Source organism: Streptomyces sp. NPDC022552 (assembly GCF_055561875.1).
This window is the reverse complement of the sequence record NZ_JBVHGJ010000013.1, coordinates 171,876-229,546: the sequence shown is the minus strand read 5'-3', so window position 1 is coordinate 229,546 and position 57,671 is coordinate 171,876. Positions and strand designations below refer to the sequence as shown.

General features: G+C 71.3%; 40 protein-coding genes (2 of these 40 cut by a window edge). 31 read left to right on the top strand and 9 right to left on the bottom strand.

Annotated elements, in window-relative coordinates:
* Both ACZ3OF_RS28780 and ACZ3OF_RS28775 read left to right on the top strand, forming a co-directional pair.
* Nucleotides 1-296 carry part of the coding region annotated (locus tag ACZ3OF_RS28780; RefSeq protein ID WP_467307648.1) for a thiamine pyrophosphate-dependent enzyme on the top strand (this coding region is incomplete at its 5' end). Its footprint begins 385 nt before the window's first position, so 296 of the 681 annotated nt are shown.
* A gap of 339 nt (nt 297-635) precedes the next feature.
* Nucleotides 636-2,843 carry an MMPL family transporter gene (locus tag ACZ3OF_RS28775; protein WP_467307646.1) on the top strand — a complete coding sequence of 736 codons (2,208 nt, stop codon included), beginning with the start codon at nt 636-638 and terminating at the stop codon, nt 2,841-2,843.
* Nucleotides 2,844-2,979: 136 nt separating this feature from the next.
* On the opposite strand, the gene ACZ3OF_RS28770 is transcribed toward ACZ3OF_RS28775, so the two are convergent.
* Both ACZ3OF_RS28770 and ACZ3OF_RS28765 read right to left on the bottom strand, forming a co-directional pair.
* Nucleotides 2,980-4,548: a flavin-containing monooxygenase gene (locus ACZ3OF_RS28770; RefSeq protein WP_361674748.1), complete on the bottom strand. Its 1,569-nt coding sequence runs from the start codon at nt 4,546-4,548 to the stop codon at nt 2,980-2,982.
* A gap of 69 nt (nt 4,549-4,617) precedes the next feature.
* Nucleotides 4,618-5,829, bottom strand: coding sequence for a cytochrome P450 (locus ACZ3OF_RS28765; RefSeq protein ID WP_361674746.1), 1,212 nt, complete (start codon nt 5,827-5,829; stop codon nt 4,618-4,620).
* Nucleotides 5,830-6,108: 279 nt separating this feature from the next.
* Between ACZ3OF_RS28765 and ACZ3OF_RS28760 the strand changes: the two genes are divergently transcribed.
* The 3 genes from ACZ3OF_RS28760 to ACZ3OF_RS28750 all read left to right on the top strand — a co-directional run bounded on the left by ACZ3OF_RS28760 (nt 6,109) and on the right by ACZ3OF_RS28750 (nt 8,440).
* Entirely contained in the window at nt 6,109-6,759 is a 651-nt protein-coding gene (locus ACZ3OF_RS28760) for a TetR/AcrR family transcriptional regulator (protein ID WP_467307643.1), read from the top strand.
* 161 nt (nt 6,760-6,920) lie between these two features.
* On the top strand, nt 6,921-7,526 hold the full coding sequence (locus ACZ3OF_RS28755) for a response regulator transcription factor (protein WP_361674742.1): 606 nt from the start codon (nt 6,921-6,923) through the stop codon (nt 7,524-7,526).
* A 254-nt stretch (nt 7,527-7,780) separates the two neighbouring features.
* Nucleotides 7,781-8,440 (top strand): TetR/AcrR family transcriptional regulator, encoded by a 660-nt coding sequence (locus tag ACZ3OF_RS28750; RefSeq protein WP_467307641.1) that lies wholly within the window; start codon nt 7,781-7,783, stop codon nt 8,438-8,440.
* Nucleotides 8,441-8,470: 30 nt separating this feature from the next.
* Here ACZ3OF_RS28750 and ACZ3OF_RS28745 read toward each other — a convergent pair whose 3' ends face one another.
* The 5 genes from ACZ3OF_RS28745 to ACZ3OF_RS28725 all read right to left on the bottom strand — a co-directional run bounded on the left by ACZ3OF_RS28745 (nt 8,471) and on the right by ACZ3OF_RS28725 (nt 13,623).
* Entirely contained in the window at nt 8,471-9,004 is a 534-nt protein-coding gene (locus tag ACZ3OF_RS28745) for a flavin reductase family protein (RefSeq protein WP_361674738.1), read from the bottom strand.
* Entirely contained in the window at nt 9,001-10,299 is a 1,299-nt protein-coding gene (locus ACZ3OF_RS28740) for a cation:proton antiporter (RefSeq protein WP_361674736.1), read from the bottom strand. Before ACZ3OF_RS28740 ends, ACZ3OF_RS28745 begins: the two co-directional genes overlap by 4 nt.
* Before the next feature lie 148 nt (nt 10,300-10,447).
* Nucleotides 10,448-10,993, bottom strand: coding sequence for a winged helix-turn-helix transcriptional regulator (locus tag ACZ3OF_RS28735; RefSeq protein WP_467307638.1), 546 nt, complete (start codon nt 10,991-10,993; stop codon nt 10,448-10,450).
* 138 nt (nt 10,994-11,131) lie between these two features.
* The gene (locus ACZ3OF_RS28730; RefSeq protein ID WP_467307636.1) at nt 11,132-11,842 is read right to left on the bottom strand and encodes a TetR/AcrR family transcriptional regulator; all 711 of its coding nucleotides are present in this window, start codon (nt 11,840-11,842) and stop codon (nt 11,132-11,134) included.
* A 167-nt stretch (nt 11,843-12,009) separates the two neighbouring features.
* Complete coding sequence (locus ACZ3OF_RS28725) at nt 12,010-13,623, bottom strand: (2,3-dihydroxybenzoyl)adenylate synthase (protein WP_467307634.1); 1,614 nt, start codon at nt 13,621-13,623, stop codon at nt 12,010-12,012.
* A gap of 122 nt (nt 13,624-13,745) precedes the next feature.
* Here ACZ3OF_RS28725 and ACZ3OF_RS28720 point away from each other — a divergent pair, with 122 nt between their 5' ends.
* The 6 genes from ACZ3OF_RS28720 (at nt 13,746) to ACZ3OF_RS28695 (ending at nt 19,198) form a co-directional block, all read left to right on the top strand.
* Nucleotides 13,746-14,513, top strand: coding sequence for a thioesterase II family protein (locus tag ACZ3OF_RS28720; RefSeq protein WP_361674728.1), 768 nt, complete (start codon nt 13,746-13,748; stop codon nt 14,511-14,513).
* Entirely contained in the window at nt 14,510-15,256 is a 747-nt protein-coding gene (locus tag ACZ3OF_RS28715) for an SDR family NAD(P)-dependent oxidoreductase (protein WP_361674726.1), read from the top strand. The genes ACZ3OF_RS28720 and ACZ3OF_RS28715 overlap by 4 nt, the downstream gene beginning before the upstream one ends.
* A 52-nt stretch (nt 15,257-15,308) precedes the next feature.
* Nucleotides 15,309-16,559 carry a pyridoxal phosphate-dependent aminotransferase gene (locus tag ACZ3OF_RS28710; RefSeq protein WP_467307631.1) on the top strand — a complete coding sequence of 417 codons (1,251 nt, stop codon included), beginning with the start codon at nt 15,309-15,311 and terminating at the stop codon, nt 16,557-16,559.
* A gap of 41 nt (nt 16,560-16,600) precedes the next feature.
* Nucleotides 16,601-18,169: a tryptophan halogenase family protein gene (locus ACZ3OF_RS28705; RefSeq protein WP_361674722.1), complete on the top strand. Its 1,569-nt coding sequence runs from the start codon at nt 16,601-16,603 to the stop codon at nt 18,167-18,169.
* 239 nt (nt 18,170-18,408) lie between these two features.
* Nucleotides 18,409-18,636 carry an MbtH family protein gene (locus ACZ3OF_RS28700; protein ID WP_361674720.1) on the top strand — a complete coding sequence of 76 codons (228 nt, stop codon included), beginning with the start codon at nt 18,409-18,411 and terminating at the stop codon, nt 18,634-18,636.
* 118 nt (nt 18,637-18,754) lie between these two features.
* Nucleotides 18,755-19,198, top strand: coding sequence for a helix-turn-helix domain-containing protein (locus tag ACZ3OF_RS28695; RefSeq protein ID WP_352191734.1), 444 nt, complete (start codon nt 18,755-18,757; stop codon nt 19,196-19,198).
* 28 nt (nt 19,199-19,226) lie between these two features.
* Here ACZ3OF_RS28695 and ACZ3OF_RS28690 read toward each other — a convergent pair whose 3' ends face one another.
* Nucleotides 19,227-19,946 carry a tryptophan 2,3-dioxygenase family protein gene (locus tag ACZ3OF_RS28690; RefSeq protein ID WP_361674718.1) on the bottom strand — a complete coding sequence of 240 codons (720 nt, stop codon included), beginning with the start codon at nt 19,944-19,946 and terminating at the stop codon, nt 19,227-19,229.
* 173 nt (nt 19,947-20,119) lie between these two features.
* Here ACZ3OF_RS28690 and ACZ3OF_RS28685 point away from each other — a divergent pair, with 173 nt between their 5' ends.
* From ACZ3OF_RS28685 to asnB, 11 genes are all read left to right on the top strand, one after another.
* Nucleotides 20,120-21,967: a non-ribosomal peptide synthetase gene (locus tag ACZ3OF_RS28685; RefSeq protein ID WP_467307628.1), complete on the top strand. Its 1,848-nt coding sequence runs from the start codon at nt 20,120-20,122 to the stop codon at nt 21,965-21,967.
* 146 nt (nt 21,968-22,113) lie between these two features.
* Nucleotides 22,114-26,664, top strand: a complete 4,551-nt coding sequence (locus ACZ3OF_RS28680; RefSeq protein ID WP_467307626.1) for a non-ribosomal peptide synthetase — start codon at nt 22,114-22,116, stop codon at nt 26,662-26,664.
* Nucleotides 26,661-31,025 carry a non-ribosomal peptide synthetase gene (locus tag ACZ3OF_RS28675; protein ID WP_467307624.1) on the top strand — a complete coding sequence of 1,455 codons (4,365 nt, stop codon included), beginning with the start codon at nt 26,661-26,663 and terminating at the stop codon, nt 31,023-31,025. Before ACZ3OF_RS28680 ends, ACZ3OF_RS28675 begins: the two co-directional genes overlap by 4 nt.
* On the top strand, nt 31,022-32,107 hold the full coding sequence (locus tag ACZ3OF_RS28670) for a Gfo/Idh/MocA family oxidoreductase (protein ID WP_361674710.1): 1,086 nt from the start codon (nt 31,022-31,024) through the stop codon (nt 32,105-32,107). The genes ACZ3OF_RS28675 and ACZ3OF_RS28670 overlap by 4 nt, the downstream gene beginning before the upstream one ends.
* Nucleotides 32,108-32,186: 79 nt before the next feature.
* The gene (locus tag ACZ3OF_RS28665) at nt 32,187-34,022 is read left to right on the top strand and encodes an ABC transporter ATP-binding protein (RefSeq protein ID WP_467307621.1); all 1,836 of its coding nucleotides are present in this window, start codon (nt 32,187-32,189) and stop codon (nt 34,020-34,022) included.
* Complete coding sequence (locus ACZ3OF_RS28660; protein ID WP_467307620.1) at nt 34,019-35,734, top strand: ABC transporter ATP-binding protein; 1,716 nt, start codon at nt 34,019-34,021, stop codon at nt 35,732-35,734. Before ACZ3OF_RS28665 ends, ACZ3OF_RS28660 begins: the two co-directional genes overlap by 4 nt.
* Nucleotides 35,735-35,740: 6 nt before the next feature.
* Nucleotides 35,741-36,538, top strand: a complete 798-nt coding sequence (locus tag ACZ3OF_RS28655) for a thioesterase II family protein (RefSeq protein ID WP_361674704.1) — start codon at nt 35,741-35,743, stop codon at nt 36,536-36,538.
* Nucleotides 36,539-36,638: 100 nt separating this feature from the next.
* The gene (locus tag ACZ3OF_RS28650; protein WP_361674702.1) at nt 36,639-37,253 is read left to right on the top strand and encodes an MptD family putative ECF transporter S component; all 615 of its coding nucleotides are present in this window, start codon (nt 36,639-36,641) and stop codon (nt 37,251-37,253) included.
* Nucleotides 37,250-37,957, top strand: coding sequence for an energy-coupling factor transporter transmembrane component T family protein (locus ACZ3OF_RS28645; RefSeq protein ID WP_467307618.1), 708 nt, complete (start codon nt 37,250-37,252; stop codon nt 37,955-37,957). Before ACZ3OF_RS28650 ends, ACZ3OF_RS28645 begins: the two co-directional genes overlap by 4 nt.
* Nucleotides 37,954-39,447, top strand: coding sequence for an ABC transporter ATP-binding protein (locus ACZ3OF_RS28640; protein WP_467307616.1), 1,494 nt, complete (start codon nt 37,954-37,956; stop codon nt 39,445-39,447). Before ACZ3OF_RS28645 ends, ACZ3OF_RS28640 begins: the two co-directional genes overlap by 4 nt.
* 209 nt (nt 39,448-39,656) lie before the next feature.
* Nucleotides 39,657-41,501 (top strand): asparagine synthase (glutamine-hydrolyzing), encoded by a 1,845-nt coding sequence (gene asnB / locus ACZ3OF_RS28635; RefSeq protein ID WP_467307614.1) that lies wholly within the window; start codon nt 39,657-39,659, stop codon nt 41,499-41,501.
* Nucleotides 41,502-41,603: 102 nt separating this feature from the next.
* Here the strand turns inward: asnB and ACZ3OF_RS28630 are convergent, their stop codons facing one another.
* On the bottom strand, nt 41,604-42,869 hold the full coding sequence (locus tag ACZ3OF_RS28630) for an MFS transporter (protein WP_467307612.1): 1,266 nt from the start codon (nt 42,867-42,869) through the stop codon (nt 41,604-41,606).
* A 142-nt stretch (nt 42,870-43,011) separates the two neighbouring features.
* Here ACZ3OF_RS28630 and ACZ3OF_RS28625 point away from each other — a divergent pair, with 142 nt between their 5' ends.
* The 9 genes from ACZ3OF_RS28625 to ACZ3OF_RS28585 all read left to right on the top strand — a co-directional run.
* Nucleotides 43,012-44,034, top strand: a complete 1,023-nt coding sequence (locus ACZ3OF_RS28625; RefSeq protein WP_361674692.1) for an ABC transporter substrate-binding protein — start codon at nt 43,012-43,014, stop codon at nt 44,032-44,034.
* Nucleotides 44,024-45,181 carry a FecCD family ABC transporter permease gene (locus tag ACZ3OF_RS28620; RefSeq protein ID WP_467307610.1) on the top strand — a complete coding sequence of 386 codons (1,158 nt, stop codon included), beginning with the start codon at nt 44,024-44,026 and terminating at the stop codon, nt 45,179-45,181. Before ACZ3OF_RS28625 ends, ACZ3OF_RS28620 begins: the two co-directional genes overlap by 11 nt.
* Complete coding sequence (locus ACZ3OF_RS28615) at nt 45,178-45,975, top strand: ABC transporter ATP-binding protein (RefSeq protein ID WP_361674688.1); 798 nt, start codon at nt 45,178-45,180, stop codon at nt 45,973-45,975. The genes ACZ3OF_RS28620 and ACZ3OF_RS28615 overlap by 4 nt, the downstream gene beginning before the upstream one ends.
* Nucleotides 45,976-45,986: 11 nt before the next feature.
* Nucleotides 45,987-46,853, top strand: a complete 867-nt coding sequence (locus ACZ3OF_RS28610) for a Rossmann-like domain-containing protein (RefSeq protein ID WP_361674686.1) — start codon at nt 45,987-45,989, stop codon at nt 46,851-46,853.
* Nucleotides 46,850-47,881 carry a GHMP family kinase ATP-binding protein gene (locus ACZ3OF_RS28605; RefSeq protein ID WP_467307607.1) on the top strand — a complete coding sequence of 344 codons (1,032 nt, stop codon included), beginning with the start codon at nt 46,850-46,852 and terminating at the stop codon, nt 47,879-47,881. Before ACZ3OF_RS28610 ends, ACZ3OF_RS28605 begins: the two co-directional genes overlap by 4 nt.
* Nucleotides 47,802-48,824 carry a pyridoxal-phosphate dependent enzyme gene (locus ACZ3OF_RS28600; protein ID WP_467307605.1) on the top strand — a complete coding sequence of 341 codons (1,023 nt, stop codon included), beginning with the start codon at nt 47,802-47,804 and terminating at the stop codon, nt 48,822-48,824. The genes ACZ3OF_RS28605 and ACZ3OF_RS28600 overlap by 80 nt, the downstream gene beginning before the upstream one ends.
* A gap of 176 nt (nt 48,825-49,000) precedes the next feature.
* Complete coding sequence (locus ACZ3OF_RS28595; protein ID WP_361674680.1) at nt 49,001-50,011, top strand: LacI family DNA-binding transcriptional regulator; 1,011 nt, start codon at nt 49,001-49,003, stop codon at nt 50,009-50,011.
* Between the two features lie 297 nt (nt 50,012-50,308).
* On the top strand, nt 50,309-53,677 hold the full coding sequence (locus ACZ3OF_RS28590) for a CARDB domain-containing protein (protein ID WP_467307603.1): 3,369 nt from the start codon (nt 50,309-50,311) through the stop codon (nt 53,675-53,677).
* 111 nt (nt 53,678-53,788) lie between these two features.
* A protein-coding gene (locus ACZ3OF_RS28585) for a discoidin domain-containing protein (protein ID WP_467307602.1) crosses the window boundary here: on the top strand, nt 53,789-57,671 show its 5' portion. 404 nt of this gene lie beyond the right edge of the window; the window shows 3,883 of its 4,287 coding nt (coding positions 1-3,883); it begins with the start codon at nt 53,789-53,791; its stop codon lies off the right edge, out of view.

Sequence of the window (57,671 nt, the reverse complement as noted above, 5' to 3'; positions counted from 1 at the left end):
TCGTACGGGACCCGGCCACCGGCGATCTGAAGGTCGTCACGGTCACCCCCGAGAACGAGAGCGCGATCCTGGTCCACGACGCCCACACGGCCTCGCCGACCACCGCGTTCGCGCTCTCCCGCCTCGCCGACCCGGACACCCTCCACCAGACCCCCATCGGCGTCTTCCGCTCGGTGAAGCGGCCGGTCTACGACACGCTCATGGCCGACCAGCTCGACACGGCCGTCGAACAGCACGGCAAGGGCGACCTGGGGCAGCTGCTCACCGGCAACGACACCTGGACCGTCGTCGGCTGACCCGAGCCCATCGCATCCTGACGGCGAAGCCCGGCCCCGCACGAGCGGGGCCGGGCTTCGCCGTGGAGGGGTAAACGGCGTGTCCACAGGGGGAGTTGGGGCGGTAGAGCAGAGGAGGGGAGCGCGAGGCGGCATGTCGTTCCACGTATAGCCTTCCAGTAGACAACGGCTAGTGCTGCTGTCTATTCTGGTTCCACCCTCTCCGTGCGGAGCGGGTTCGTCGCCGCTCCTACCGGCTCATGGTGTGGCCCCGCGCGTGCGGCCGGGCCCACACCGCCTCATGTCCTCCCGCGGTCCACCGCGTCTCCACCCTCGACTCACCCAAGGGAAGTGCCCACCGTGCTCACCAGGATCGCCGAACTCGCACTGCGCAGAACCCGGTTACTTCTTGTGATCGCCGCCGCCGCCGTCGTGCTCATGGGCGCGTTGGGTGTCGGAGCCTTCGGCAAGCTGCTCAGCGGCGGCTTCGACGACCCCGACGCACCCTCCGCGCGAGCCCAGAGCGTCATCGACGAGAAGTTCGGCGGCGAGACGGACCTCGTCCTGCTCGTCCGTGCCGTGGACGGAAGCCCGCTCGACTCGCCGGCCGTCGAGGAGCGGGGCCGTACCCTCACCGAGGGACTCAAGAAGGACTCGACGGTCGGCAACGTCATCTCGTACTGGGACACCGGAGCCGAGGCCCTGACCTCGCACGACGGCAAGAAGGCGCTCGTCCTCGCCCATGTGAACGGCGACGAGAACGAACGCGCCGACCTCGCCAAGGAACTGATCGAGGAGTACGGCGGCGTCAAGAACGGCGTCGACGTCCAGGCCGGCGGCCTCTCCGCGATCATGAACGACGTCACCACCCAGGTCGGCAAGGACCTCGCGGTGGCCGAGGCCATCGCCGTACCCATCACCCTCATCCTGCTCGTCCTCGCCTTCGGCAGCGTGGTCGCGGCGCTCCTTCCGCTGGTCATCGGCATGTTCGCGGTCATGGGGACCTTCGCCGAGCTCTTCGTCATCGGCAGCGCCACCGAGGTCTCCGTCTTCGCGATCAACCTGACGACCGCCCTCGGTCTCGGCCTGGGCATCGACTACGCGCTGCTGCTCGTCAGCCGTTTCCGCGAGCAGCTGGCCGCGGGCGCGGAGGTCGACGACGCCCTGCGCCGCACCGTCCAGACGGCGGGCCGGACGATCGTGTTCTCGGCGGCCACGGTCGTCGCCGCGCTCGCCGCCCTGCTCATCTTCCCGCCCTTCTTCCTCCGCTCCTTCGCCTACGCGGGCATCGGCGTCGTCCTCATCTCGGCGCTCAGCGCCCTCTTCGTCATCCCGCCGCTGCTCGCCGCCCTCGGGGCACGTGTGAACAAGGGCCGTCTGCCCTGGGCCGCACGCGTGCAGCGCACCGACACGCCGTTCTGGGGCAAGCTCGCCGCCGTCGTCATGCGCAGGCCCGCGCTGACCGCGCTCCCGGTGCTCGCCATCATGCTGCTGGCCGCGAGCCCCCTGCTCTCCGTCACGTTCGGTACTCCGGACGAGCGCGTCCTGCCCGAGAGCGCGGGCAGCCGCCAGGTGGCCACCCAGCTCAAGGAGGACTTCCCCGGCGACGACAACAACGCCGTACAGATCGTCGCGCTGAACGGCGCCACGGGGGCCGCCTTCCAGGACTACGCGAAGGAGGTGTCCCGCCTGGACGGCGTCGAGCAGGTGGCCACCAGCACCGGCTCGTACCGCGACGGCACCCCGGGCAAGCCCGGCCCCGCCGCCGCGGCCCTCGGCCGCGACGACGCCCAGCGGCTCGTCGTCACCATCGGCCACGAGACCAAGTCGGAGGAGGCCCAGAGTCTGGCCAAGGAGATCCGCGCGGTCGAACCGCCCGCCGGCACCGAGGTGCTCGTCGGCGGCCAGGACGCCCGTCTGGTCGACTCCAAGCACTCCATCGGCGTCCGCCTGCCCATCGCCGCCGGACTGATCGTCGTCACCACCTTCATCCTGCTCTTCCTCTTCACCGGTAGCGTCGTCCAGCCCCTGCGCGCACTGCTGCTGAACGCGGTCAGCCTCACGGCCTCGGTCGGCGTGATGGTCTGGATCTTCGAGGACGGTCATCTCTCCTCCTGGCTCGGCTTCACCCCGCAGCCGCTGGACACCTCGATGACCGTGCTGTTCTTCTGCGTGGCCTTCGGACTCTCGATGGACTACGAGGTGTTCGTGACCAGCCGGATGAAGGAGCTCCACGACGCGGGTCACGACCGCGACACCGTCGTGACGCAGGGTCTCGCCAGGACCGGACGGATCGTCACCGTCGCCGCCGGTCTGCTCTCGGTCAGCTTCTTCGCCTTCGGCACCAGCGACATCAGCTTCCTGATGATGTTCGGCATCGGCAGCGGTCTCGCCGTCGTCATCGACGCGCTCCTCGTGCGTGGCGTCCTCGTGCCCGCGGCGATGCGGATCCTCGGCGGCGCCGCCTGGTACGCCCCGCGGAGTCTGCGCAAGCTGCACGACCGCGTCGGCCTCAGCGAGGGCGACCCGGCGGACGACGCGGAGCGGCAGCCGGTTCCGGCCGCCTGAGCCGCCCGTAACCCGGCACGCACAAGGCCTCCCCGGCAGCCACTCGGCAGCCGGGGAGGCCTCGTCGTTCCCCCGACATGACCGTGGCGGCCGGCGCTCCTGCGTCGCCGACCGCCACGGAGTCCGGGCAGGATGCTCAGTACAGGGGGTCGGCCTTCATCAGGCCCGCGGCGATGAGCACCCGCGAGACGAGGCCCACGGCCGTGATCCCCAGCACCTGGGACGCCTTGAACGCCGGCGGCAGGCTCATGACCGTCTTCCGCGCGGCCCGGTGACTGCTGTGCGGGCCGAAGAGCCGGTAGACGTGGGGCGTCTGGGAGCCGCACCAGAGCCGGAGGGCCAGCCGCGGATCCAGGGCCAGGGCCGGGTGCCAGGGGAGGCAGCCGATCACCTTGGCGAAGTCGAGCATGTAGTGGTTGTAGTGGACCAGGGTGCGCAGGTCGGGGTTGCCGTGGAAGACCTCGTTCTCGTACGAGGCCTGCCGCTCGATCAGGTTCTGGAGCCGTACCCGGTCCGGCAGCGCCTTCTTGCCGCTGCACAGCAGGGCGAAGTACCGGCTCTGCATCTCGGAGCACGCCGGAACGCCGCCGGCGGCCGGCCGGGCCCAGCCGATGAACACCACGCCGAGGCCGAGGTCCGGATGGATCATGTGCTTGTACAGCCTGCGCACATCGGTGACGTTCACGTCCTTCAGGATGCTGAAGTCCTCGATGTAGCCGGTGTTGAGCATGATCGTGTCGATCTGTTCGCGTCGGCCGTCCTTGAAGAGGACGTAGTCCTTGCCGAGCCGCTCGATGCCCGACGCGTTCACCGTCAGGGTGTTGTCGACGATCCGGTGGATGAACGCGTCGTTCTTCGTCAGGAAGTGGTTGAAGAAGTGCGGGTTCTTCGCGTTCCACGCGGCCACGGCCCGGGCGGCGGCCGTCCTGCCCCGGCTCTTGTTCCGGTTCATCCCGAGCCGCATGAAGGTGCCGGCGGCGGCCAGGGGGACCGAGTGCAGCAGCTGCGAGGTGTAGGCGTCGTTGGTGAACGGCCGGCCGGCCGGGTACCTCTCGACGATCGGCTGGTAGCGGCGCACGGACAGGGTGCAGCTCTCCGTCACCTGGGCGATCTCGTTGACGACGTCCGCCGCCGTCTCGCCGATCCCCACGCAGAGGACCCGCTTCCCGCGGAACGGCTCGGCGTTCCGGTAGTGGGCCGAGTGGACGATCTCACCCGCGAAGTCCTCCTGGCCGGGCAGATCGATGTAGTTCGGCACCCGGTGCGTCCCGGTGGAGATGGCGACCGAGTCGAACCGGTGCACCGTCCTGTTCTCGGGTGCGTCCGCCGGGGCGACCTCGACGTCGTACCCGCCGCTGTCGTTCCTGGCCACGCTCAGCACATCGGTCCCGTACCGGATGGTGGGGAGCAGGTCGAACTTCTCGGCGAAGTCCCGCAGATACTGCCGGTACTCGCCCGCGGACCAGTACAGCCTCTCCTGGCCGAGCGGGGGAGGGAAGCTGGAGAAGGTCATCATGTAATTGGAGATGGTGAGCATCGTCGAGTCGTAGGCGCCCGCCTCGTCGGCGCCGACTTCTGCCCGGAACACCCCGCCCAGCTCGGTGTTGCGGTCGAAGCAGGTCACCTCATGACCTTCGTCCAGAAGCTCCTTTATCGCAACGAGACCCGACGGACCAGCGCCGATGACACAGACACTCTTCCTCATTCTTACCTCTTCGCCTTGGAGTGTTCCTCTGATGTGACGTGGTTTCGCTGGGGCCGACGCTCCGGTCGGTCAGCGGCTCTCGAAATGGACCGGCAGGCTCTCGTAGCCGGTGAGGAAGTTCGAGTAGAGGGGCCGGGGCGTCCCGCGCAGCTCCATCCGCGCGACCTTGTCCACCAGCGCGCTCAGCAGCGCCCGCAGTTCGGCCCGGCCGAGGAAGGCGCCCAGGCAGTAGTGCGGGCCGTGGCCGAACGACAGGTGCCGGTTGGGCGTACGGGACAGGTCGAGCCGCCGCGGCCGGTCGAAGACCGACTCGTCGTTGTTGGCCGAGATGTTCCACAGCGTGACGATGTCGCCGTCACGGATCCGCTGCCCGCCGATCTCGAAGTCCTCGACGGCGGTCCGTGCGAGATGGATGCCGGGCGTCGCCCAGCGGATGATCTCCTCCACCGCCGTGTCGAAGGAGACCTCGCCCGTCCGCAGCGCCTGCCACTGGTCGGGGTTCTCGATGAGCGAGAGCACCGCGCAGATCGCCGAGAGGCGGGATGTCTCGTCGCCGCCGAGAATCAGGCTGTAGCAGTTGACGGCCATTTCCTCGACGGTCAGCCGACGGCCCTCGAACTCCGCGGTCGCGAGCATGCTGATGACGTCGCTGCCCGGGTGGTCGCGCCGTTGCTCTGCCAGTTCCATGAAGTACAGCACGATCTCGTTGCGGGCGCCGATCGCGTCGAGCTGACTGCTGTCCGCGCGATCCGACGACAGCGCCATCTTGTTCCACTGCAACAGCTGTGCGCGGTCCGCGGCCGGAACGGACAGCAGATCGCAGATCGTGTTCATCGGGATCTTCTCGGCCACCTCGGCCGCGAAGTCGCACGTTCCCCTCTCGACCACGGCCGACATGAGTGCGTCGGTACGCTGCCGGACCTTCTCGACGACCTCGCCGAGGACCCGCGGGGTGAACGCGGTGAACATCAGATTCCGCAGACTGCGGTGCCGTGCGCCGTCGGTGACCGCCAGCATGCTCCCGCCGGCGGAGTCGTCGCCGCGCAGCACGACGTCGAGGACGTTTCCGCGGGCGGAACTCAGCGCCGAATGATGGAAAAGCGACTGGATGTCCGCGTAACGGGACACCACCCAGAAACCGGGATTCCGGTCCGTGGGTTCGTGCCAGTGGACGGGACGCCGCGCACGCACTTCGCGCCAGAACTCGTGGACGTCGTTCTCGGCGAAGGTGGCCGGATCCGTCAGGTCCAGGGAACGAACATGGAGAGCGGGCTGACTCATTGCCTCAGATTGGCAGCCGGCCCCGTGTACCGCCCGGATTCTTGCCGGTTCCTTTCCGCCACGACCCGGCGCCGGGGAAGCGGTCCATGGCGCCCCACCTGGGGCCACGCGGCACCGCACCCGCGTATTCCGGCCTCCCGGTGAGAAGTGACGAAAAGGCGCATCCAGTTGCGTGGTGTTTCCTGAATCTCCGACGGCACGTCAGTCCTAGACTCTGCGACCTCGAAGCCGCCCGCATCGCGGCGCCGACGGTCCGGACCAGTGAAGGAAGCGGAACCTGTGCAGTCCCCCAACCCGAGGCCCGGCAGGATCGGGCGGCCGCCCCGCCTGTCCCGAGACGCGATCCTCGTCGCCGCGCAGCGCGTGCTCGACGAGGAAGGGGCGGAGCACCTGTCCATGCGGCGCCTGGCCAAGGAGCTGTCCAGCACGCCCATGGCCCTGTACCACCATGTGCTGGACAAGGACGAGCTGTTGATGCTCCTGCTCGACGCGTACGTCGAGCGGATTCCCCGGCCCGAAATCCCCGAGCACCCGCGTGAACGCCTCATCACCGGGGCGCAGGCGCTCCACGACATCCTCGAAGGCTGCCCCTGGGGGGTGGAGGTCCTCGCCTCCGACAAGTTCGTGAGCGCCTCGGCGATGCGGATCGTGGAGAGCATCGTCGAAGCCCTGGTGGTCTGCGGGCTGAGTCCGGCCGACGCCGTCTACGCCTATCGCGTCATCTGGTCGTACATCGTCGGTGGTCTGACGGCGCGTTCGCAGCGCGAGCGCGCCGCGGGCCGGCCGGCGCGGCCCCTCCGGGAACGGGTCATGGCGTCCGCCGAGGGGGCGGACCGTCCGCGGCCCGCAGCCTCCTCCGGGCCCGCCGACGACCGGCGGCGGGGCCTCGAAGCCGTGATCGACGGACTGCTCACCCAGAACGCGCGCTGACCCGAGGTCGACCGGAATCTATAGTTCCGTTATAGCGGCCACTTAGCCTCTCCTAAGTCGAGCTTGACCAGGCCACATCTGGGGCCAGAATGAGGGCGAGCCGATTTTTCGTACGCGTATGCTGCGGTCATGCGTCCTTGCGGTGACGAAGGGGGAGCCGGGTGAGTATTGATGTCCTGGTATTCGATGAACTGCATTTGTCCCGGGCCTCGCTCACGGCATTACTGGATCAGCGTGGCGAGATCAGGGTCGCCGGAGCCGTGGACACCAATCGCGCCGCACTGGAGTTCGCCGAATTGTGCCGGCCGGATGTGACGATCATGAGCTACGAAGGCCGGGACGACGAAACCATCGAAATAGCCGAGAAGATCTCGAGCCTGCCTGACTGTCGCACCCTGCTGCTGGCCACCGCGTGTACCCGGTCGGTCGTCCGGAGGGCTTTCACGGGGGAGATCGCCGGTATGGTCCGGCGCAATGTCTCCCCCGGCCGTTTTCTCGAGGCCATTCGCATGGTGCATCAGGGCGAGCGGGTCTTCGACGCGGCGCTGACCGTGGCGGCGGTGGCCAACGAGGACTGTCCCCTGAGCGTGCGTCAGCTGTCCGTGCTCGAACTACTCTCCCGCGGGGACACGGTGGTGGAGATCGCGGGAAAGCTGTGCCTTTCCGAAGGCACCGTGCGCAACTACCTTTCCGATGTGGTGACGAAGCTGGGAGTGCGCAACCGGATCGACGCGTTGCGCGTCGCTCGGGACGCCCACTGGATCTGAACCGGAGCACCCGCACCGGCTCTTCAGGGCGCGGCCGTCCCGGCCGGGTGACGAACGCACGCGCGGCCGTTCGCTTCTCCCCTTGCTGGGCGTCGAATCGATCCATACGCTGGCGGGAAGTCCGGTGGGACCGACGTCATTCGCATGCTCCGACTGCGACGTGGGCCGCGCGAGGCGTTCCGCTCTCCCTGACGTGATCCGGGAACGGCACCTGTCGGCACGCCACTTCCTCACGGTTCGGAGAGCTGAATCCCATGGAATCCCGCGGCCGACGCGTCGGCCGGCCACGCCGTCTCTCGCGGGAGGCGATCCTCCGCAGCGCCGAGCGGATCCTCATGGAAGAAGGGGCGGAGCACCTGTCCATGCGCCGCCTGGCGAAGGACATGTCCAGCACGCCCATGGCGCTGTACCACCACGTCAAGGGCAAGGACGAACTGCTGCTCCTCCTGCTGGAGGTACGCACCGAGCGCCTGCCCCGGGAGGAACTGCCGCGCGAACCGCGCGAGAGGCTCCTCGCGGGCGCCCGCAGCCTCCACGAGATGCTCGCGGACTGCCCCTGGGCGGTGGACGCGCTGACCCCCGACGACCGTGTGAGCACCCCGACGAGACGCATCGTCGAGAGCATGATCGACGCCGCGGTCGCCTGCGGACTGAGCCATGAGAGGGCCCTCTACGCCTACCGCGTGATCTGGTACTACACCCTCGGTGAGCTGCTCGTCCGCTTCAGCCGGGAGCGTGCCCGACGGCAGGGCGGCAGCACGCCCTGGGAGCGGGCCGTGCTCTCGCTCGACCCGGACGCCTATCCCCTCCTGGCCGGCCTCGGCGGCCAGTTGACCGAGAGGGCGGGAACGGGCCACTACCAGCGAGGACTCGAGGCCGTCGTCGACGGCCTCCTGCGCCAGGGCGTCGCCTGACGGCATCGCGCGACGTTCACGGGTGAGGGGTCAGGTGCTCGACCACGCCCGGAACTGGCGCAGCCCGTACAGCAGGGGCGGCCGCGGACGATGCCGTACGATCCGGTGCGCCTCACCGAAGACGATCACATGGTCGCCGATGGTCTGGGTCAGGGAGACGACACAGTCCGCCACCGTATGGGCGTCACGCACCAGATGGGGCCCGGAGGCGTCCGCGTCCTGCTCCCACGGGAGAAGATCGAACCGGTGCGGGTTGCCCGAGGCGAACAACTCGGCGGCGTCCTGGGCGCCTTCGTGCAGCAGGTTGACCGTGAACGCGCCACGGTCCAGGGCGGCGGCCAGGGTCGGGCTGCCCGAGCGCAGACACACCAGCAGCGTCGGCGGGGCGAGGGCGACGCTGCACACCGAGGAACAGGTCATCCCCCACGGCGCTCCGGCCGCGTCGACGCTGGTGACCACGCACACCCCGGTGGGGAAGCCGCTCATCATGGTGCGGAACTCCTTGGGCGTCGCCCCGGCCACCGTGACCTGGGGCGAGTCGGCCGTGGTCGAGTGCTCGCTCATCGGACGCTGCCTTCCGTAGCCACGGTACGGGGGGTCACGGCAGGCTCCGGCACGGCGCCGCGCCGCTCGGCCCGGTCGACGACCTGGAGCAGCGGGCCGGTCATCGCCGTGGTCGCCAGAGCCATCACCACCAGGGCGAGAACCAGCGGCGCGGGCAGGATGCCGGCGCTGTAACCGGCCTGGATCACGATCAGTTCGGTCAGACCCCTGGTGTTCATCAGGACGGCGATCCGGGCCGCCGGCCAGCGGCGCGAGCCGGCGAACCGCGCGCCGAGGTAGCCGCCCAGCAGCTTGCCCACACAGCCCAGCACCAGCGTGCCGACGATCAGTGTCCAGGACGAGGCGGTGAAGGCCTTGATGAGCACGGTGACGCCGGTGACCACGAAGAAGATCGGTGTCAGCAGCCGCCCGGTGCGCGACACGGCGTCCACCGGCTTGGCCCAGGGGGCGAGGTCCTCGCCGGGGATCGCCAGCCCGACCATCGCGGCGCCGACGATGGCGGTCATGCCGAAGTGCTCGGTCAGCATCGCGGTACCCAGCGCGGCACCGCCCAGGAGGACCGCGGTGGTCCTCGGCATCCGGCGGCACAGCCGGCGTGCCGTGCCGGTGCGCAGTCCGAGCCGGAGCAGCAGGGCGCAGCTGCCGCCCGCGAGGAGCGCGCCGAGGGATTCCCACAGGCCTCCGAGGTTGCCCGCGCCGAGCCCGATGGCCAGGGTGAGCAGGATCCAGCCCATGCTGTCCATGACGATGGCGGAGGCCAGCGAGAGCCGTCCTTCGGCCGAGTCGCTCAAGCCCCGGTCGCCGAGGATCCGGGAGAGCACGGGAACCGCGGTGATCGACATCGTCACCGCCACCATCAGGAGGAAGGCGGGCAGCGGCACATCGCCCCGGGCCGCCTCGTCGTCGGTGAGCGCGATCAGGCCCACCAGCAGCAGGCCCGTGGTGAGGGGCACCACGAAGGCGCCGGCGGTCAGCGCCGTGAGCGCCTGCCGCGGCGGCCCGCCGGGCCCCGGCCGCAACTTGTGGGCGAGGCCGACCAGATAGAGCACCAGCCCCACCTGACCGACCAGCTTGAGTACGTCGATGACGGCGGCCGGCAGCAGGGCGTCGAACAGGGCACGGTCGGACAGGGCGAGCACGACGGGGCCGACCAGCAGGCCGACCGTGACCTCGCCGACCACCTCCGGCTGACCCAGCCACCGGGCGGCTGCCCGGCCGGCGCGTGCCAGGACCAGGAGGGCGGCGAGCGCCACGATCACGTGCGCGGCTCTCGAGAAGAACTCCGAGGGATCCATGATGTCGGGGGGCCTTTCGTGGCTGTTCCGGTTCGGTCGGTCCTAACAAGGGCGCGCGGCGGTCGTGGGCCCGCGCCCGCGTTCCGGCGTGCGGTGCTTCGAGGAGCCGTGGTTGTCGGCGTCGTGACCGGACCGGTCGACGAGCGCGTCAGCGCTGTTCCGGGACCTGCGGATAGCGGGCGATGATCGCCTCGCTCGCCTTGGGGCCACGGGCGAAGAGGAAGTCGGCCGTGTCGAGGCGCCGGCCGGTCACCCGGTCCACCACGACCGGGTCCGCCTCCGCCCCCGTCGCGGCGTCCACCACGACGAGGCTGCGGTCCTCCGGGCACAGCCGGCGATTGCCGTACGCGGCCATGGCCAGGATCAGCGGACGCAGGGCGCGGCCGCTGTCGGTCGGCCGGTACTTCCGGTCCTCCGGCGCCGCCGCCCCGTCCTCGGTTTCGAGCAGGCCCCTCGTGACGAGCTGGGCCATCCGGTCCCGGAGCATCTCGGCGGGCGTCTCCAGATTGCGTCGGATCGCCTCGTACCGGTCATGGCCGTCGAGGACCTCGTGCAGGATCTCCAGGGTCCACCACGGGCCGATGACCCCGACCGTACGGGCGAGCGGGCAGTCGGGGATCCGCGCCTTCGGGCCGGCCTGCCGCGATGACTCCGTACGCCCGGCCTCCGTGCCGCTCAAGAGTTCGCTACTCACCGTCAGCTCCCATGGGCGATCGGAAACGTCTGGTGCCAGCCTGTGGTGTCGCCGGGGCCGACGAGGACGACCGGAAAGAAAACGGCAAGACCCGGTCGGGCCCCCGGGCCGGTCGGCACGCCGGGAGAGCGCCCCTGATCAGCGGTTCGGGCTCCGAGGCGCCGACGACGTGGCCTGGGAGAGCAGTCCGTCGACGAGGGCGCCGAGCGTGGAGGGAAAGGTGTCCAGCGCGGCCAGCGCCGTCCATCGGTCGTTGAGGGCGGTCAGGTGGGGCAGCTGGTCCGCGTCGAGTTCGTTGACGAACGCGGCGAGGCCGGCGGACGGCTCGTCCTGCGCCTGCGCCTGCGCGTCGGTGGAGTGGTCGCGGATGAGGACCTCGCCGACCGTGAAGTACCAGATGTTGCGGAAGACCTGCACAGCCTGTTCGGGCGTGCACCCGTGGTCGATCGAGCCGGACAGGATGTCCTCGATCAGCCGCAGGGCAGGGGTGCTGAGCCGGGAGATGAACCGGTCGCTGGTGAGCACCTCGGCGGACAACGGCCACTCGGTGAGGGCGTCGTGGATCGCGGTGGCGGCCGCGACGATGCGGTCCCGCGGCTCACCGGACTGCTCGGGGTGGGGAATCTGCTGCGCGTACTCGTGGATCAGGAGGAGCAGCAGGTCCTCCTTGTCCCGTACGTGGTGGTACAGCGTCGTCGCCCCGATGCCGATCTCGGCGGCCAGTCCGCGGATCGTCAGCTTGTCCCAGCCGCTCTCGTCGATGAGCCGACGGGCCACGGTGAGGATCTGCGTACGGGAGGTCACGGGTGGGCGGCCGACGCGGCCGGGCGTGGGATTGGTACGGGGCACGGTCCCATCATGCCTTTCCGTGAGGGCCGTGATGACCTCGGCTTCGTGCGCCCGGTGCGCGGGCGGGCCCCGTCACCAGGCGGCGGTCCCGCCGCGGCCGCGAGCCCGGAACACGGGCGACGGCGACGGCGGGACCGCCCCCGAGCGGCGTCGGGGACACCGGTCCCTCACGAGGACTGAGAGGCCTTCAGGGCCTTCTTGTCGATCTTGCCCACCGGGGTGTGGGGAAGGTCGGAGACGATGATCAGCTCGTCCGGCAGCTTGTACGACGCGAGGCCGCGGCCGCGGATGTGGTCCCGGATCGCGCGCAGCGTGACCTGGTCCGCGGCGTCGCCCGCGTCGCCGTCGAGGACGACGAACACACAGAGGCGCTCGTCGAGTTCGTCGTCGGGGACGCCGACCACCGCGGTGTCCCGGACCAGCGGATGCGTCAGCACATGGCCCTCCACCTCCTCGGCCGAGACCTTCTCGCCCAGGTGATGGATGATGTCCTTCAGTCGGCCCTCGATGACGACGTTCCCGTCCTCGGTCATCCGGGCCAGGTCGCCCGAGCGGTAGAACCCGTCCGCGGTGAACGACCGGCGGTTGTGGTCCGGCGCGGCGAAGTAGCCCCGGATCGTGTACGGGCCACGGGTGAGCAGCTCGCCGATCTCGCCGGTGGCGACCTCACGGTCCTCGGAGTCGACGATCCTGATCTCGTCGTCCGGGCACACCGGCCTGCCCTCGGTGCCGAAGACGACCTCCGGCGGATCCTCCGGACGCGTATGCGTGATCAGCCCCTCACCGATGCCGTACACGTTCATGAGGCGGCAGCCGAGGCTCTCGCTCACCCGGGCCGCCGCGGCGGGCCCGAACTTGGAGCTGCCCACCTGGATGGTCACCCCGGACATGTCGACCGGGATGGTCCGCGCGGCCTCCGCCCACAGCAGGGCCAGCGCCGGAACCAGGGTCGTGAGGGTCACCCCCTCCCGCTCGATCAGCGGAAACACATGATCGGGGCTGGGGTTCGAGGCGAGTACGGCCTTCCCGCCGAGGATCACCGCACCCAGCGCCCCCGGGCAGCCCAGCGCGGCATTGTGCGGCACGGGGTTCGCGGCGAGGTAGACGCCGCTGTCGTCGAACTCCACGACCCGGGCACAGGCCGCGATGTTGTACGCGTAGTCGTCGTGGGTCCGGGGGATCAGCTTCGGCACACCGGTGGTTCCCCCGGAGAGCAGCAGCAGCGCCACCTCCGACGAGTCGACCGGCGCCAGTTCCCGCACGTCGGACCGGGCGAGTTCGGAGAGCGGTGTGAACTCCGCCGCGTCGCCGTCGACCACGACGTGCCGCAGTCCGGGCGCGTCGCGGCGCACCTCGCGGGCAAGCGCCCGGTAGTCGAAGCCCTGGAACCGGTCCGGACCTACGTAGGCCACCGCGTCGGAGGCGCGCGCCAGATGGAGGATCTCGTCGCGGCGATGACCGGGCAGCGCCAGCACCGGGATCGCGCCGATGCCGAACAGCGCGATGACGGTGGAGAGGAAGCCGATCCGGTTCGGCAGATGCACCACCACCCGGTCGCGGTGGCCGATGCCGAGATCGAGCAGACCGGACGCGATGCGGTCGGCCTCCTCGACCAGCTCGGCGTAGCTCGTCCGCCGGGCCCCGTCCACCGCGGCCGTCCTGCCCGGGTGGCGCGCGGCCCTGGCGTCGATCAACTGCCGCAGGGAGGCCCCCGCCCAGTAGCCGGCGTGGCGGTAGCGTTCGGCGAAGTCGGGTGGCCAGGGAACGAACCCGTCCAGCATGTGTCCTCCTCGGGTCGAGACGCCCTCAGGTTCGGGCACCGGCTCCCGGGGCCGTGTCCATCCCGACAGAGCTTTGACAGATTGCCTCGGGCACCCGACGGGTTTCGGTGAAGCTCGGTGGCGTGAATCGCATACGAACGCGTGACCGAGGTTGGGTGCGGGCCCTCAACAGCGTGGAGCGCCCGGCCCGTCGGCTGGTGTGCTTTCCACACTCCGGAGGCTCGGCGGCCACGTTCCGTGACTGGTCGTCGGCCGTGCCCGGGGACTGCGAGCTGCTCGCCGTGCAGTATCCGGGGCACGCCGACCGGATCGCCGAGGAGCCCGCGAGCAGCGTGGCCGAGATCGCGGCCCACGTCGTCGCGGAGCTCCTGGACCTGGACCCCGTTCCGTGCGCCCTGTTCGGACACAGCCTGGGCGCGCTCGTCGCGTACGAGACCGCCCGCGTGCTACAGGACCGCGCGAGACCCGTACGGAACCTCTTCGTCTCGGGTGCGCCCGCGCCGAGCCGGGCGGGTGGCGGGACCACACACCTGGCGACCGACGACGACCTGTGGTCCGGCCTGCGGGATCTCGGCGGGATCGACCCCGTCGTCGCCGACGACGCCGAGCTGAGGGAGCTGCTGCTGCCGGTCGTACGGGCGGACATCGGGCTCAGCGAGACCTACCGCGCGGACCCGCACGCCGAGCCGCTGGACTGCTGGATCCGCTGCTACCGCACCACCGAGGACCCCCTGGTCGACGGTGAGCGGCTGGCGGCCTGGGCCGCGGTCGGCACCGGCCGGTTCAGCGCACGGACCTGGCCGGGTGGACACTTCGGCCTCGTCTCGGACCCGGCCGAGCTGATCGCCGACCTCGTCGCGGCCTTCGCCGAGGGCGTGGTCGTCCGATGACCCTGGCCGGAAAGTCGGTCGTGGTCACAGGAGCGGCCACGGGCATCGGCCGCGGGATCACGGAGTGCCTGCTGAAGGCGGGCGCCGGCGTGACGGTCGTCGGGCGCCGCGAGGAACCGCTGCGGGACCTGGCGGACCGCTTCGGCTCCGCCGTCGCCTGGGTGGCCCAGGACGTCGGCGCGCCCGGCGCCGCCGAGCGGATCGTCACGACGGCGACCGACAGCTTCGGCAGGGTCGACGCGGTCGTCAACAACGCGGGCCTGGCCCGGTTCGGCCGGCTCGACGAGACCGACCCCGCGCAGTTCGACGCGATGTTCGCGGTCAACGTCCGCGCGCCCGCCGAACTGACGCGTCACGCGCTGCCCCAACTGCGGGCCAACCGCGGCAGCGTCGTCAACATCTCGTCCGTGGGCGGAGTGGTCTCCATGCCGGGGCGTGCCTTCTACGGCGCGACCAAGGCGGCCGTCAACAGCCTGACACGGTCGCTGGCCAGGGAACTCGCCCCGGACGTACGGGTGAACGCCATCCTGCCCGGTCCGGTGGACACCCCGATGTGGAGCGAGACCGGTCTGGACGAGGCGGGCACCGAGCAGTTGCGTGTCGACCTCCTCGCGTCGACCCCGATGGGCCGGTTCGGAGAGGCCACGGAGATCGGCCGATGGGTGTGCCTGCTGCTCGACACGGAGACGTCGGGCTGGGTCACCGGCGCGCTGATCCCGGTCGACGGTGGGCGCACGGCATGACCGATCGTGCGCGTTCGAAAGAAGAACTCAACGGAGCAAAGGTGGTACGAGCGTGAGCCGGGACATCCTGTCCGCCGCGGAATCGATTCCTTCGTCGTGTCTGCACCGCATCTTCCGTGCCGCGGAGCGGCGTGAGGTGGAATCCGGCGCCGAGGTGGTGAAGCTGCACGTCGGTGACCCCTACTTCAACCCCTCCGACGACGTCGCCGACGCGTTCGTCGACGCCGTGCGGCGGGGCGACACCAAGTACACCGGCGTGGAGGGCCTGGGCGAGCTCCGCGAGGCGGTCGTCGACAAGCTCCGCACCGACAACGAGGTGGACAGCGCGGTCTCCCGCCTGCTGATCACCCCGGGGTCGTGCCAGGGCCTGGCCGCCCTGCTGCAGACGCTGGCCGAGCCCGGCGCCGAGATCCTCGTCCCGGAACTCCACTGGCCCGTCCACCTCCAGCAGGCTCTGCTCGCCGGCTTCCGTCCGGTGCTGTACCCGCTCGGGCCCGGTCTGCGGCCCGACCCCGAGGTGATCGCCGCGGCCGCGACCCCGCGCACCCGGGTCCTGCTGATCAACTCCCCGGCCAACCCGACCGGTGTCGTCCTCGACCGCGGGGAGCTCCAGACCCTGCTGGACCTGGCGCGCGGGCGCGGCTGGCACGTCATCAGCGACGAGGCCTACGAGCACTTCCTCTACGACAGCGAGCACACCTCGGTGGCCTCGCTCGAGCGGGACCTCCCGCCTGCCGAACGCATCGTGCACAGCGTCTTCAGCTTCTCGAAGAGCTTCGCCATGACCGGCTACCGGCTCGGCTGTGTCGCACTCGCCGACGACCGGGCCGCCGACGTGATGAAGGTCGTCCAGGAGGCGAACATCATCGGCACGTCGACCCCCGTGCAGCACGCCGGGATCGCCGCGCTGAACAGCCGCGCCGAATCGACGGCCGTCAACCGCAAGAAGGTGCAGCACAACCGGGACGTCATCCTGTCGCCGCTCGTCGAGGCCGGGCTCCTGCGCGAACTGCCGGCCGGCGGCTGGTACGCGATGCTCGACGTCGCCCGGACCGGCCTGGACGCCGAGACGTTCGCGACCCGGCTCCTGGAGAGCAAGGGCGTCGCGGTCGTACCGGGCGAGGGCTTCGCCATGCGGCCCGACGCGGACGACCGGGGCCGGGTCCGCTCCCATGACTACGCCCCCTGGGCGCGGCACCTGGTCCGGGTCGCGTTCTGCGTGGACCCGACGTCCCTGGAGACCGGGGTGACCCGCCTCCTGGAGTTCGTCGACGAGTGCGGCGACAACGTCGCAGCAGGGTGAATTTCGATCAGGCCGGCCGGCGCGAAGGAAGTGAGGACATCATGAGCAAGAGCGTTGTCATCGTGGGTGGCGGGACGGCGGGCTGGATGACCGCCTCGTATCTGAAGGCGGCGTTCGGGGACCGGCTCGCGGTCACCCTCGTCGAGTCCAGGAACGTGCCCACGATCGGTGTGGGAGAGGCGTCGTTCAGCACGATCCGCCACTTCTTCGCCTATCTCGGCCTCGAAGAGTCGGACTGGATGCCCGAATGTCACGCGACCTACAAGCTGGGGATCCGCTACGACAACTGGCGAGCCGAGGGGCATCACTTCTACCACCCCTTCGAACGGCCGCGGACGATCGAGGGTGTGTCGCTCGCCGACTGGTGGCTGCACAAGCGGCCCAGCGCCGACTACGACAGGGACTGCTCCGTGATCGCGGCGCTCTGCGAGGCGAAGAGCTCGCCCCGGCAGTTCGAGGGAAGCCTCCTCGCGCTCGGGGCCGGCGAGCGGGACCCGGCGGCCGTCGGCCGGTCCACGATGGCCCAGCAGACGACCCAGTTCCCGTACGCCTACCAGTTCGACGCGACGCTGCTGGCGAAGCTCCTCACGGGATACGGCACGGATCGCGGCGTCCGGCACGTGCTGGACGACGTCGTCGACGTCGCGGTGGACGAGCGTGGTGACATCACGCACGTCCGCACCAAGGAGAGCGGCGACCTCTCGGGCGACCTCTTCATCGACTGCACCGGCTTCCGCAGCATGCTGCTCAACAAGAAGCTGGCCGTGCCGTTCCTCTCCTACCAGGACACCCTGCCGAACGACAGCGCCGTCGCGCTGCGCGTGCCCATGGAGATGGCCGACCAGGGCATGGGCCCGTACACCCGGGCGAGCGCCCAGGCCGCCGGCTGGATCTGGACCATTCCGCTGTACGGCCGGACCGGCACGGGTTACGTCTACGCGAGCGACTACTGCACCCCGGAGGAGGCCGAGCGCACGCTGCGCGCCTACGTCGGGCCGGCCGCGGAGGACCTGGAGGCCAACCACATCAGGATGCGGATCGGCCGCAGCGAGAACTCCTGGGTGAACAACTGCGTGGCGATCGGTCTCTCCAGCGGCTTCGTCGAGCCGCTCGAGTCGACGGGCATCTTCTTCATCCAGAACGCGATCGAGCAGCTGGTCAAGCACTTCCCCGGCGGCCGGAACGACGAGCAGCTGCGAGTCTCGTACAACCGTCAGGTGGCCAACGTCATGGACGGCGTACGGGAGTTCCTCGTGCTCCACTACGTCGCCGCCAAGCGGAACGACAACGCGTACTGGCGCGATGCCAAGACCCGCACGATGCCGGACGCGCTGGCCGGGCGCATCGAGCAGTGGAAGGCGAAGCTCCCCGACGAGGACACGATCTTCCCGTACTACCACGGCTTCGAGCCCTACTCCTACACCGCGATGATCCTGGGACTCGGGGGCCTCGACGTACGTCCGCTGCCCGGCCTGGCCCTGATGGACGACATTGCCGCGGTCAAGGAACTCCAGTCGGTCCGCGACCAGGCCAGGTCCCTGGTCGAGACGCTGCCGAGCCACGCGGACTACATCGCCCACGTCCACCGCCGGAGGACGACGGGCGCCTGACGGACGGCCTCCCCGCAGGACGGAGCCGGTGGGGTGGGATGCGAGACGCATCCCTCCCCACCGGCTCTTGGCGTCTGTCGGCTGATTCATTCCTCCGGCCCCCGCATGAGGAACGCACAGTGGCCGATGCGGTGCGAACCTGGTCCGTCGTGATCTCGCGCTGTTAGCGTCTCCATCGCCCGCCGAATTGCGGACCGGAGGGCCTGAAAGACTTTCCTTCTCCTGAGGAGTTGTACGGAATGCCCAACGCCTTCGAGGACGACAGCCGGGAATATCTCGCGCTGTGCAACGACGAGGAACAGTATTCGCTCTGGCCGCACGGAAACGCCGTACCCGAAGGCTGGCGCGTGGTGTACGGCCCCGAGTCCCGGGAAAAGGTCGTCGACCATGTCGACCGGGTGTGGACGGACATGCGCCCGAAAAGCCTGCGACACGTGCAGGCCGGGCACGAGGACGTGCCGGCCTGATCGGTCGTACGAGAGCGCACCTGGTCCGGATGCCGAGGGAAAAGGGTTCTGGGGGATACCTGTGACGACAGATGTGAAAAGCCGGGTAAAATTCGTCCGATGGCCGGCCGAGCGCGACATGCGCGAGCAGTGCAAGGTCAGGGGGCACCTCTGTCTGCTCGTGGTCGAGCACGGTGCGCCCCCGCCGGACCAGCTGAGCTTCTACGAGGACTGGGTGCGCCCCCCGATCGTCCAGGAGGATCTCCAGGCCCGGGTGCGTCAGCTGGCGGCTCGGGCCGTTCTCAAGTCGCAGCCCGTCCTCGACCCGGCAGGCATCCTCTACTTCAAGGACCTGTCCGTCACCCTGTCCCTGACGCAGTGCGAGATGCTGGCGCCGCTCGTGGCCCGCTACTGCCAGATCATCTACCGGACCGAACTGCGGGAGATCCTGGAACACTCCGGGTCCAGCTCGTCCAGCAACGCGCTGGATCTGCACGTGATGCGGCTGCGCCGGCGCCTGCAACTGGTGGGGCTCGCGGTGCGCAACGTATGGGGGCGCGGGTTCGTCCTGGAGCCGGTCTAGGGCCGTACGCCGGCCCCGCCCGGGCGGGTCAGGAGGTCGCGACGGTGAGGCCGACGTGCGCCTGGCTGCGCAGCTCGCGGAGTTCCGCGAACGGGAGATGACATCGGCTCAGCAGGTACTCGGCGCCCGACGTGCCGCCGGTTCCGGCGTGGCTGCCCATGATCTTCGTGACCAGGCCGACATGGCCGACCTGCCATCGGAAGTAGCCGTTGCCCAGCTCGAGCAGCGCCTCGATGATCCGGTAGTGGACGCCCGCCTCGATCCCGGACCGCGCGAGGTCGGCGACCGTGTGACCCGACCTGGCGACCCACGCGGTGAACGACTCGTAGAGCGGACCGTCCTGCTTCGAGTGACCGATGAGCTTCGCCAGCCGGTGGAACTGCTTCGACTGCGCGCCGCTCGCCGTTCCGAGGACCTCCCTGAACTGGGCGAAGTCGCTCAGCGGCAGACGGTCGAGAGCGACCAGCTGGGTGTGCAGCACATGGACGAGGTCCGCGGAACGGTGCAGGAGATCGACGATCCATTCCGCGTCGGAGGTGTCGTCGGTCGTCGTGAACACATCGATGACGGCTTCCAGGTCCGCGATCGTCTGCCGGAGCCACAGCTCGCTCGCCTGGTGGGCGACGATGAAGAACTGTTCCGACAGAACAGTGGACTTCAGGGCCGAGGAGCCGGCGGTGCGAGGCTTCTGGAGGGACAGCAAGGTATCCAGTTCCAAGTAGTCCTGATAGGTCACGTCATCGGTCACTTGATTCCCTCTCTCCGCGACGAACTCGTACCGTGTGCGCCTTCGGTCAGCACGGTCGGGCAACTGGGCAGCGTTGCCGGGCACCACGTCATTATGTGGCGGCCCTTGGCCCTGCGAGCTTCGAGGAAAGAGTTCTTTCACGGCTTGTCCGGCCGGTCCGGCGTCATGCCATCGTGGTGACTGTTGATCGTGCTCGACTCTCTGTCGGAGGCGGAGCGGAGTTGAATACTGTTTCGGAGCATTTCGAATCCGTGGTTGCAAGGTCGAGTGACGCTCCAGCTGTGATTTTCGGAGATTCCGTCGTCGACTACGCGGAGTTGAACGCGAGGGCGAACCGGCTTGCCAGACGCCTGATATCGGCGGGCGTCGGACCGGATTCCCTGGTCGCGATCGCCGTACCACGCTCGCCCCGCCTGATCGTCGCGGTCCTTGCCGTGCTGAAGGCCGGCGGCGCGTATCTGCCGCTGGACCCGACCTATCCGGCCGAGCGTCTTTCGCACATGGTCGTGGACGCCCGGCCGGTTCTGCTGCTGCGGACGGAGAGCGTCAGCTCACTGGAGCTCGGCGTGCGCGAAGTCGTCCTGGACGAGGCCTCCTTCGAGGCGGAGTGCGCGCGGGAGCGGACCGACGACATCGCCGAGGACGAGCGCCTGGCGTCGCTGACCCCGGCCCACCTGATGTACGTCATCTACACCTCCGGGTCGACCGGCGTGCCCAAGGGCGTCGCGGTCAGTCACGCCGGCGTGGCCGACCTGGTCACCACGCAGGCCAGGCTGTACGGGGTCGGCACCGGTGACCGGATACTGCAGTGGGCGTCGTTCAGTTTCGACGCCTGGTTCTGGGACTTCACGCTGGCGCTGCTGCAAGGTGCCGCCCTCGTCATGGCCGAGCAGCACGAGCTGATGCCGGGCGAGTCGCTGCGCGAGACGATGCTCAGGCACGAGGTGAACCACGCGGTGCTGCCGCCGGTGGCCCTGGGCATCACCGACAGCGAGGGGCTGTTGGTCGACGGCACGATCACCTCCACCGGCGACGTCTGTACCAGGGCCCTGGCCGAGGAGTGGTCCAAGGGCCGGGGCCTCTACAACGCGTACGGTCCCACCGAGGTGACCGTGGGCGCGTCGATCGGCGGGCCGATCGAGGGCCTCCAGGACGAGGTGACCGTCGGGACCCCGTGGGACGGCGGCGCGGTCTACGTCCTCGACGACGCTCTCCAGGACCTCCACGACGGCCGGGAGGGCGAACTGTTCCTGGCCGGATCCGGAGTCGCCCGCGGCTATCTCAACCGTCCGGGCCTGACCGCGAGCCGGTTCGTCGCCGATCCGTTCGGCCCTCCCGGAAGCAGGATGTACCGCTCGGGAGACAGCGGACGGCGCGGGCCCGACGGCCAGTTCTACTTCACCGGCCGCGTCGACCACCAGGTCAAGGTCCGCGGCTTCCGTATCGAACTCGGCGAGATCGAGGCCCGTCTGGAAGCGCACCCCGCCGTGGAGATCGCCGTGGCGGTCGTCGGCGGAGACGACGTCTCGACCGAGCACATCGTGGCCTACGTCAAGACGTCGGCGCGTCACGACGTCTCCGACATGGAACTGCGCGAGCACACGCGCCGCGCGCTTCCCGAGCACATGGTGCCGTCGACGGTGGAGATGCTCGACCGCTTCCCCACGCTCCTCAACGGCAAGCTCGACCGCAAGGCGCTCGCCGAGCGGGCGCGGCGCTCCACCGCCGGCACGGCCGCGGTGCCGTCCCCCGCCACCTCCGGCAGGGACACCGCGCTGTCCGGCGAGGAGGCCCTCTTCGCCATGGTGCGGGAGACGCTCAAGGTCGCCGAAGCGAACCCGCGGGACAACTTCTTCGATCTGGGCGGTCACTCGGTGCTCGCCGCGAAGCTGGCCAGCCGGATCCGTAAGGAACTCGGTGTGATCGTGCCGATGCGGGCCATCTTCGAGGCCAAGACCCTGGGCGAGCTGGCCCGGATCGTGGGCGAGGCCAGGGGAGCCGACGAGGCCAGGCCGTCCTGACGCCACCGCCGGGCCGTCCGTTCCCCCGTCCTCGGAAGCAGTAGTGCAGCAAGACGCCGCGGAGTCGACAGTGTGCAAGGGAGCTTGGAATGTCATCGGACAGTGCTGACCTCGGCGCGGGGGCTCCTGTCGCCACGATGGCCGGGATGGATCGCGACACCCTGCGCGGCATGGTGTCCGAACTGCTGGGCATCGAACTGACCCCCGCGGACGACGACAGCAGCCTCTTCGAACTCGGCCTGCAGTCCCTGGAGATGATGCGTCTCGCGGGGCGGCTCGGCCGGGCCGGTATCGAGGTCACGTTCACCCAGCTGTCCGACGACCCGCGGTTGCTGGCCTGGTTCGACCTGCTCGCTCCCGGCACCGATGCCGCTCCCGGCACCGATCCCGCGCCTGCCCCCGCGCCGCCGGCGCCCGCCCAGGAGCACGACGACCTGGGCGAGGGGCCCTTCGCGCTCACGGCGGTGCAGCAGGCCTATCTGATCGGCCGCGCCGACGACCAGCCGCTCGGCGGCGTCAGCTGCCACGCCTACCTGGAGTTCGACGCGACGCAGGTGGACGCCGAGCGTCTGGAGAACGCCGTACGAGCCCTGATCGACCGGCACCCCATGCTCCGCGCCTCGTTCGCCGACGACGCGACCCAGCGCATCGAGCCGGCTTCCCCCTGGCCGGGCCTCACCGTCCAGGACGTCCGCGAGCTCACGGACGACGAGGCGACGGCCGCCGCACTGGCCCTGCGCGACCGGCTGTCGCACCGGCGCCTGCGGGTCGATCGGGGCGAGGTCGTCGACGTCCGTCTGACCCGGCTGCCCGGCGCGGTGGACCGGCTCCACTTCAACGTCGACCTCCTGGCCGCCGACCTGGCCAGCATCCGGGTGCTCCTCGACGACCTCGCCGTCCTCTACGACGACCCCGAGGGCCTCGACGACATCACCTACACGTTCGGTCGCTACCTCGCGGACCAGGAGCGGCTGCGCGCCACGGAGCGCGAACGGGCCCGCGCGTACTGGCGGCAGCGGCTGCCCTCGCTGCCGGGCGGACCGAAGCTGCCCCAGGCGATCGACGCCGAGGCCGTCGTCGTACCGAAGTTCGTCCGGCGCTCCCGTGCGCTCACGGCCGAGGAGTGGCGCCGCATGGAGCGGTGGGCGGGCGAAGCCGGCCTGACTCCCTCGGTGGTGCTGGCCACGGCCTTCGCCACGGTCCTGGGGCGGTGGAGCGGGGAGGACCGCTTCCTGATGAATCTGCCGCTGTTCCACCGCGACCTCGACGCGCACCCGCAGATCGACCGAATCGTCGCCGACTTCACGGGTCTGGTGCTCGTCGAGGTCGACCTGACCGGTGAGAGCTTCGCCGACTGCGCCCGCACCCTGCAGAAGCGGATGCACGAGGACATCGGACACGCCGCCTACTCCGGCGTCGACGTGCTGCGCGACCTCGTCCGCATGGACCCGGACGCACCGCGCACGGCACCGGTCGTCTTCGCCTGCGACCTGTCCGCGCCGCTGGTGCCGGACGCCTTCGAGGCCCGCTTCGGCGAGGCGACGTGGATGATCTCCCAGACCCCGCAGATCTGGCTCGACCACCAGACCTACCGCACCCGCGACGGCGGGGTGCTGCTGGTGTGGGACGCCGTCGAGGAACTGTTCCCGGACGGTGTGCTGGACGCGATGCTGTCCGCCTACGACGAGCTGGTCCGCGGCCTGCTGGACGGCGGCTGGGACACCACGCTCCCGGCGATCCCGCTGCCCGAGGCGCAGCGGCGGCAGCGGGAGCTGGTCAACTCGGCCACCCGCCCGCTGAGCGAGAACCTCCTGCACACGGCGTTCTTCGAGCGGGCCGCCGAACGAGCCGGGCGCCCCGCCCTGCTGTGGGGCGAGACGGACTCGATGGCCCACGACGAGCTGGCCCGGTGCGCCCTGGGCGTCGCGGGGGCGCTGGAGCGGCGCGGTGTCGGCCCCGGCTCGTACGTCGCCGTCGTCGCCCCGAAGGGCCCGCAGCAGATCGCGGCGGTGCTCGGAGTCCTCGCCGCCGGTGCCGCCTACGTGCCCATCGGCGTCGATCAGCCGGCCGAGCGGCGCGCCCGCATCCTCGAACTCAGCGGCGCCCGGGTGATCCTCGACGGCGGCGGCGCCCTGGAGCCGGCCGGCACCGGCGCCGAGGTGCTGCCGATCGACGAGGCGATACGCGCGACGCCGCTCGACGCACCGGTGGGCGTCGACCCCGACGCCACCGCCTACGTGATCTTCACCTCCGGCTCGACGGGCCTTCCCAAGGGAGTCGAGGTCAGCCATCGCGCCGCGGTCAACACGGTCGAGGACATCGACGAGCGGTTCCACGTCGGGGCCGACGACCGGGTCCTCGCGGTGTCCGCGCTGGACTTCGACCTCTCGGTGTGGGACGTCTTCGGACTCCTCGGGGTGGGGGGCGCCGCCGTCCTGGTCCCGGAGTCCGGCCGCCGCGACGCCAACGAGTGGCTGGCGCTCTGCCGCCGGCACGGGGTGACCGTCTGGAACACCGTCCCGGCGCTGCTCGACATGCTGCTGACCGCCGCCGAAGGGTCCGCGCTGCCGGAGACGATGCGCCTGGCCCTGCTGTCCGGTGACTGGATAGGCCTCGACCTGCCCGACCGGCTGGACCGGGCGTCGAGCGGCCGATGCCGGCTGATCGCCCTCGGCGGTGCCACGGAGGCCGCGATCTGGTCGAACGCGTACGAGGTCACCACCGTGCCGGAGGGCTGGCGGTCGATCCCGTACGGGAAGCCGCTGCGCAACCAGAAGTTCCGCGTGGTGGACGGCCGTGGCCGGGACTGCCCCGACTGGGTGGCCGGCGAACTGTGGATCGGCGGCAGCGGTGTCGCCCTCGGCTACCGGGGCGATCCGGAACTGACCGCGGCACGCTTCCCCGAAGTGGACGGCGAGCGCTGGTACCGGACCGGCGACCTCGGCCGCTACTGGCCGGACGGCAACCTGGAGTTCCTGGGGCGTCTCGACCACCAGGTGAAGATCAACGGTTTCCGCGTCGAGCTGGGGGAGATCGAGACCTGCCTCCAGGCCCACCCCGCCGTGGCGCAGGCCGTGGCCGTACCGTTCGTCGAAGGGCGCCGCGAACTCGTCGCCGCCGTCGTCGAGCGGACCACGGCGCCGGAGCGGAGCCCCCGGGAGGCCGCCGGCGAGCGTTCGGACCACGCCTTCCTGCCGCCCACGGCCGACGCCGCGGCAAAGACCGCCCAACGGCTCCATGAGCACCGCCTCGTCGAGGCACTGCTCGCGGGCGTCGTCGCCCCGCTGATCGGGCCCGGCGACGACACGGCACGGAGTGCGGCCGTCTGCGCCGAACAGCGTCCGGTCGTGGACATCTGGCTCGCGTACCTGACGCGGCGTTCCGTCCTCGTGCGCCGCGCCGACACGACGTACGAGCGGGGTCCCCGGTGGAGCGAGGTCACCGACGCGCTGTGGGGCAAGCAGGTGCGCGAAGCCACCCACGGCACGTGTCTGGAGCCCGTCGCGACCGCACTGGAATGGGCCGGACCGCTCCTCGCGGCCATCGTCTCCGGCGACGCCGACGCCCTCGCGCTGCTGGACGACCCGGTACTGGCTCCGGAGGCCCTCAACGATCTGATGCCGGGAGCGGCGGAGTGCCTCGCCACCGTCGCCCGCGACCTCCGCGCGCGTACCGTGGATCCGGCACCGGCCGCCGTCGCCGAGTGGGACGTGGCCGGCGGCCGGGGCGCCGTACGGCTCCTCGCCCAACTCGAGGCGGACGTGGCCGAGTACACCCTCCTCGGCTCCTCCAAGCCGGCGCTGGCCAGGGCCGAGGCGCTGCTGAGCGAGCGGGGGCAGCGGGTGCACACCGCGGTGCAGGGCGCCGCCGCGATCGCCGGACAGCACGTCCACGCGTACGACGCCGTCGTCGCCAACAACGTGCTGCACCGGATGGAGGACCCGGAGAAGGCCGTGGCCACCATGGCCCTGCTCCTCGCGCCCGGCGGACGCCTCTACCTCTTCGAGCGCGCGTACCCGACACCGCTCGCCCTGGTCGCCGCGCTGCCGCTGGAGGCCCGCGCGGGCAGGTTCGACGAGGAGCGGCCGGAGCGCGCCTGGCTGTACGGCCCCGAACGGTGGACACGGGCCTGCGCCGCGGCCGGACTCGGCGACGTCCGCGTCCTGCACACCGAGGCCACCGGCGAGATCCTGCTGTGCGCGGACCGGCCCGCGTCCGCCCGGGGGATCGACGTGGAGCAGGTGCGCGCCTGGGCGGCGGACCGGCTGCCCGACCACATGGTGCCCGCGCACCTCGTCGTCCTGCCCGACCTGCCGCTCAGCGCCAACGGAAAGGTCGACCGGCGCCGCATCCACACCGTCGTGGAGCACTCCGTCGAGCGGGCCCGCGACGTGGGCGACCCACCGCGGGGCGACACCGAGGTGTTCGTCGCCGAACGGTGGACGAAGCTCCTGGGCGCGGACTCGGTGGGCCGGGACGAGAACTTCTTCCTGCTCGGAGGCGACAGCCTGCTCGCGACACGCTTCGTCGCCGAGGTGCGGGAGGCACGGGGCGTCGAACTGCCCATGCGCGAGGTGATGCGCACCCCGACCGTCGCGGGGCTGAGCGCGCTGATCGACCAGCTGGCGCCCGCCGGCGGCGAGCGGCCGGCCGACGGCTGGGACGACGGTGACGACTGCGAAGAGGGTGCGGTGTGAACGCCAACGAACTGCTCGACGCGTTTCGCGTTGCCGGAATCCGGCTGTGGCGGGACGGGGACCAGCTGCGCTTCCGTGCCCCCCGCGGCGCCATGACCGACCAGCGCCTCGCGGAGCTGCGCCGCCACAAGGCCGAGCTGCTCGCGATCGTGGCCGACGGCGCGGAGCCGCCGCGGGCGGGGCACGCAGACGCTCCGGTGTGGGAGGCCCGGCCCGAGGAGCGGGAGGAGCCCTTCCCGCTGACCGACATCCAGTCGGCGTACCTCTTCGGCCGCAGCGCGGCCTTCGACTACGGCGGCGTCTCCTGCCACATCTACCTGGAGTTCGCCTACCCGGCCGACCTGGACCCCGACCGGTTCCAGCGGGCGTGGGACGGCCTGGTCCTCCGCCACGACACCTTGCGCACGGTCATCCAGGAGGACGGCACCCAGCGTGTCCTGCCCGTGCTCCCGGACACCGCGGTCGAGGTCGCCGATCTGCGCGGAGCCCCCGACGACACCGTCGACAAGGCGATCGCCGGAGTGCGCGACGACCTCTCCCACAAGGTGCACCCCACCGGCGTCCGCCCGATGTACGAGCTGCGCCTGACCCTCGCCGCCGAGCGCAGCGTGCTGCACGTGTCGGTGGACTTCATGGCCCTGGACTGGATCAGCCTGCAGCAGGTCCTGTCCGAGCTGGACCACACGTACGCCCGGCCGGACCGCGAACTGCCGCCGGTGGACGCGACCTTCCGTGACTACGTGCTGTCCGAGCGCCGCCTGCGCGACACCGAACGGTACGCACGCGACCGCGCCTACTGGTCGGAGCGGATCGACGAGCTGCCCGGCGCCCCCGTGCTTCCGCTGCGCGACGACCACGACCCGGCGACGACCCCGCCCCGCTTCCGCCGTCTCACGGCGACGCTGGAGAGCCGGGTGTGGCAGTCCCTGAAGACGCGCGCCACCGAGCGCGGCATCACCCCGGCCAACGCGGTGCTCGCGGCGTACGCCGAGACCATCGGCCGCTGGAGCAGCACCGAACGCTTCTGCCTGGGACTGCCCGTGCTCAACCGGATGCCGCTGCACCCGCACGTGGACCGGCTGCTCGGCGACTTCACCTCCCTCAGCCTGCTCGCGGTCGAGAACGAGGGCCGGACGAGCCTGACCGAGCGGGCCCGCGCACTGGGCGAACGCGTCTTCGACGACCTCGACCACCGGCTGTACAGCGGCGTGGAGGTGCTGCGGGAGCTCGCCCGGCGCCGAGGCCGTGAGGCCGCGGTGCTCCCCGTGGTGTTCACCGGCAGCATCGGGGTCGGCAGCCCGCCCGCGTCGCCGGCCGGCCGCGACCCGCGCCCGGTGTACGGCATCAGCCAGACCCCGCAGGTGTGGATCGACTGCCAGGTCGGCGACCCCTTCGGCGGCCGCCTGGACATGAACTGGGACGTGCGGGAAGGCGTCTTCCCGGACGGTCTCGTGGAGGACATGTTCGGCGCCTTCGAGGGGCTCCTGCGCCGGCTGGCCGAGCACGACGAACCCTGGTCGGCCGTGGATCCGCAGCCGCTGCCCGAACGGCAGCGCGCCCTGCGGAGCACGGCGAACGCCACGGAGGCACCGGCACCCGACTGCCTGCTCCACGAACCGCTCGTCGCCTACGCCCGCACCCACCCCGACCGGGTCGCGGTCGTCGACGCCGGCGGGTCGCTCACCTACGGCCAGTGGCTGGGGCGCGCCGCCGGAGTGGCCGAGCGACTGCGGGCCGCGGGGTGCCGCCCCGGCGACTTCGTCGGCGTCCTGATCGACAAGTGCCGGGACCAGGCCGTCGGTGTGCTCGGCGCGCTGCTCGCGGGCGGTGTGTACGTCCCCGTCGACCTCGGGCAGCCCGCGAGCCGCCGTGACCGGATCATCACCACGAGCGGTACCCGGTTCGCGGTCGTCGCGGGCGCCCCGACCGGTGCGCTGCCGCCCGGTGTCGAGGGCGTGGACGTGACCGGCGTACGGGAGGTCCCCCTGGCCGGCATCCCCGACGAGCGTGCCGTGGCGCCCGGGGAACTCGCGTACGTCATGCACACCTCGGGCTCGACCGGCCTGCCCAAGGGGGTGATGATCAGTCACCTCGCCGCCGCCAACACCGTGCACGACATCAACCGGCGCTTCGGCGTCGACGACTCCGACCGGGTCCTGGGGCTCGCGGCCCTGAGCTTCGACCTCTCGGTGTACGACCTGTTCGGCCCGACGGCCCTCGGTGCCACGCTCGTCCTGCCGGATCCCGCCCGCCGCGGCGACCCCTCGCACTGGGCGCGGACGGTCGCCGAGCACGGCGTGACGCTGTGGAACTCGGTCCCCGCGCAGTTGCAGATGCTGATGCACTACCTGGACGTCGAACCCACCGAACTCGGCTCCCTGCGCCTGGCGTTGCTGTCCGGCGACTGGATTCCGCTGTCGCTGCCCGGTCACGCCGGACGGCATCTGCCCGGTACCGAACTGGTCAGCCTGGGCGGGGCGACGGAGGCGGCGATCTGGTCGATCCACCACCGGCTCACGACCGTCGAACCGCACTGGCGGAGCATTCCGTACGGAACTCCGCTGGCGAACCAGCGCTTCCACGTCCTCGACTCCGCCCTGCGCGACCGGCCCGAGCTGGTCACCGGTGAGCTGTACATCGCGGGCATCGGGCTGGCGCAGGGCTACCTCGGCGACCCGGAGCGGTCCGGGGAGCGTTTCTTCCCGCACCCGGAGACGGGGGAGCAGCTCTACCGCACCGGTGACCTGGGACGCTACCTGCCGAACGGTGAGATCGAGTTCCTCGGCCGCGCGGACCACCAGGTCAAGATCCGCGGTCACCGGATCGAGCTCGGCGAGATCGAGGCGGTGCTCGGGGAGCACCCGAGGGTGGGTACCTGCGTGGTGCTCGCCGCGGGCAGCTACGCGTTCGAGCGGGCTCTGGTGGCCTTCGTCATTCCCCGGCAGGGGCCCGAGCCGGTCGACCCCGCGGAGCTCGTCGGCTGGGTGGCCGAACGGCTGCCGGGCCACATGGTTCCGGCACGGGTGCGCGTCGTCGACGGGCTGCCGCTGACCCCGAACGGAAAGATCGACCGCAAGCGACTCCTCGAGTCGGCGCCGGCGCCCACGCCCGGTGCGCCGCGTGCCGAGCGCTCCGAGCCGCCGCGGCCGGGCCTCGAGAGCCGGATCGCCCAGCTGTGGGTGGAGGTGCTCGGTGGCGAACTGCCCGGCCGCGAGCTGGGGTTCTTCGACGCGGGCGGCAACTCGCTGCTGGCGGCGCAGTTCGTCGGCCGGGTCCGCGAGCGCGTCTCCGAGGCTGCGCCGGCCCCCTTCGACGTACTGCTGCGCGTCCTCCTGGACACACCGACGGTCGCGGGCCTCGCCCAGTGGCTGGAGACCGCCGGGGCGTCGGCACCGGTCGTGGAGACGCCGGAGTCCCGGCGCTCCTCCCTGGTTCCGCTGGGCGGCTCGGGGGACGGACCGGTCCGGCTGCTCGTGCCCGACGGAACGGGAACACTGACCGCGTACCAAGCACTGGTCGCCGAACTCGCCGCGGACGGACCGCTGGTGGGCCTCGCCCTGCCCGACGGCGAGCCCGCCCTCGCCGGCGACGCCTCGGACCTCGTCGAGGAGCCGGCCGTCCGCTACGCCCGCGAGGTGCGGGCCGCCGGACACGACGACGTCGAGATCATCGGCCACGGCCTCGGCGGCCCGATCGCGCTGGAGCTGGCCCGCGCCCTGAGCGAGGCCGATGTGACGGTGCGGCGCCTGACGATCCTGTCCGGCCACCGCTTCCCGTACCTGTCGCGGGACGACCTCCTGGTGGACTACGCCTTCACCCGGGCGACGGGTGCCGACCCGGGAACTCTCGGCTGGCCCGCCGACGAGGCGGCGGTGGGCCGGGCGATCGCCGCTGCTGCGGCGGCCGGCCCGAGCACCGCGGTGGAGAGCACCGTGGCGGAGAGCGCCCTCGCCCGCCTGACGGGCGACCAGGAACTGCTGGAGGTCGCCGAGCGGTTCCGCGCCCTCGGGCAGCGGGACCTCGCCGAACGACGGGCGGAACTGCACCGTGCACTCGCCGGATCGGACCCGGCCCTGGGCGGCGCCGAGCGGCTCGCGGCGATGCACACCGTGTTCGCCCGGCTGGTCGAGGCGGCGGCGCGGTACGCACCGGAGCCGTACGCCGGAGACCTCACCCTCCTCCGTCCGGCCACGGACCTCCTCCCCGGCCCGCGGGACGCCACGGCCGACTTCTGGCGCGAGGTGTGCCTGGGCGATGTGACGGTGGTCGACATCGCCGGCGACCACCACGGCTGCCTACGGCCACCGCATGTCGCAAGGACGGCGGACGTGATCGCGGCGCGAGGGGCGGACCACCGATGACGCGCGCGACCTCGGGGCCGATGCGTGTCGTGGTGTGCGGCACGCGCTTCGGCCAGGTGTACCTCTCGGCCCTCGCCCACGCCGCGCCCGAGCGCTTCCGGCTCGCCGGCATCGTCGCCCGCGGCAGCGAGCGGTCGGTGGCCCTCGCCAAGGAGTACGGCGTGCCGCTGTACGGAGCGGTCGAGGAGCTCCCCGACGACATCGACGCGGCCTGCGTCGTGGTGTCGACCGCGGTCGGCGGCGGGCGCGGCGTCGAGCTGTCCCGGGCCCTGCTCGACCGGGGGATACACGTCCTCCAGGAACACCCGCTGCATCCGGACGAGTTGGCGGACTGTCTGCGGACGGCGCGCCGGGCCGGTGTCCAGTACATGGTGAACACCTTCTACCCCCATGTGGAGCCGGTCCGCCGGTTCATCGCCTCCGCGCGCCGGCTGGTCCAGTTGCGCCGGCCGGTGTTCGTCGACGCCATGTGCGCCGTACAGGTCTCCTTCGACCTGCTCGACATCCTGGCCGAGATCTTCGACGGGCTGCGCCCGTGGTCGGTCTCCTCGGCCGGAGCGGCCGCCGGTCGCCCGCTGGCCTGTCTGGACGGACAGATCGCCGGGGTTCCGCTGACGCTCCGCGTGGAGAACCGGATGCAGGCCGGGGACGACAGCACCAGCCTGCTGCTGCACCGGATCACCGTCGGCACCGACGCGGGCAATCTGATGCTTGCCAACACCCACGGCCCGGTGATCTGGAGTCCGGTGCTGCGCACGCTCTCCGGCTCGACGGGGGAGCGACTCCCCGGCCGGGACGACCCGGAGGAGCTGTGGCCGGACGGTCTCGCCGTCACGGGGGAGTACGTGGGGCCGGCGGAGACGCCCACCTGGAGGGCGGCGATGCACGACGTGTGGGGCGAGGGCGTGCTCACCGCGCTGGACCTGCTGCGTGAGCGCGTCGACGCCGGCGCCGACCCGTTGCGGGGCGGCCAGCGGCATCTGGCCGTCGCCCGGGCCTGGCAGGAACTGACGGAGATTCTGGGATATCCGGAGGTGGCGACGCCCGAATCCGGAGGCCCGCTGACGGCTGCCGATCTCTAGGCCGCAGCCGTGCTGCTCGCCGTGACCGCTCGCGCTACAGTGATATCGGAACGCGTTTCAAAACACAATGAGGAGTCCAATGAACGCGATTGACTCTGCTGCGGTGAGCGAGCGGTCCGCGCCGTTATCGGGTACCGGTTCAGGGGCACAGCAGAGTATGGGACGGCTCGTACGCCCCCATATCTGGAGTTTCGTGGCCGTTGTCGTCCTGCAGGTCGTCGGCGCCCTCGCCGGTCTGGCGCCGCTGCTCGCGGTCGTGGAGCTGGGGCGCACCGTGCTGGAGCCCGGACCGGTCGACCGCGACCACGTATGGACGGTCGTGATCCTGGGTGCGGTCGGCCTGTTCGTCCGGCTGGTGTTCACGGCCGCGTCGTCCGGCATCGGACACATCCTCGACGGCAAGGTCCAGTTGACGTTCCGCCGGGAGCTGGCCGCGCAGCTGGGGCGCGTGCCGATCGGCTGGTTCTCCAGGCGCCGGACCGGCGAACTCGCCAAGGTGGTCGGGGAGGACGTCGGTGCCGTGCACCCCTTCATCGCCCACACTCCGGGCGAACTGGTGTCCGCCTTCGTCGTCCCGCTGGCCTCACTGGTCTATCTGTTCACCATCGACTGGCAGCTCACGCTGATCACGCTGATCCCCGTCGTTCTCGCCATTGCGCTGGTCCCCCTGATGATGACGCCGACCCGGGTGCGCGAACAGGAGGAGTTCGACGGGGCCATGGCACGGATCTCCAGCTCCGTCATCGAGTTCGTCCAGGGCATCTCGGTGGTCAAGGCGTTCGGCGGTTCCCAGCGCGCACACCGCAAGTTCCTCACCTCCGCGGACGCCTTCGTCGACACCTTCAACCGGTGGGTGCACGGCATCTCCAGGATCGCCGCCGGGATGCAGCTCGTCCTCTCGCCGCCCTTCGTCCTGCTGGTCGTGCTGATCGGCGGAACGATCCGCATCACCGGCGGTGACCTGTCCCCCGCCGACCTGCTGCCCTTCCTGCTGCTCGGCCTCGGCCTGACCGCCCCGGTCGCGGCCCTCGGCCACGGCTTCGACGAGATGCAGGCCGCGGGACGCGCCATCGGCCGCATCAAGGACGTACTGACGGTGGAGGCGCTGCCGGAGCCGGCGCACCCGGTCCTGCCCCAGGGGCACCGGGTGGAGCTCCGCGACGTCCGCTTCGGATACGAGGAGGACCGTGAGGTGCTCCGCGGGATCGACCTCGTGCTGGAACCGGGGACGGTCACCGCGGTCGTCGGACCGTCCGGCAGCGGAAAGTCCACTCTGGTCCAGCTGCTGCCGAGGTTCTTCGACCCGAGCCACGGCTCGGTCGTCCTCGGCGGTGTGGACCTGCGCGAACTCGGCAGCCGGGAGCTCTACCAGACGGTCTCCTTCGTCTTCCAGGACGTCCGGCTGCTGCGCGCGTCGATCGCCGACAACATCGCGCTGGCCGTCCCGCGCGCCGACCGTGAGGACGTCGTACGCGCCGCCAGGCTGGCCAACATCCACGAGCGCATCCTCGAACTCCCCCGCGGATACGACTCGGTGATCGGCGAGGACGCCGGCCTGTCCGGTGGCGAGGGCCAGCGGATCGCCGTGGCCCGCGCCCTGCTCGCCGACACCCCCGTCCTGGTGCTCGACGAGGCGACCGCCTTCGCCGACCCGCAGACCGAACAGGCCGTCCGCGGAGCCCTCGGGTCGCTGGAGGGCGAGCGGACCGTCCTGGTCATCGCCCACCGCCTGGAGACGATCGCCGACGCCGACATGGTGGTGATGCTGGAGGAGGGGCGGATCGTCGAGCGCGGCAGGCCCTCCGAACTCCTCGCCACCGGCGGAAAGTTCGCCGCGTTCTGGCAGTCCCACCCATCGGTCGCCGATGACACCGAAGCCGACGGTCGCGCACCGCGAGGAGACGAGTCCCGATGATCCGAATGCTGTTGCGCGTGCTGGGGCGCGAGTACGCCCAGCCCCTGCGGCGCACCGTGACGCTGATGACGCTGACCGCGGTGGTCGAGGGCCTGTCCTACGCGCTGGTCGTCCCCGTCCTGCGGGAACTCTTCGGGGACACTCCCGAGGACGCCTGGCCCTGGCTGACCTCGTTCGGCGTCGCGATCGCGGTCTACGCCGCGCTGCGCTACCTCAGCGACCTGTCCGGCTTCCACGTCGGCACCGCGCTGCTCCGCGGCATGTACCACCGCCTCGGCGACCATCTGGCCCGGCTGCCCATCGGCTGGTACAGCGGGAGCCGCCTCGGCGAGGTCTCCGTCCTGGCCAGCCGAGGTGTCCTGGACGCGATGAGCGTCATCGCCCACCTGCTGGCACCGTTCATCTCCGCCTCCGTGACGCCGCTGACGATCGTCGCCGTGATGCTCGCCTACAGCTGGCAGCTGGGTCTTGCCGCACTGGTCGGTGTGCCGATCGTGGCGGCGATCCAGATCTGGACCGGGCGTTCCTCGGCCGCCGAGGACATCGAGCGCGAGGAACGCGACCACGAGGCCACCGGCCGGGTCATCGAGTTCCTCCAGGCCCAGCCGGTGCTGCGCGCCGGCGGCCGCACCACCGAGCGTTTCCGGCTGCTCGACGACGCGCTGCGGGACGTCGAGCGCGCGTCCCGCCGCTCCACCTTCTCGGCCCTCCCCGGCGCGGTCGGCCTGACCCTCACGGTCCAGGCCGTGTTCACCGCCGTGCTGGTGCTCGGTGTCCACCTCGCGCTCGACGGCGACATCGGCGTGGCCGAGGTCCTCACGATCCTGGTGCTGGCGGCGCGCTGCGCCGATCCGCTGCTGTCGCTGACGGACATCGGCGGCAAGCTGCGCGGTGCCCGCTCGGTCCTGGCCAGGCTCGACACCGTCCTGCGCACCGAGCCGCTGCCCGAGGCAGCCGAACCGATCCTGCCGGAGCGCCACGACCTGGAGTTCGACTCCGTCGTCTTCCGCCGGGGCGAGCGCGCGGTGGTCGACCACGCCTCGCTGTCCGTACCGCAGGGCCAACGCCTCGCCGTCGTCGGACCGTCGGGCGCGGGCAAGAGCACCCTGCTGCAGCTGCTCGCGCGGTTCTACGACGTGGACGCGGGCGTGGTGCGCGTGGGCGGTGTCGACGTAAGGGACATCGACCCCGAGGTCCTGATGGCGCAGATCTCCATCGTCTTCCAGAACGTGTACCTCTTCGACGGCACGATCGAGGAGAACGTACGCCTCGGGCGTCCGGACGCCACCGACGCCGAGGTACGGGCGGCGGCTTCGGCAGCCCGCCTCGACGAGGTGATCGAGCGGCTGCCCGACGGCTGGGCGGCCGATGCCGGCGAGGGCGGCGCACTGCTGTCCGGCGGTGAACGCCAGCGTGTCTCGATCGCTCGGGCGCTCCTGAAGAACGCGCCCATCGTCCTCCTCGACGAGGTCACCTCCGCGCTGGACCCGGTGAACGAGGTCGCCGTCCACGAGGGCATCGAGCGGCTGATGGCGGGGCGAACGGTCGTGATGGTCGCGCACCGGATGCGGACCGTCCAACGCGCCGACCGGGTGGTCTTCCTGGACGGTGGCCAGGTCGTGGAGGAAGGGACCCACGACGAGCTGCTGAGCCGTGGCGGCCGCTACGCGAACTTCTGGAACATCTCCATGGCACCGGTAGCGAGGGACTGAGCCGACATGTCCGATCCTGCGACGCACGACCGTCACCTCGGCGCGTTCCGCCGGCTCACGCCGCGGCCGTACGCCCGAGCCCGCGTGCTGCTGTTCCCGCACGGCGGCGGCAGCGCGAGCTACTACCGCGCGTGGGCCGCGGCGGCGCCCTGGGACGTCGAGTTCCTCGCCGCCCAGTACGCCGGCCGGGAGGACCGGTACTCCGATCCGATACCGGCGGATCTGCACGGCGTCGCCGAGGCCCTCGCGGCCGATCTGACGGCCGACGGCCCCCGGCTTCCGACGGTTCTGTTCGGGCACAGCATGGGCGCCGTCGTCGCCTACGAGGTCGCCCTGCGCCTCGCGGCGGCAGGCGAGCCTCCCACCCGGCTGATCGTGTCGGGGCACCCCGCCCCGGCGCTGACCCGACGCGGCCGGGTCCATCTCGGCACCGACGAGGAACTGGTCGAGGAACTGCGCCGCACCGACGCGACGCACCGCGACATCCTGGACAACGCCGAGCTCGTCCAGGCCTTCCTACCCATCATCCGGGCCGACTACCGGCTGAGCGAGACCTACCGACCCGTCCCGAGCCTCGCGCTGCGCTGCCCGGTCGACGTGCTGTACGGCGACGCCGACCCCGAGATCCACGACTGGGAAGCCGAGGGATGGCGCGAGGTGACCGACGGCGGGTGTGCGCTGCGCACCTTCGAAGGCGGCCACTTCTATCTGGAGGAGCACCGCGACACGGTCGTCGAACTCCTGACGGCGCGGGCCCGTGCGGCGTCCGAGGAATCGGCGGTCCCCTGGCCCTCCGCGCCGTGACCGCACCGGCCGGTACCTGAGCTGCCGTTCACCTTCCCCGTTGGCCGGACGGCAGCTCACCCCCCTGCTTTTTTGGCAACCGAGACGAGGACAGGACACCGTGACCGCCGACGTCACCGACCGCCGCATAGATGTCCGGATGAGCCCCAAGGACCTGATCGACATCGGGGTCTTCAGCGCCCTCTACATCGTGACGGTGGGCGTGTTCAACCTGCTCGAATTCATCAGCCCGGTGATGACTCTGGTCACGAGCGCGGCCAGCATCGTCGCCGCCGGAGTGCCGTTCATGCTGTTCCTCACCCGGGTGAGGCACGCCGGGATGGTGACCGTGCTCGCCGTCATCGTCACCGGCTTCATGCTGCTGATCGGGAGCCCGCCCGTCACCCTCCTCGTCGGCGTGGTGGCCGCCCTGGTCGCCGAGGTGCTGCTGTGGGCGGGCCGGTACCGCTCGCGGTATCTCGGAGTGCTCGGCTACGCCGTGTTCAGCACCTGGTTCACCGGGCTGTTCCTGCCGATGCTCTACGCTCGCGAGGACTTCCTGTCCAGCCCGTACATGGAAGCGATGGACAGCGACTACGTCCAGCGGCTGGACGACCTGCTGTCACCGGGTGTGCTGATCGCCTTCGACGTGTCCACGCTGGTGTTCGGCCTGCTGGGCGGTGTGCTGGGGCTGCGGCTCCTGGACAAGCACTTCCGCAAAGCCGGTCTGGCATGAGCGGATCCCCCGCTCGGTCCCTCGACCCGCGTACGGCCGTGGCGATCCTGCTGGCCGCGAGCATCACCATCATGGCACCCGGCGGCATGTGGTTCGTTCCGGCGACACTGGCCGCCGGCGTGCTCCTCGCGGTCTCCGAGCGGGCCTGGACACGCGCCGTCGGACTGCCGGCGGCCGCGGCGGCCGCCGCCGCGGTGGCCTATCTGCTGCCACTGGCCGCACCGTGGCCACTGCTCGGCCTGATCGGGATCATGGGAGAGTTCACGCTGCGCCTGGTGGCGGTGGGCGGCATCGCCGCCCACCTGATCCGGACCATTCCGCCGACCCGGTTCACCGCCGCTCTGCGGGCCATGCGGGTGCCGGAGGCCTTCACCGTGTCCGGGGCGGTGATGCTGCGGTTCGTGCCCACCATCGTCGCCGAGGCGCGCGCCGTGCGCGACGCCATGAGGCTGCGCGGGCTCGGCGGCGCGACGGCCGTGCTGCGACACCCCCTGCTCAGCATCGAGTACTTCACGGTGCCGCTCATGGCGTCGAGCCTGCGCTCGGCGGAGGACCTCTCGGCGTCGGCGCTGCTGCGCGGGCTGGGGTCGCAGCCCTGGCCGACAGCGATGCACCCTCCGCGGTTCGGCCGCGCCGACGCGGTCGCAGTCCTCGCCGTGGTGCTGCTGACGGCGGCCACGCTGTGGTGGAGGTCCGTGCGGTGATCGAGCTCACGAACGTCCGGTGGACGTACAAGGGCGGCGACGCCGCCGTACTCGACGGGCTGGACCTGCGCATCCGGCGCGGTGAGACGGTCGTGGTGTGCGGGCCCAGCGGCTCGGGCAAGAGCTCGGCGCTGCGGTTGATGAACGGCCTCGTCCCGCACTTCCACGACGGCACCCTTCAGGGCGAGGTCCGGGTCGACGGCGAACCGATCACCGATCTCGCCCAGGTGGGGCGGGTGACGGGCACGGTCCTTCAGCAGCCCCGACGGCAGTTCTTCACCGACGCCATCGACACCGAACTGGCCTTCGCGCTGGAGAACTTCGGCACGCCGCCCCCACGGATCCGCGAGCGGGTCGCCGAGGTCGCCGCCGACTTCGGACTGACCGGCCTCGTCAGCAGGCTGCGAGAGCTGTCCGGCGGTCAGCAGCAGCGGGTGGCCTGCGCGGCGGCCGTCACCCACGGCCCGCCGGTACTGCTGCTCGACGAACCGACCTCCAACCTGTCCCCGCAGGGCATCGCGGATCTCACCACGATCCTGGGGCACCTCAGGGAACGGGGCACGACCCTCGTCATCGCCGAACACCGGCTCCACTACCTCCGCGAGATGGCCGACCGGATCGTCGTCCTCCGGAACGGGCGCGTCCGGAGGGAATGGACCAGAGCCGAAATCCCCGGACTGACCGAGGAGATGCTGCGTGACGAGGGGCTGCGCAGCCTCGACACCCCCACAAGGCCCCGCGTGCTCCGGGCATGCGCGCACGGCCCGAGCGTCGAGGCGGGACAGAACCGGCCGCGGGTCGAGACGCCGGCGGCCCCTCGGCGCCGCGCGGGCAGGGGCCACGAGGCCGCCGCGACGGCGACCGGACCGTGCGAACCGGGCAGCGGTATGACGCTGCGCGGCATCCGGTGCACGTTCCTCGGGCGCCCCGTGCTGGACATCGCGGAAGCCCATCTGCCCGGCGGAGCCATCACTGCCGTCACCGGTGCGAACGGCGCCGGCAAGACCACGCTCGCCCGCATCCTCGCCGGGCTGCAGCGCCACGCCGGCCAGGTGCTCCTCGACGGTCGCCCGCTCTCCCGCGCACAGCGCCAGCGCGAGTCCGTGATCGTCATGCAGGACGTGGAGCGACAGCTCTTCACGGACAGCGTCACCGCCGAACTGCGCCTCGGAACCCTTCCGGAGCGGGCGGATCACGCCGCCGCCGTGCTCGCCGATCTCGACCTGGACGCCTTCGGCGACCGGCATCCCCTGTCGCTGTCCGGCGGCCAGCAGCAGCGCCTGGTCGTCGCCACGGCGCGCCTGAGCGGCCGCCGTATCGTCATCTTCGACGAGCCCAGCTCAGGTGTCGACCGCCGACACCTGAGATCGATGACCGCCGCGATGCGCGATGTCGCCGCGGCGGGTGCCGTGACCGTCCTCATCAGCCACGACACCGATCTCCTCGACCTCGCCGCCGACCAGGAACTGTGCCTCCGCCCCATCCCCTGACTTTCCGTCCTCCGGACGAACGGGGAATGTGTATTTCTCATACAAGGACGGGTGGAGCGAACATTGTTGGGCCAGGAATCGAATTGCTACGCTCCCGCGGCGAGGTGGACAAGCGCCGCCGTGGATGTTCTTTTCCGCCCGGCCTGCGTCAACCGCACTTCGAGTTGCATGAGAAATGCACGGAACCGTATGGGAAATGGGGTTGTGGAATGTGTGGTATCGCAGGATGGGTTTCGTTCGGCTCCGACCTGACGCGCCGGGGCGACACCCTGGACGCGATGACCGAGACCATGGCGTGCCGCGGACCGGACGGCAGCGGCACGTACCTGCGCACTCATGTCGGACTGGGACACCGCCGCCTCGCCGTCATCGACCTGGCCGGCGGAATCCAGCCGATGAGCGTGACCACCCCTGCCGGTGACATAGCCATCGTGTATTCCGGCGAGGCGTACAACTTCCAGGAACTGCGGAAGCGGCTCGCGTCACGCGGACACACCTTCCGGACGGACAGCGACACCGAGGTCGTCCTCCACGCCTACCTCGAGTGGGGCGAGAGCCTGGTCGACCACCTGGAGGGCATGTACGCGTTCGCGATATGGGACGAGCGCGAGCAGAAGCTCGTGCTCGTACGCGACCGAATGGGCATCAAGCCGCTCTACTACTACCCGACGCCCGACGGCGTGCTCTTCGGCTCCGAGCCGAAGGCGATCCTGGCCAACCCGGCGGTGCGCCCCGCCGTCGGCATGGACGGGCTGCGGGAGCTGTTCGCGCAGACGAAGACCCCGGGCTGGGCGCTGTACAAGGGCATGCACGACATGCTGCCGGGCACGCTCGTCATCGTGGACCGCAAGGGACTGCGGCAGCGCACGTACTGGAGCCTGCGGGCGGTCGAGCACACCGACAGCCGTGACGAGACCATCGCCCGTACGCGGGACATGCTCACCGGGATCGTCGGCCGGCAGCTGATCTCAGACGTGCCGCAGTGCGCCCTGCTCTCCGGCGGACTGGACTCCAGCGCCATCACCGGCCTCGCGGCCGAGCAGCTCGCCCTGCGCGGCGACAGGCTCCGTACCTTCTCCGTCGACTTCGCCGGCCAGGAGGAGAACTTCGTCCCCGACGAGATGCGCGAGACCCCGGACTCGCCGTTCGTCCGCGACGTCGCGGCGCACGTGCGGTCCGCGCACCACGACGTGGTCCTGAACCCCGCCGAGATCTCGGACCCCGCGGTGCGGCGCGCGACCGTCGGCGCACGGGACATCCCCAACGGCTTCGGTGACCTGGACAGCTCGCTCTACCTGCTGTTCAAGGCGATCCGGGAACAGTCGACGGTGGCGTTGTCCGGGGAGTCGGCCGACGAGGTGTTCGGCGGGTACCCCTGGTTCCACATCGAGGCGGCGCGCCACGCCGACACGTTCCCCTGGATGATGTTCATCCCCCCGATGAGCCTGGCCGCGCGGACCGATCACATCGAGCCCGGTCTGCGGAAGCAGCTCGACGTGGGGACCTACACCGCCGACCAGTACGCGACGGCCCTCGCCGAGGTCGAGCACCTCGACGGCGAGTCCGCGCAGGACCGGCAGATGCGCTCCATGTGCCATCTGCACCTGACGCGGTTCGTGCGCACGCTCCTCGACCGCAAGGACCGGCTGTCGATGGCGGTCGGGCTCGAGGTCCGGGTCCCCTTCTGCGATCACCGACTCGTCGAGTACGTGTACAACACCCCCTGGGCGCTGAAGACGTTCGACGGGCGGGAGAAGAGCCTGCTGCGCCAGGCGGCGGCGCACGTGCTGCCGCAGTCGGTGGTGGAGCGGGTCAAGAGCCCCTACCCGTCGCCGCAGAACCCCGGGTACGCGGCGCATCTGCAGCAGCAGGTCAAGGAGTTGGTCGCGGAGCCGGACGCGCAGGTGTTCGCCCTGGTCGACCGGGCCTGGGCGCAGCAGGTCGTGGCGCAGGACCCGGCGGCCATGCCGGTGGCCGTACGGGCCGGCCTGGAGCGGGTCCTCGACCTGCACACCTGGATGGAGCTGCGAGCGCCCGAGCTCCAGCTGGACTGATCGCCCCGCCCCGGGCGGCCGGCCTCTCCGACGTGCGGGTCGGAGGGGCCGGCCGCGCGTGCGTGTCACCGGCGCATCCGCCCGGGGCGGCAGGGGAGTTCGTCAGTCCGCCGCGGGTGGGGGTGTGGTGCGGCCGAAGTGGCGGGCTGTGGGCACCGCGGCCGCCGCGGCCGGGACCAGGAAGCACGCGGCCGCGCAGGCGGCGAGGACCGGGGTGATCCCGAAGAGGTCGATCGCCGGGGCGATCAGGGCCAGGCCGATCGGTGCCAGGCCGTAGGAGACCAGGAAGTCCAGCGACGAGACACGGGCCAGCTTGTCCGGGGCGACCTCGCGCTGAGTGGCCGTGAACCAGGGGACGTTGAACAGCTCGATCCCGATGCCGGCCACGGCGTACGCGGCGACCACCACGAGCGGGTGGACGGGCAGCATCAGGCTCAGGGGTGCGACGCCGTACGCCGCCAGACCGGCGAAGGCGGCCCAGCCCTGGGAGCGCGGGCGCCAACGGGCGATCACCAGGGCGCCGCCGAGCGCACCCAGCGTGTACGCGGTCATGGCCGCCGCCAGCACCCACTCGGTGCCGTAGCGGTCCCGGCTGATCAGGGGGAGCGCGACGCTCGTGGCGGAGTAGCCGAGGGCGATGACGGCGACCAGCGCGCCGAGGCCGGCGAGGAACCAGGGGTGGCGGCGCGCCTCCCGTATGCCCTCCAGGAAGTCGGAGCGGAAGGTCAGGCCCCCCGCCGCCGCGGCGGTCCGCGCGTTCGTCGCGGCGCCCTTGCCCGGGACCAGTGCGGCGACCAGCCAGAGCAGGCCGATGCCGAGCAGCAGGGTCCCGACGTCGAGGAACGCCGCGAGCAGCGCGGTCAGGGCGGGGCCGGCGAGGGTGGAACTCCGTACGGCCATGGTCATGGCGGCGTTCGCCTGCTGACGGCGCTCGGGGGCGACGATCTCGGCGGTGAGCGCCTGGAACGCCGGGCGGCAGGCGCCCTGTCCGGCTCCTGCCAGCGCCGCGGCGGCCGTCATCAGCACGAGTGAGCGGCCGAGGCCCGCGGCGAGGAGGGGTGCGGCGGCCGCGGCCGCGATGGCGGACCAGAGGACCACCGCGCGCCGGGAGTGCCGGTCGGCCAGCACGCCGCCGACGGCGACCGCGGCGAGGAATCCGGCGGTGCGGGCGGCGAGGACCAGGCCGAGCCCGGCCGCGCCGAGATCGCGGTGGAGCACGGCGAGTCCGAGGACGAAGGGCAGGGCCCAGGTCGCGAGGCCGGAGGCGGTGGTACCCGCCCAGAGCCGCAGGAACGCGGGGTCGAGGAGGACCGAACGCGGGGGCGGCGCAGCGGACTTGGGGGCCGTGGGTGTGGGTGTGGTGGCCATGCGTGGCTGCTCCCGGGGGTCGCGTGCGGTGCGGCGAACCGCACCCTGAGGTGGTTAATGAAAATGATTGTCGTTACAGTACCCTCTTGAACGCGGCACTCCTGCCCGGTGCAGCGCCCTGCCCCCTCAGACCGGAGACCCCATGCGCCACCCCGCCCGTCTCGGCATCGCCCTGACCCTCGCCCTCGCCACCGCGGGCTGCTCCACGGCAGCCGGCGGCGGCTCCGACGCGGCCGGCGAGCCCACCGCCCGGACGGCATCCGTCACCAGCTGCGGCCGCCCGGTGTCCTTCGCCGAGCCGCCGCGACGCGCCGTCGCCCTGGACCAGACGTCCACCGAGACCCTGCTCGAACTCGGACTCCAGGACCGGATGGCGGGCACCGCCAACCTCAAGACGAAGATCCCCGCCCGGTACGAGGCCGCGTACGCCACGGTTCCGGTCATCGCCCCGAAGATCGCCACCGGCGAGCAACTGCGCGCCGCCACACCCGACTTCGTCGTCGGGGGCTCCGCCGACCTCTTCACGGCCGACCGGGCCGGCACGCGCGAGGAGCTGGACGCCCTCAAGGTCCCCACCTTCGTCAGCGCCGTGGACTGCCCGCGCCAGAACCCGGCCGGTACGACCCCCTTCGAGCTGCTCTTCTCCGACTACGAGAAGCTCGGCACGGTCTTCGGGGCCGAGGAGCGGGCCGGCGAGCTCGCGGCCGACCAGCGCGCCGCCGTCGCCAAGGCGGGGGAGAGCGCCTCCAAGGTTCCCCAGGGCGCGGACCGGCCGACCGTCGTCTACCTCTACTCCGTCTTCAACGGCATGCCGTACGTGGCCGGCGGGACCGGCCTGCCCAGCGAGATGAGCCGGATCGTCGGCGCGAGGAACGCGTTCGACGACGTCGACGAGGACTGGCCGGAGGTCTCCTGGGAGGAAGTCGCCGAGCGCGACCCGGACTTCATCGTGATCGGCGACCTGTCCGAGCGCGGCCGGCCGGGCGACAGCGCCGCCGAGAAGCGCGCCACGATGACCGGGCACCCCGTGATCTCGAAGCTGGCCGCGGTCCGCGACGACAGGATCCTCACCGTGCCGGGCATCGAACTGGACCCGTCCGTACGCTCCGTACACGCCCTCGGACTGCTGGCCCAGGGCATGAAGGACCTCGGGTATGTCCGCTGAACCGGTCGACGACCGGAGAGGGCCGGCCGATCCGCTGCTCCCGCCCGCCCGCGGGGTCTCCGTCGCCACCCGTCCCCTGCGCGTCGAGGGGTCCGGCGCGTCCGGCACGACCGGCGCGAGCGGCGCGTCCGGCACCTCCGGGGCCGCCCGCGCGGTCCTGCTGCTCCTCGCCGCCGTCGCCCTCGTCGGCTCGGTGGCGGCCGCCGTACGCATCGGCACCGCGGACGTGGGCTGGACGGACCTCGCCCGGGTCCTCGGCGCCCATCTCGGCCTGGACGTACGCCCCTTGCCCCCACTGGTGGACTCCCTCGTGTGGGACCTGCGCCTGCCACGCGTGCTGATGGCCGCCCTCGTCGGCGCCTCGCTCGCCGTGTGCGGCGCGGTGCTCCAGGCGGTCACCCGTAACGCGCTCGCCGACCCCTACCTGCTCGGCGTCTCCTCCGGTTCGTCCGCGGGAGCCGTCACCGTCGTCGTCCTCGGGATCGGCGCGGGCGCGCTCGGGGTCACCGGCGGTGCGCTCGCCGGCGCGCTGCTCGCCTTCGGGCTGCTGCTCCTCCTGCTGCGGCGCACCGGACTCGACTCCGTGCGCATCGTCCTCACCGGTGTGGTGGTCGGCCAGCTGTTCACCGCGCTGACCTCGCTCGTCCTGATGGCCTCGGCGGACGCGGACACCACGCGGGCCGTCACCCACTGGCTGCTGGGTTCCATGGCACCGGCCCGCTGGGACACGGTCGTGGTCTGCGCGATGGTCACCCCGCTGGGCCTCGCGGCCGCGTGGTTCTGCTCGCAGGCCCTGGACGGGCTCGCGTTCGGCACCGACACGGCCGCCTCGCTCGGCATCGGCGTGCGGCGCACGAGGATGCTGCTGCTCGTGGTCACGGCCGCGCTGACCGCGGTCGCGGTGGCCACCGTCGGAGCGATCGGTTTCGTCGGCCTGATCGTCCCGCACGGGGTGCGGTTCCTCGTCGGACCGCTGCACCGGGTCCTCCTTCCGTACGCGGCGCTCGCGGGCGCGGTGTTCCTGGTCTGGACGGACACGCTCGCGCGGATCGCCTTCGCACCCCGCGAGGTTCCCGTCGGCGTGATCACCGCCCTGCTCGGCGTACCGCTCTTCCTCCTGGTCCTGCGCAAGCGGGGTGAGCTGTGAGGATCACCGCCGAGAGGCTGAGCTGGGCGGTGGGCGGTACCACGGTCGTACGCGACGTCAGCGCGGAGATCGCCCCCGGCGAGACGGTCGGACTGCTCGGCCCCAACGGCTCGGGCAAGTCCTCGCTGTTGCGCTGCCTGGCCGGGCTGCGGGCCCCCGACACGGGCACGGTCCGCTACGACGGCGAGTCCGTACGGGACTGGAGCGCGCGCCGGATCGCCCGCCAGGTCGCCTTCGTCGCCCAGGACTCGGGCGCCGACAGCGATCTGCGCGTCGCCGACGTGGTGGGCCTGGGACGCACCCCCTTCCGTGACCGCTGGCGCGGGCCGGACGCCACCGACCGGGCGGTGGTCGCCGCCGCGCTGGAGCGCGTCGGGCTCACCGCACTCGCCGGCCGCTCCTGGAAGGCGCTGTCGGGCGGCGAGCGGCAGCGCGCCCACCTGGCCCGCGCCCTGGCCCAACAGCCGTACGCGCTCCTGCTCGACGAGCCCACCAACCACCTCGACGTCCGACACCAGCTGGAACTGATGGAGCTGCTGTCCGGCACCGACCGCACCGTCCTGATCGCGCTGCACGACCTGTCGCTCGCCGCCCGCTACTGCGACCGGCTGCTGCTTCTGCACCACGGCCGCCTCGTCGCCTCCGGCACCCCCGCCGCGGTCCTGACCGCCGAGCGGCTCGCCGAGGTCTTCGAGGTGGACGCCGCACTCACCACCGACGCGCTGGGACACCCGGCCGTCACCTACCGCGGGCCGCTCCCGGCCGTCGCACCCATGGCCGAACCCGCCCTGTGAAAAGGAACCCCATGACCCTGACCACCCCCGCCTCCTCCACCGCCGTCCCCTCCACCCCGGTCCGCTCCGTCGACGCGCTCGTCGAGGCCGTCCTGGCGGGCGAGCACGGCCCGCTCCCCTCCGAACACGTCGCGACCAGCGTCTTCTGGCTCCACCACGGCACCCGCCTGGCCGGCGGCGACACCACGTACCTCAACCAGTACGTCCTGGTCCGCCTCGGCGGCTCCTTCGGCGGGTGCGCCTTCGAGGCGGGCGAGATCGACGCGTCGATCTGCCGCGACTTCTCCGGTGCCCCGCTCGACGTTCTGCTGCGCGAGGCCCCGCGCCCGCTGCGGATCGCCGCCCTCGACGCGTACCTCTCCGAGACGCGCCCGCACCGCGCGGCCGGGGAGGCGGGCGACGCCGAGGCCGTGACCCTGCCCGCCGGTAGCCCGGAGGTCCGCGCGGCGGCCCGCGACGCGGCCGTCGCAGGCCTCCTGGACATCGAGGAAGGGGCGCGGATCGGCCTCATCGGCGTCGTCAACCCGCTGGTCGCGGCGATCCGCGAGCGCGGCGGCGAACCGCTGCCCTGTGACTTCAACCTCAAGGCCACCCAGTGGGGCGACCCCGTCACGGACGACATGCACGAGGTGCTGGAGCGGGCCGAGGCCGTCGTCGCCACCGGAATGACGCTGAGCAACGGCTCGTTCGACACCGTCCTGGAGCGCTGCCGGGCCCGGGGCATCCCGCTGATCGTCTACGCGCAGACCGGCAGCGCCGTCGCCCGCGCCTTCCTCGGCTCGGGCGTGACCGCCCTGTCCGCGGAACCGTTCCCCTTCTCCCAGTTCAGCGCCGAGGAGACGGCCCTGTACCGCTACCGGGCGGTGGGCGGCGCGTGATCCCCGCCGCGCGCCGGGCCGTACGCCGTACCGGTACCGGGTACGCCCCCTGCCACCACGGCGAGATCCTTCAAGGGGTGTTCCTCGACGGCGAGGGGCGCCGGTGCGCCGGTCTTGTCACCCTGCCCCTGGCCGGTCCGGGCAGCCGCGCCGTGTTCGTCCGGCGCCCTGGCACCGCGCCCGACGCCCTCACCGTCGTACCCGCCGACCGCACGAAGGCCGCGCACGCCGCGGCCCTCGCGGTCGCGGAGTGCGCGGAGCTGACGGGACTGCCGCCCTGCGGTGGGGTATTGAGGCTCACGGGCGACATTCCGGTGGGCCTGGGCATGGGCAGCTCCACCAGCGACGTGATCGCCGCCGTGCGCGCGGTCGCCGACGCGTACGGGCTCCGTGGCCTCGCCGCCGAGACGGTCGCCCGGCTCGCCGTGCGCGCCGAACTCGCCAGCGATCCGCTGATGTGGGGCGGCCGCCCCGTGCTCTTCGCCCAGCGGGAGGGCCGCGTCCTGGAGGTCCTCGGCCGAGCCCTCCCGCCCCTGGTCGTCGTGGGCTGCGCCCTCGGCGGGGGCGCGCCCGTCGACACCCTCGCGCTGCCCGTACGGGAGGCGGGCGACGCCGACATCCGGGAGTACGAGCGGCTGCGCACGCTGTTGCGCCGGGCGGTGGCCACAGGTGACGCCCGGCTCCTCGGGGAGGTCGCCACCGCCAGCGCCCGGCGCGGCCAACAGGTGCTCGGGCACCCGGAGTTCGACGCACTGACCGCCATCGCCCGGCGGGTCGGGGCGGTGGGTGTGCAGATCGCGCACAGCGGCGCGGTGGCGGGCGTGCTCCTCGACCCCGCCGCGCCGGGCCTGCGGCACCGCGTGCGCCGCTGCCTGCGAGCCCTGGACGCCGACGGCATCCCCGCCACCCGCACCTTCGCGACCGCCCCCACCACCAAGGAGATCCCGAATGGACCAGCACATCGCGGAGGCGATCGGCCGGCCGGACCTGATACGCCTCGACGACCGGCTCGTCTGCCTGCGCTTTGAGACGATGAAGGCGGTCTCCGCCCTTGCCGCGGTGCGCCACCTGCTCGACACCGGAGCCGTACGGCGCGGGGACACCCTCCTCGACAGCTCCAGCGGCATCTACGCCTACGCGCTCGCCCTGGCCTGTCACCGGCACGGCATGCGCTGCCACATCGTCGGCTCGACGACGGTCGACCACACGCTGCGCACCCAACTCGCCATCCTGGGAGCGACGCTGGAGCAGATGGAGCCGTGCAGCGACCTCAAGCTCGATCAGAAGCGGCGGGTGGAGCGGATCCACGAGATCCTCGCCGCGCACCCCGAGTACCACTGGATGCGGCAGTACCACGACGACATCCACTACCTGGGCTACCGCGCGATCGCCGACCGCGTCCGGGAGGCGACCGGCGCTGACGGGCTCACCGTCGTCGGCGGGGTCGGCTCGGGCGCCTCGACCGGCGCCCTCGCCCGCTACCTGCGCGAGGACCCGGACGGGCGGGCGCCGTCCGACGTCGAACTCGTCGGCGTCCAGCCGTACGGCAGCGTCACCTTCGGCGCCGAGCACGTCTCCGACCCGGAGATCATCATCGCCGGGATCGGCAGCTCCATCCCCTTCGGCAACGTCGCGCACGAGCTGTACGACACCCTGCACTGGATCTCCTTCGACGCGGCCCTCTCCGGCAGCGTCGACCTCCTGCGCCGCCACGCGGTCTTCGCGGGTCTGTCGACCGGCGCCGCCTACCTCGCCGCCCGCCACGAACGCGAGCGCGCCCCCGGACGGACGGCCCTCTTCATCGCCGCCGACACGGGCCACCGCTACGTCGACACGGTCTTCGCCCGCCATACCGAAGCCACGCCCCTCTCGGCCCTGACCCCCCAAGACGTCCCGAACCAGGGCGAGCTGACCCTCCCCTGGTCCCGAATGCACTGGAACCGGACACCGGCGATGGCCATGGGCGCGTAGCCCCTGGGCGGCGCGCCCGGTCACTCGGCGACATCGACCCCGTGACGGCCGCCGGCGAGCGCGAGCACCACCGCGCGTGCCCGTGGCCGATCTGCGGCGGCCACGGGCCGGTGCCTTGCGCTTGCCCCGGAAGAACGACGCAACAAACTTGCGAGTCTTGCGATAGTCTTGCGCTCATGACGCGACGACTTGCTCAAGTGGCCAAGAAGGTGGGAGTCAGCGAGGCCACGGTCAGCCGTGTGCTCAACGGCAAGCCCGGTGTCTCCGAGGCCACGCGCCAGTCCGTCCTCACCGCGCTCGACGTGCTCGGATACGAGCGGCCCACGCAGCTGCGCGGCGAGCGCGCGCGACTCGTCGGTCTCGTCCTGCCGGAGCTGCAGAACCCCATCTTCCCCGCGTTCGCCGAGGTGATCGGTGGTGCGCTCGCGCAGCAGGGGCTGACCCCCGTGCTCTGCACGCAGACCAAGGGGGGCGTCTCCGAGGCCGATTACGTGGAGCTCCTCCTCCAGCAGCAGGTGTCCGGCGTCGTCTTCGCCGGCGGGCTGTTCGCGCAGGCGGACGCGCCGCACGACCACTACCACCAGCTGGCGGAGCGCAACATCCCGGTCGTCCTCATCAACGCCTCCATCGCCGGACTCAACTTCCCCTGCGTCTCGTGCGACGACGCCGTCGCCGTCGAGCAGGCGTGGCGCCACCTCGCCTCGCTCGGGCACGAGCGGATCGGTCTCGTCCTCGGCCCCAGCGACCACGTCCCGTCGCGGCGCAAGCTCGAAGCGGCCCGGGCGGCCGCCGAGGCGGCGGGCACGACGCTGCCGGACGAGCACGTCGTGCGGTCGATCTTCTCGCTCGAAGGTGGCCAGGCCGCCGCCACCCGCCTCCTGGAGCGCGGCGTCACCGGCATCGTGTGCGCCAGTGACCCGCTCGCCCTGGGGGCGATCAGGGCCGCGCGCCGGCGAGGGCTCTCCGTTCCGTCGCAGGTGTCGGTCGTCGGTTTCGACGACTCCGCCTTCATGAACTGCACCGAGCCGCCGCTCTCCACGGTCCGCCAGCCGATCGAGGCGATGGGCCGCGCGGCGGTCGAGCTGCTGTGCGCCCAGATCCAGGGCACCCAGACCGACCCGGGCGAGCTCCTCTTCGAGCCCGAACTCGTCGTCCGCGGATCCACCGCGCCGCCGCCCCTCGGCTGACCCTCACCCCCTCGTCGTTCCCCGGCTCCGGCGCCGGGGAGGCCTCACCGCCTCCCCGGCGCCGGAGCCGTTTCTCGTTGACCTGCGGGGATGGGACGCCCCAACCTCCGGTTCTGCCACGGCTGTTGACAAAGCGGTGACCTGATAGAAACCTGACACCCCGGCGGCGCAAAAGATTAACGAAAATGCTCAATAAGTCTGTATCTCGCCGTCATTCATTGTCAGAGCTCCGCTGGGTTCCTGGCGAGTGTCCCTGTGTCGGCGCCGAGCCGCGGCCCAGCAGACGGAGAGGCCCATATGAGAGGCAACATCCTGAGCTGGCGGTTGACGGTCGGCATGCTGATAGCCGGACTGGTCGCCGTGGGGCTCCTGCCCGTCCACGCGTACGCCGCGGCGGCCGGGCCCAACCTGGCGCTCGGCAGAACGGTGACCGCTGGTGGCGCCCATGGCGCGTACCCGGCGGGCAACGTCACCGACGGAAGCCAGCAGTCCTACTGGGAGGGTCCGGCAGGATCGTTCCCCCAGTGGGTGCAGATCGACCTCGGCGCGAGCACCCGTGTCGACGACGTCGTCCTGAAGCTCCCCACCACCTGGGAGGCCCGTTCGCAGACCGTCGGTGTCCTCGGCAGCACCGACGGCAACTCCTTCACCACCCTCGCCGCAGCTCAGCCCCGCGCGTTCGACCCGTCCAGGGCGAACACCGTGAGCATCGCCCTCACCTCCGCCACCACCCGCTACATACGGATCCAGGTGACGGCGAACTCCGGCTGGAACGCCGCCCAGCTCTCCGAGGTGGAGGTCCACGGCGAGGACGGACCGGTCGACCCTCCGGTCGAGGGGACCAACCTCGCGCGCAACAAGCCGATCGAGGCGTCCTCGGCGACCCAGACCTACGTCGCCGCCCACGCCAACGACGATAACGCCGGCACCTACTGGGAGTCCGCGGGCTTCCCCGCCACCCTGACGGTGAGACTCGGCGCGAACGCCGACGTCCAGGCCGTGGTGGTCAAGCTCAACCCCGACCAGGTGTGGGGGCCCAGAACACAGTCGATCGAGGTCCTCGGGCGTGAGCAGTCGGCCTCCGGCTTCACCTCGCTCAAGGCCCGCGCCGACTACGCGTTCAGCCCCGCCTCCGGCCAGAACTCCGTCACGATCCCGGTGACCGGACGGTACGCGGATCTGCGCCTCGCCTTCTTCTCCAACACCGGCGCCCCCGGCGGCCAGGTCGCGGAGTTCCAGGTCGTGGGAGCGGCCGCGCCCAACCCCGACCTCACCGTGACCGACCTGACGTGGACCCCCTCCTCCCCGTCCGAGACGGACCCGGTGACGGTCCACGCCACCGTGCGCAACGCCGGAACCGCCGCGGCGGCCGCCACCACCGTCCAGGTCAGCCTGGAGGGCGCCGTCGCCGGTTCCGCCCCGGTCGCCGCGCTCGCCGCCGGCGCCTCGGCGACCGTGCCGGTCACGGTGGGCAAGCGCCCCACGGGCTCGTACACCGTCTCGGCCGTGGTCGACCCGACCGACACCGTCGCGGAGCAGGACAACACCAACAACAGCCGGACGGCGACGGCGAAACTGGTCGTCGGCCAGAGCCCCGGCCCCGACCTGCGGGTCACCGGGATCGCCACCAACCCGGCCAGCCCCGCCGTCGGCTCAGCCGTCACCTTCACCGTGACGGTCGACAACCGGGGCACCACCGGCGCTCCGGCCGGCACGGTCACCCGTCTCACGGCCGGATCCACCACCCTGAACGGCACCGCGGGCGCGATCGCCGCCGGTCAGACGGTCACCGTCCCGATCTCCGGCACCTGGACGGCCACCAGCGGCGGGGCCACCCTCACGGCGACCGCCGACGCCACCGGCGCCGTCGTCGAGACCGACGAGAACAACAACGTCTTCACCCGCTCCCTCGTCGTCGGACGCGGCGCGGCCGTGCCGTACACGGAGTACGAGGCGGAGGACGCCCGCTACGAGGGCACCCTGCTCACCGCCGACCAGAAGAGGACGTTCGGCCACACCAACTTCGCCACCGAGTCCTCCGGCCGCAAGTCCGTGCGCCTCAGCTCCCAGGGCCAGTACGTCGAGTTCACCTCGGCCAACCCGTCCAACTCGATCGTCGTACGCAACTCCGTCCCCGACTCCGCAGCCGGCGGCGGGGCCGAGGCCACCCTCAGCCTCTACGCGGACGGCGTGTTCGTCCGCAAGCTCACCCTGTCGTCCAAGCACAGCTGGCTCTACGGCACCACCGACGACCCCGAGGGGCTCACCAACCGGCCCGGCGGTGACGCGCGACGGCTCTTCGACGAGTCGCACGCGCTCCTTGCGCAGACCTACCCGGTGGGCACGAAGTTCCGGCTCCAGCGCGACGCCGGCGACTCGGCGGCCTTCTACGTCATCGACCTGATCGACCTGGAGCAGGTCGCGCCCCCGGCCGCCAAGCCGGCGAACTGCGTCTCCATCACCGAGTACGGCGCCGTCCCCAACGACGGCATCGACGACACCGACGCCCTCCAGCGCGCGGTGACCGCCGACCAGAACGGTCAGATCCCCTGCGTGTGGATCCCCGCCGGGCAGTGGCGCCAGGAGCAGAAGATCCTGACCGACGACCCGCTCAACCGCGGGCAGTTCAACCAGGTCGGCGTCCGGGACGTCACGATCCGCGGTGCGGGCATGTGGCACTCCCAGCTGTACACGCTGACCCCGCCGCACCAGGCGGGCGGCATCAACCACCCGCACGAGGGCAACTTCGGTTTCGACATCGACCACAACACGCAGATCTCCGACATCGCCATCTTCGGGTCGGGCCAGATCCGCGGCGGTGACGGCAACGCCGAGGGCGGCGTCGGTCTCAACGGCCGCTTCGGCAAGGGCACCAAGATCAGCAACGTCTGGATCGAGCACGCCAACGTCGGTGTCTGGGCCGGCCGTGACTACTCCAACATCCCCGAGCTCTGGGGCCCCGGCGACGGTCTTGCGTTCACCGGCATGCGGATCCGCAACACGTACGCCGACGGCATCAACTTCGCCAACGGCACCCGCAACTCCACCGTCTTCGACTCCTCCTTCCGCAACACCGGCGACGACGCGCTGGCCGTCTGGGCCAGCAAGTACGTCAAGGACACCTCGGTGGACATCGGATCCAACAACCACTTCCGCAACAACACGATCCAACTGCCGTGGCGGGCCAACGGCATCGCGGTCTACGGCGGCTTCGGCAACACCATCGAGAACAACATCATCTCGGACACCATGAACTACCCCGGGATCATGCTGGCGACCGACCACGACCCGCTGCCCTTCTCCGGGCAGACGCTGATCGCCAACAACGCCCTGCACCGCACCGGCGGCGCCTTCTGGAACGAGGACCAGGAGTTCGGCGCGATCACACTCTTCGCGCAGGGCCAGCCCATCCCGGGCGTCACCATCCGGGACACCGACATCCTCGACTCGACGTACGACGGCATCCAGTTCAAGACGGGTGGCGGTGAGATGCCGGACGTGAAGATCACCGGCGTCCGCATCGACAAGTCGAACAACGGCTCCGGGATCCTCGCGATGAGCGGGGCGCGCGGCAGCGCGACGCTGACGAACGTGACCATCACCAACTCGGCCGAGGGCGACGTCCTCGTCGAGCCCGGCTCGCAGTTCGTCGTCAACAGGAACTGACCCTCACGCCACACCCCCGTGCGGCGGCCCCGTTCCGACGGGGCCGCCGCCCCTGAGCCGTGCCTCGCCGCCGGTAGGGCGCGAGGCCGAGATCGAGGACTGAGAGGACAGATGAGCATCTCCGACCGGAGACCGCGGTTCCTGAGCGCCGTGGTCGCGACCAGCCTCCTGACTCTGGGCGGTCCGCTGATGGCCGCCCAGGCCGCCGGCGGCCCCAACATCGCCCTCGGCGACACCGCGGCGGCAAGCAGCGCCGTCGCCGAGTACGGCGCCGCGAACATCACCGACGGCAACCACGGCTCGTACTGGCAGAGCGCCGGCAGCAGCCTGCCGCAATGGGTCCAGGCCGACCTCGGCACCACGGAACGCGTGGACGAGGTGGTCCTGAAGCTGCCCGCCGGCTGGGAGAGCCGTAACCAGACGCTCTCCGTCCAGGGCAGCGCCGACGGCACGAGCTTCGCCACGCTGAAGAACTCCGCCACCTACACCTTCAGCCCGGGCGCGGCCAACACGGTCACGGTGAGCTTTCCCGCCACCCAGGCGCGGTTCGTCCGCGTCCACATCACCGCCAACACCGGCTGGCAGGCCGCCCAGCTCTCCGAGCTGGAGGTGCACGCCGCCGACGGGTCGTCCGTGAACCTCGCGAGCGGCCGCACCCTGACCGCCAGCAGCCACACCCAGGTGTACGCGGCGGGCAACGCCAACGACGGCAACCGGGCCACGTACTGGGAGAGCGCCAACAACGCCCTCCCGCAGTGGATCCAGGCCGACCTCGGCTCCGCCGTCCGCGTCGACCGGGTCGTCCTTCGACTCCCCTCCGGCTGGGAGACACGCAGCCAGACCCTGAAGATCCAGGGCAGCACCACCGGCACCGCCTTCACCGACCTGACGGCCTCCCAGGCGTACACCTTCGGCGCCGCGGGCGGGCATTCCGCGACGATCACCTTCGACGCGGCCACCACCCGGTACGTACGCGTCCTGGTCAGCGCGAACAGCGTCCAGGCCGCGGGGCAGCTCTCCGAGCTGGAGGTCTACGGTCCGCAGACGGGCGACACCCAGGCCCCGTCGGCACCCGCGAACCTCGCCCTCACCCAACCCGCCACCGACCAGATCAGGCTCACCTGGAACGCCGCCACCGACAACGTGGGCGTGACGGGCTACGACGTCTACGCCAACGGCGCCCTGCTGACCAGCGTCGGCGCGGGCGTCACCACCTTCACCGACACCCGGCCGGCGAACCAGACGGTCACCTACCTCGTCCGTGCGAAGGACGCCGCCGGCAACCAGTCCGCCGACAGCAACAGCGTGACGCGCACCGGTGACACCGGGGACACCCAGGCACCGAGCGCGCCGGCGAACCTCGCGCTCACCGAACCCGGCGCCGGTCAGATCCGGCTGACCTGGAACGCCTCCTCCGACGACACCGGCGTCACCGGCTACGACGTCTACGCCGACAACACGCTCCGCGGCAGCGTCGCCGGCGACGTCACCACCTTCACCGACACCCAGCCGGCCTCCGCCACCGTCACGTACCACGTCCGCGCCAAGGACGCGGCCGGCAACCGGTCGGCGTACAGCAACGCCGTGACCCGCGACGGTACGGGCGGTACGGGCTCCGACCTGGCGGTCAGCAAGGAGATCGCCGCCTCCTCCACGGTGCACACCTACGCCGCGGCGAACGCCAACGACAACAACGTCGCGACCTACTGGGAGGGCGCGGGCGGCAGCTACCCGCAGTCCCTCACCGTGAAGCTGGGCTCCAACGCCGACGTGACCCGCCTCGTCCTCAAGCTCAACCCTGACGCGGCCTGGGCCACCCGGAGCCAGACCGTCGAGGTCCTCGGCCGCGAGCAGAGCGCCTCCGGCTTCGGCAGCCTCGTCACGGCGAAGAGCTACACGTTCGACCCGGCGAGCGCCAACACCGTCACGATCCCCGTCTCCGCCCGGGTCGCGGACGTCCGGCTGAGGTTCACCGCGAACTCCGGCGCACCGGCGGGCCAGCTGGCCGAGTTCCAGGTCATCGGCGTCCCGGCGCCCAACCCGGACCTCGAAGTCACCGGTCTGACCGTCTCGCCGGCCGCGCCGGTCGAGTCGGACCCGATCACGGTGAGCGCGACCGTCCGCAACAGCGGTCCGGCCGCCGCGCCCGCCTCCGCCGTCGCGCTGCGCCTGGGTGGTACCAAGGTCGCCACCGCGCAGGTCGGGGCCCTGGCCGCCGGCGCCCAGACCACGGTCAACGCCTCCATCGGCGCCCGCGACGCCGGGTCGTACCAGCTGAGCGCCGTCGCCGACGAGCCGAGCGCGGTCATCGAGCAGAACGAGTCCAACAACACCTTCACCAGCCCCACCGCCCTCGTGGTCAGGCCGGTCTCCAGCTCCGACCTGGTCACGTCCTCCGTGACGACCTCGCCGTCCAGCCCCGCGGCCGGTGACGCCGTCACCTTCAAGGTGGCCGTGAGGAACCAGGGCACCGTGGCGAGCGCGTCGGGCAGCCACGGCGTCACGCTCACCCTGGTCGACTCCACCGGTGCCACGGTCAGGACGCTGACCGGGGCGCACGGCGGAGCCATCGCGGCCGGGGCCACGGCCGAGGTGGGCCTCGGCCCCTGGACGGCCGCCAACGGCTCGTACACCGTGAAGGTCGTCCTCGCCGACGACGCCAACGAACTGCCGGTCAAGCGGGCGAACAACACCTCCACGCAGCCGCTGTTCGTCGGCCGCGGCGCGAACATGCCGTACGACATGTACGAGGCCGAGGACGGGACCGCCGGGGGAGGGGCCCAGGTCGTCGGTCCGAACCGGACCGTCGGCGACATCGCGGGCGAGGCCTCGGGCCGCAGGGCCGTGAACCTGGACGCGACGGGCGAGTACGTCGAGTTCACCACGCGCGCGGACACCAACACCCTGGTGACCCGCTTCTCGATCCCGGACGCACCGGGCGGCGGCGGCATCGACTCGACGGTCAACGTCTACGTCGACGGCGTCTTCAAGAAGGCGCTTCCACTGACCTCGAAGTACGCCTGGCTGTACGGCGCCGAGACCGCGCCCGGCAACTCCCCGGGCGCGGGCGCCCCGCGTCACATCTACGACGAGGCGCATCTCATGCTGGGTGAGACGGTGCGCGCGGGCAGCAGGATCCGGCTGCAGAAGGACGCCGCCAACAGCCACACGTACGCGATCGACTTCGTGAACCTGGAGCAGGTCGCGCCGGTCACCAACCCGGACCCGGCGACGTACACGGTCCCCGCCGGGTTCGCCCACCAGGACGTCCAGAACGCGCTCGACCGGGTACGGATGGACACGACGGGCACTCTCGTCGGCGTCTACCTGCCGCCGGGCGACTACCAGACGTCGAGCAAGTTCCAGGTGTACGGCAAGGCCGTGAAGGTCGTCGGCGCCGGGCCCTGGTACACGAAGTTCCACGCCCCCCCGACGCAGGACAACACCGACGTCGGCTTCCGGGCCGAGGCGGCGGCCAAGGGGTCGCTCTTCAAGGGCTTCGCGTACTTCGGCAACTACACCTCGCGGATCGACGGTCCGGGCAAGGTGTTCGACTTCGCGAACGTGACCGACATCGTGATCGACGACATCTGGAACGAGCACATGGTGTGCCTGTACTGGGGCGCCAACACCGACCGGATCACGATTCGGAACTCCCGGATCCGCAACATGTTCGCCGACGGCATCAACATGACCAACGGATCGACGGACAACCTCGTGACCAACAACGACGCCCGTGCCACCGGCGACGACAGTTTCGCGCTCTTCTCCGCGATCGACGCGGGCGGCGCGGACATGAAGAACAACGTCTACGAGAACCTGACGTCGACACTCACCTGGCGGGCCGCGGGAGTCGCCGTCTACGGCGGCTACAACAACACCTTCCGCAACATCCACATCGCGGACACGCTGGTCTACTCCGGGATCACGATCTCCTCGCTGGACTTCGGCTATCCGATGAACGGCTTCGGCACCGAGCCCACGACCTTCGAGA

Coding starts and splice junctions, on each gene's coding strand:
- ACZ3OF_RS28590 (WP_467307603.1), top strand. CDS start 50,309: ATGAGAGGCAACATCCTGAGCTGGCGGTTGACGGTCGGCATGCTGATA.
- ACZ3OF_RS28725 (WP_467307634.1), bottom strand. CDS start 13,623: ATGCTGGACGGGTTCGTTCCCTGGCCACCCGACTTCGCCGAACGCTAC.
- ACZ3OF_RS28620 (WP_467307610.1), top strand. CDS start 44,024: ATGTCCGCTGAACCGGTCGACGACCGGAGAGGGCCGGCCGATCCGCTG.
- ACZ3OF_RS28700 (WP_361674720.1), top strand. CDS start 18,409: ATGCCCAACGCCTTCGAGGACGACAGCCGGGAATATCTCGCGCTGTGC.
- ACZ3OF_RS28625 (WP_361674692.1), top strand. CDS start 43,012: ATGCGCCACCCCGCCCGTCTCGGCATCGCCCTGACCCTCGCCCTCGCC.
- asnB (WP_467307614.1), top strand. CDS start 39,657: ATGTGTGGTATCGCAGGATGGGTTTCGTTCGGCTCCGACCTGACGCGC.
- ACZ3OF_RS28665 (WP_467307621.1), top strand. CDS start 32,187: ATGAACGCGATTGACTCTGCTGCGGTGAGCGAGCGGTCCGCGCCGTTA.
- ACZ3OF_RS28670 (WP_361674710.1), top strand. CDS start 31,022: ATGACGCGCGCGACCTCGGGGCCGATGCGTGTCGTGGTGTGCGGCACG.
- ACZ3OF_RS28745 (WP_361674738.1), bottom strand. CDS start 9,004: ATGAGCGAGCACTCGACCACGGCCGACTCGCCCCAGGTCACGGTGGCC.
- ACZ3OF_RS28740 (WP_361674736.1), bottom strand. CDS start 10,299: ATGGATCCCTCGGAGTTCTTCTCGAGAGCCGCGCACGTGATCGTGGCG.
- ACZ3OF_RS28750 (WP_467307641.1), top strand. CDS start 7,781: ATGGAATCCCGCGGCCGACGCGTCGGCCGGCCACGCCGTCTCTCGCGG.
- ACZ3OF_RS28770 (WP_361674748.1), bottom strand. CDS start 4,548: ATGAGGAAGAGTGTCTGTGTCATCGGCGCTGGTCCGTCGGGTCTCGTT.
- ACZ3OF_RS28610 (WP_361674686.1), top strand. CDS start 45,987: ATGACCCTGACCACCCCCGCCTCCTCCACCGCCGTCCCCTCCACCCCG.
- ACZ3OF_RS28660 (WP_467307620.1), top strand. CDS start 34,019: ATGATCCGAATGCTGTTGCGCGTGCTGGGGCGCGAGTACGCCCAGCCC.
- ACZ3OF_RS28655 (WP_361674704.1), top strand. CDS start 35,741: ATGTCCGATCCTGCGACGCACGACCGTCACCTCGGCGCGTTCCGCCGG.
- ACZ3OF_RS28645 (WP_467307618.1), top strand. CDS start 37,250: ATGAGCGGATCCCCCGCTCGGTCCCTCGACCCGCGTACGGCCGTGGCG.
- ACZ3OF_RS28600 (WP_467307605.1), top strand. CDS start 47,802: ATGGACCAGCACATCGCGGAGGCGATCGGCCGGCCGGACCTGATACGC.
- ACZ3OF_RS28695 (WP_352191734.1), top strand. CDS start 18,755: ATGCGCGAGCAGTGCAAGGTCAGGGGGCACCTCTGTCTGCTCGTGGTC.
- ACZ3OF_RS28680 (WP_467307626.1), top strand. CDS start 22,114: ATGGATCGCGACACCCTGCGCGGCATGGTGTCCGAACTGCTGGGCATC.
- ACZ3OF_RS28595 (WP_361674680.1), top strand. CDS start 49,001: ATGACGCGACGACTTGCTCAAGTGGCCAAGAAGGTGGGAGTCAGCGAG.
- ACZ3OF_RS28765 (WP_361674746.1), bottom strand. CDS start 5,829: ATGAGTCAGCCCGCTCTCCATGTTCGTTCCCTGGACCTGACGGATCCG.
- ACZ3OF_RS28630 (WP_467307612.1), bottom strand. CDS start 42,869: ATGGCCACCACACCCACACCCACGGCCCCCAAGTCCGCTGCGCCGCCC.
- ACZ3OF_RS28705 (WP_361674722.1), top strand. CDS start 16,601: ATGAGCAAGAGCGTTGTCATCGTGGGTGGCGGGACGGCGGGCTGGATG.
- ACZ3OF_RS28715 (WP_361674726.1), top strand. CDS start 14,510: ATGACCCTGGCCGGAAAGTCGGTCGTGGTCACAGGAGCGGCCACGGGC.